Source organism: Duganella sp. Root198D2, assembly GCF_001428585.1.
Lineage (GTDB): Bacteria > Pseudomonadota > Gammaproteobacteria > Burkholderiales > Burkholderiaceae_D > Rugamonas.
In genome coordinates this window covers 563599-614132 of sequence record NZ_LMIC01000001.1, presented here as the reverse complement: position 1 = coordinate 614132, position 50534 = coordinate 563599, and the positions used below count along the sequence as shown (strand labels likewise).

The window sequence follows — 50534 nt, the reverse complement described above, 5'->3', positions numbered from 1 at the left end:
CTGGCTGAAAAATGCGTAGTGTTCGACCTCGCCAGGATGATTCAACGGCATTGCATACCTCTTTCCGACTAAATGGGCTATGAACGGCAGCTGTTGGCCGCTCTCGGCCTGACTAACTTATTTCAGCAAAGCGCTACTGCACATCAGGCACGCTTGCCTTTCAGCGCCTTATGTTCCCACGCTTGCTTGACCAGGCGCTTCACCACCGCAGCATCTGCCTTCGCCAGCTCGACCCGCACGCCAAGCACCTTGCTGCCCCAAATCAGCTTTTCGGCGAAGGAAGAATACAGCTCCAGCACTTCATCGCGCCTTTCGTCAGGGATGAAAATGTGGACGAATTCCTCTCCCGGCGGGACAGTGACAAAGATCTTTCCCTTCACGCGAAACGAGCCAAAATTGTGATGCGGCTCGTCGCTGACATCCGGCAGCGACATGGCGTAGGTGCGGACCGTCGCAAATTTCATTTCGCCGCCGGCTTCATGATTTGCGAGTGGACCTGGTTCACCATCATCAAGCCTGCGGAGCCGAAATGGGTGTGGTACTCCGCCACCATTTCACCCTTGATGATGACTGGATCTGTAGCCACCAGCGCCTTGGCCTCGTCGATGTTTTCAACTGCGAAGATGAAGATGCCGCGCGCGTCATCGACGCCATCCAGCGGGCCGGCATAGGCCAACTTGCGCTCGTTGGCCAGGCGCTGGATATTCGCCATATGGCCGGCGAACATCTCTGTCCGCTCCTGTCCGGCCGGTACCTTGTTCGGCCCCGTGCGCAGCACCACAAACACATACTTGCGCATGCCATGTTCATTCCCGCCCAGCGACTTTGCCAGCTGCGCATCGTACGCAGGCGATGTTGGCGCCTGCGCCTGTGCCGAGCAAGCCAGCAGCGCCAGCACCATCGCACTCAAGATTTTTTTCATTTGTCTCCCCTTATTTTTGGTATGCACTTTACTCTTCGATTGCTTCGATACCCTGTTCCTTGAGCTTATCAAGGTGATCAAGCATTTCCTGAAGGCGTTCGGGAGGGTGGCCGGTCCAGTCCTTGATCTCACCGATGATGCGCAGCGGTTCGCGCGAGCGGTATGATTTGGTAGGGTTGCCAGGGAAGCGCTTGTTCGTCAGGTTTGGATCATCCTCGATCGGGCCTGTCGGCTCCACGATATAGATCCTGCCGCGCCCCTCGCCCACTGCCAACTCGGCGCCCCAGGTTGCGGCTTCCAACGTTGCGCTGAGGTAGACAAAATTCGCTTGCCGCCTGCTGCCGTAATTGGATGTATAGCCGCGGCCAATCAGGTCGCCAACTTCCAGATCGGCTTTGGTGCCATGATAGAAAGGTCCCTCGATCACAATATCACCTTTAATTTTCGGCCACCGCTGATCGCAAAGCCCTCGCGCTCATAAAATGCCAGCGTCCTGTCGAACTGGGGTAAAGGTGGCGTCGTTACCTCCAGCCGCTTCCAGCCGCGCGAGCGGCCGAAAGCCTTGGCCTTGGAAAGAAGTTGCAAGCCCAGTTCTTTTGAACGGTATGCCGGGCGAACATAGAACTCCGGGATCGTGCCGAATGCGCCTTCAGCGTACAGTGAACAGCTTTCATAGAGCGCCACAAAGCCGGCGGCATGATCGCCATCCCAGGCGACAAAGACATAATACTTTTCCTGGGTGATGAAGGTTCCCAGCCGATCAATTGTCGCCGGCAAGTCAAAATTGAACGCCTGCTCGCCGATAGCGGCCATGATCTCGGCAAGCAGTTCACCGACCATTTCGGCGGTTTGAGAAACGTCGCGGTCCGTAGCGGCTCGAATCATCATGCACTAAACCTTTCTGGATCTGAAAACTGCCCTGTCAATTGCGGAATTCACGCAAGGCCTTTTTGAAGAAATGGCAAAGCGATTCATTGCCACAATTATGGCTCAGGAGTGTCTACAGTATCGGTGTCGATTCACAGTGCGGCACTCGGCCCAATTAATCATCCGAGTCGCCAGCCGAAAGATCCTCCCCTAGCAACTCAAGTCCTCCGATCACACCTTCATGGCGTGCCGCATCGTGCAGTTTGTAGGCTGAAAAGAGGCACATTACGAACGCCACAGCGCCGCAAGAGTAACACCAGACAGCTTCTTTGCCGTGCGGAGAGCGAAGCATGTGATCGAAAAGTGCGGCGGCAAAAATCACTGCGAAACAAGTAAAAGTGAATCGCCACCTCCGCTCGAACCGATCCAGTTCATCAGCACTCATGAGCTCTTCCATCAGGCTTCCCTCCAAGGATCAAGAACATCCACTTTATAAATCATAGCGCTCCATCAGTGCCTCGTGATAATCGACATTAGAGCCGGCGGCTTCGGCGAGGGCAATCCAGCACATTGGGTGCTCATAGCCCGCCGTCAGTTCGCGCAGCGTTTCGTCAATTGCGGCGGCGGGGGTGTCGGCGGGTGCCGCGACGAGGAAATAGACACCGGGGAGTTCGGTTTCCGTTTCATTGTCGAAGATTCTGTAGTCGTCATCACTGTGCACGATCCATTTCCAGCCACGAGCTGCGAACGCCTCAGTCAGAGTATTCAGCTCGCCCTCGCCGGGATGCGCGCCATCTACCAGGTAGCTGGTGCCGTAGCCACTTTGTTCGAGGACTTTGACGACCTTGTACAGTTGTACGAACTGGTTCGCCTCTCCCTCGTCGTCCGGAACGCTTTCAAGTGGTTGCGGATGGAATACGACCAACTGACCGAGGGTTTGACGCCGCATCGATCCCGAAAGCGAAACAATGCGCGCTGTGGCGGGGCCGGTACGGTGAGCGAAACGTTCCATCATTTCGCCGTCGTCCTCATACTGCACCCGTACGACTCCCCACTTTTCCTCAATCGGGCCCTCGCCTGCTTCGAACTCCATGCCAAGCGCAGCGCCCAACGCGCGCACGCTATCCCAGCGACGCAATGCGCTCGCAGCGACGATCGCTTCCCAATGTGCGTTCCCGGGCTCCCCCTCTTCGTCGATGATTTGCTCGAGCAAGATCAGCGCCTGCTCGAAATCGCCTTCACGCATTGCCGCAAAAGACCACAAGGCGCGCGCCGTTTCGTTACCCGGCTCCAGCTCGAGAACCGGCCTGGCGTGGCTGGCAACTTCATTCCAGCGCCCAGTTGCAAAAGCAAACCGGGCCAGGCACAAATGGGCCCGGATCGGATCGGATTCGCGCAGCATTCCGGCCAATGCCTGGGTACCCGCTTCCTCGCGGGCCTCGACCAGAACCGATTCCATTTCCTCGACTACTTCGGCCTTGGCAGATTGAGTGCGCAGGTAGGTCCACAAGTGGTCGCGGGCCGCATCCATTCCGCCGCAGGCACGCATAGCACGCGAAATGAGGACCGCCAGGCCTGCGTCCGAAGGCAGGCTGGCGGCCCCTGCCAGCAGCAGCTCCAGGTCCTGTTCGGCGTCAAGGTTTTCACCGCCGCTGACGTAATCAGCCAGTTCTTGCGCCGGCACGGGCAACTCGCGCACCGCAGGCATCGACGCCACCATCGCTTCCAGGTTGGAAAATGCTTCAGGAGCGCCCAGTGGCTGCTTCAATTTCGCGAGGTGCGGACGCGCAAGTTCCAGCATCAGGTTTGCCGACCAGCGCGCACCACGTGCAACAGCCAGGCGTACGTGGTACGCCAGGGCATCGAGGGTGAGACGGTGCGATCCAGATGCGCTGTACCGCCGCACTGCAGCAGCAGTACGGCGCCCAACCAGGTAATCGTTACGCCCAGGCGCCGACTGCAGAAGCACTTCAAGGCCGGCAGACAGGTCCAGGCATTCGCCAAACTCCTGTGCCTTTTCTTCCGGCGGCAGCATCGCCCACGCTTCCTCGGTTCGGCCGAGCAGCGCAAGCAGACGGAATCGCATGCAGGAACGGGCGTAGTGCTTGGGTGGATTATCGCTGTCAAAGCCCTGCTCTTCGATGTAGTCCAAAGTAGCGAGGGCAGTTTCAAACTGGCCCGCGGAAAATTGCGCTTGCGCTAATGGCTCGAACCAATCGACGCTTTGGTCCGCGCCGGTTTCCTGCAGCAAGGGCAACTGCTGGTCCGCAAACGCCAGGGCTTCCTCCGGCTTTGCTGCATCCACCAGGGCATTCATCATTTCGCTGCTGATGCAGCGGAAACACCCCCAGCTATTATCGATGCGCGCCAGTGTTTCCTTGCACACGGCGATGCGATCGGTCGCATAGCCTGCGCCGTCCACGTTCGCATAGCAGCAGGCGATGTCCTGGGTTGTGCACACGCTCTGCGGGCAATTGATGGTTTCGGGTCGATGCGCAAATTCGAACAGCGACACAGTGTCCTTCAGTGCTGCCTCGCCTTCCCTCCGGGTGCAGACCCGCGGATTGATTGTCCAGTGGCGGAAATACACCTCCAACCAGGGTAATCGCGCTGCCCGCGCTGCGGCCAAGGCTTCCGGCAACGCGGCTTGCGCGAGCTCCAGCCTGCCCCGGCTCGCATTGGTCGGAATCTCGTTGATCAGCTCCGCCAAACGGTGATTGCCGGCTTCCTCAAGGTCGCGGTGTGTGTCGAAAACCCACTTCCAGATATCCATTTGATTCCTTGTTATTCAGGTGTTGCTTGAGACCGGGTCAATACTTGCACAAGCTGGCTGAGGTCACGCAGGGCGCCGGTCAGTCCCTCCGCTGCCGGAAGCTTGCTCGTATCACCGGCCATCATCACGATCTTCATGGAGCGCAGCAGCGTCAGTGCATGCAGGCAGCCGGCAGTTTCGCCCTGCTCCCGATAAGCTTCCAGCAGGCTGGCGATCGCTGGGTTTTCGAGATTGATGTAAAGGCGCGACTTGATCTCGCCATTGATATTGCTGGTGAACTGGCGCACAAGTTGCAGCGCTGATTGGGCGATGCGCTGGTCCGATTCGTCCGACTCCAGTCTCTCCTTCAACTCTGCGTCCCGATCGGGAACGACCACCAGCGGCAGGTGCGCGGGCATGAAGCGTGCAGGCACCACCAGCTCACCATTGCCCAGGTGTCGCTTCAGCCATTCGGTGTGTTCTTCCGGCAGCTCGGCTTCCGCAAACAGCTGGCGGTTGCCTTTTTCGGTGCCGATCTCAATCAGCTTGCCACCACGCTGCTGTGCCCAGCGACGCAGGAAGCTGTGCACAGCGTAGCGATCGCCCTTCACCACCGGAATATGCATGGCCCGGCACACCATATCTTCGAAGCCGCCGCTGTCGCCCAGGCTAACGTGAATGGGACCATGTCCCTGCAGCTCCGACAAGGATAGGTCGCCGCGCGAGGTCGGAATGCGCACTGCGTCCAGCAGCAGCGTGAACAAATCATCGTTGCAAAGCGCCGCCGCCATCAATGCTTCGTTGTGACGGGCCAGGATCCGGCGCCATGCCGCAGGCTGGCTCGCCGCGATTTCTGCCAGTCCCTTTACAAGCGAATCGAGCAGGTCCGCCTGCGCGCATCCGTAATGGGCATCGCGTTGCAAGTCTTCGCGGCTGGCCGTCGGTGTAAGGTCATGTGACTCGATGACACCGCCGACAAAGCCGGCCCAGCGCGGCAGCAGGTCGCGGGCATCATCATCAAGCAGCATTCCGCGCACGAATACCTTCAGGTTGCGGTTGTCGCTGCTGCTGTACGTGGCGCCGTCCTGGATCCACAGGATGCCGCGCACGTCGCTGGCTGAAGTCTTTACCGGAATCGTGCAAATGGGTTCGAACTGCTGCTCGAATCGTGCTGCAAAGGCCAGGCTGCGCTTGCGCTGCTGCACCGGATGCTCGACTATATTGCCCTCCGCCTGGCGCCATGGCGGGGTGATTTCGTTGATACGTACATCGCCGCAATAGACCGGTTCCGGAAGCAAGGCGCAATAATGCCCCAGCAGGCGTTCCAGGCTGGAGGCGCTTGCCAGGTAGCGATGCGCCGGGCGCAGTTTCAACTCAATACAGGTTCCGATATTGCCGTCATTTGGCGCCGGTTCGACTGTGTAGGATTCGCCATTACTTGACTGGTAGCGCCAGGTTCGGCCAGGCTCCTGGTAGGAGGTTGTGATAACCGTAACCTGCTCCGCGACGACGAACGCAGACAGGAAGCCAAGGCCAAACATGCCGATCAGGGCGTCGCTCTGCGTGCGCAAGGTACGCGTGTAGCCTGCGCCAACTGTGGCGAGAAAAGCGTGGATTTCATGTTCCGACAGGCCGGAACCATTGTCCGTAATCCGCAGCACACCATTGAGCTTGTCGCCATCGAGCTGCAGTTTTCCAGTTTCCTGCCAATCCGGGCACTCAATGCGGCGGCGCGTGATGGAGTCGTGGGCATTCTGGATTAGCTCGCGCACCGCGACCAGCGGTGTCGAATAGAGATGTTTGCCGAGGACGGACAGCAGGCCGCCAAGGTCCACATTTGTTGCGTGTTGTTCTTTGATCATAGAAAAGAAAAAGGGCCGCGTATGCCAGCCCTTAAATCGTTGAAACGTTGGCGCCTCGCGAAGGCCAGGCCGTGAACATCATAGCTTGCGCAATGCAAGTAAAAACTCTCCAAATATCACGGGAGCTGCTTCCTTTAGCGCGGCGATCCACATTGGTTGTAATTACAGAACAGGTCGCCCTTGACATAAGATGCTGGCGTTAGTCGGCTTTTCGTCTAACTTGGCCCAATACAAACCGCCGTAGGAGTACAGGCGGCCGCGCACCATTTGGGCAGGTGCAGCGTCGATGGCGTTGTCACTGGCACTCGATGCTTCAAATGCTCCGTCGGGTTTGAAACGATAGGTAGTCCCACTATCGCAACTGCCTTCGCTGGAGGTGTACTCGGGCCATCGGCGAGCGTCCCATGACGTCACTGGCTTGAATTGCCGCAGCAGGGCCCATGCGCTGAAGTTCTTTCGCAAATACTCGATTCATCAGCTTTGATTGACTAATTTGCAATCCGTGCGGTTTGCCGCAAAAGGCGTGCTTCAGGCAAGCCCGGAAGGCCTTATTCAGCGCAATGCTGCGGCGACCTGGCCGCCAAACTCCGCCCCGTGCATACGCGCTGCCAGCCGGGTCGTGCGCACTGAACATGCCTTGGCCCCTGGGGAGCCATTTTGCTGCACGCAGCGATTATGGTGGAGCGCGGCAAAATCCTTTACCCCTTTGCTGGAGCCATGAACAGAGGCCAGGACGGCAACCAGCGCGATCGCAATTGCGACCTGCGCCTTGAACGGCAATGTCCAGTTATAGCGGATGAAGAACATGGAGCTCCCCTGAAAACCAACTCGCTCCCGATGCTACGCAGCCGATATTTCAGCTTGATGACCTGGCGCTTTCAAACCTGCCTCCGCTGGCGACGTAGAATGGAGGCACTATCCGGAAGGAGCATCCCGTGAAAATCACAGCCGCAGTCCGCAGTTCCGCCAATGCGCATGAGGCAACCGTCGCCACCAACGGCGTGTCGCAAGTACTTCAGGTGCCGGCGAAAGGCTCCGGGACGGGATCGGCAGTCAACGGTGGCGAGTTCCTGATGCTGGCCCTGGCCACATGCTATTGCAATGATGTTTACCGGGAAGCCGGACGGCTGCAAATTCCCGTCGAGGCGGTTTTCGTTGAAGCGAGCGCCGACTTTTCCGGGCGCGGGCTGGCCGCCACTAACGTACGTTACAGGGCCCGCATCACATCACCTGCTCAGGACGATGTGATTGCGGACCTGCTGCGGCAGACTGATGCCGTTGCCGAAGTCCATAACACCATCCGCTCCGGCACTTCGGTCACGCTGGATTGACGCCCGCAGTCTTATCGCTCATTTCGCAGGAGTGGTCAATCCCGCTGGTACAGCGCTTCGATAGTGCTCGATCCGAGCGAGTGTGCCTTCACCATATAGCCGGTGAGCGCACCCGATGCATTGTCCGGCAACTCGAGTTTTTGCGACAGCGCATACACGGTGAACTGGTAGCGGTGCACGCCATGCTTCTGCGGCGGGCACGCGCCACCAAAGCCTTTGGCGCCGTAGTCGTTGCTCATCGACTGGCTGCCCGTCGGTGCTGCTGCTCCAGCCGGCAAGGACACCACGTCCTTCGGGATGTTCACGAGTTGCCAGTGCCACCAGCCGCTGCCAGTCGGTGCGTCGGGATCGTGGACCATAATCGCAAAGGCTGCCGTGCCGGCTGGAACGCCAGTCCACGACAGTTGCGGCGACTGGTTTCCACCGCTACAGCCAAACCCCTGGAATTCCTGGGCCTTGGCCATGAACTTGCCGTTGCCGATGTCGGTGCTGGCCAGCGTCAGCGAACCCGCCAGCGCGGAGTTGGAGGCCAGCAGTGCTGCAAGAATGAGATAACGCATATGTGCTCCTGTAATGAAGAACGCATATGGTAGGCAGCAGCAGGAAAGCGGTTTAGCCCAAATCCAGCCAGAGTTTCGCCTTAATCGCTCATTCGCGCAGTGCTGGCCGAAATGCCGAGCTCTTAGAACGCGCAGGCTGACGCCATCTCCCGCCCCGCTTCGTCAGGCATCCTCGTTTTGCGCAGCTCTGTCGGAGTAGTGCCGAACAATTGCTTGAACTTGTCGGTAAAGCGCGACTGCGATTGATAGCCGCACTTTTCCGCTATGCGGCCGATAGGATCGAAGGTGGTCTGGACAAGGTGCAGGCCATAGCCAAGCTTCGCCCGGTCCTTGATCGCTTGCAGGGTTACCCCTTCCGCCGCGAGCTTGCGGCGCAGTGTCGATTCGCTGAGTGCCAACCGGCCGGCCACTTCGTCCGCTTTCAGGTCGCTGGCGAAGTCGGCGCTGATCATGCTGTGCACTTTGTGGCTAAGGCTTGGCGGCTGAACGACCGCGCTCACGTGCTCATACCCAAGGTGGTAGACCAGTTGGAGAATTTCCTGGCGGCGCGCGCCCCACATTGCTGGCGGCGCGAAGGACGACCATTCAACGAACTGCCGCAATGTATTCAGCAAGATCTGGCCAATCTGGCCCTGTACAAATGGTTCCGCCCTGCCTGATCTCGGGGGCAAGCAATGGAAGTCCTCAAACTCGAACTCGACGATCATGGCTCGGTATTCCGAGTCGCTCGGAATATTGCGCATGCTGATACTGGGGCGGTTCGACAGGATGATGAAGCTGCCGGCCAGGCAGTCAATCTCGCCGGGGTTGCCAAGCTTCTTGCTGCCATCCAGCACGCAGATAAGCATCGGCTTGATAATCGGCACATTGACGATCTTTTGTTCCTTGACCGAGGAATAGATGGAGAACGGCAGTGGCTTCCCCAGTTCGAGAAGCCGCTTCGCGTTAATCGTCAAAAGGTCGAGCGCCGCATTTTTCATCAATTTGCCTGAAACAGAATTTAATCCCGCAAGACTATTTTTTTCCGACGAGCTTGACACAGTATTGGGCAGCTTTCCGCGCCCAATGCGCTTGGTCGCGTGTGCAGCTCAAGCCAAATGGCGCATAAATCTCGCCAGCAAATGCGGGGGTAAGGTGGAGCGCTGCCAACAGCATCCAAACCGCATTTAAGACCATCTTCGTATCGCGCATCTTTTACTCCAATCCCCTCGTATACCCTGGCTGTTAATCGCCGAATCATAACTTCCCGAATGCAAGCAAAGTCTCTCCAACGGTAACAAAAAAGCCGCCGGGCTTTCGCACCGGCGGCTTTTTTTTTGTCAGCTCGCTGATTACTGTGCAGCAGCAGCTTCTTCAGCAGCAGCTTTCATCGACAGTTTCAGGCGGCCGCGCTCGTCGGTCTCGAGGACCTTCACGCGCACTTGCTGGCCTTCTTTCAGGTAGTCGGCAACGGCGTTAACACGCTCGTTGGCGATCTGCGAGATGTGCAGCAGGCCGTCTTTGCCAGGCATAACCTGGACGATGGCGCCGAAGTCCAGCAGCTTCAGGACGGTACCGTCGTAAGTCTTGCCCACTTCCACGGAAGCGGTCAGTTCTTCGATACGGCGCTTGGCTTCCTGGCCAGCAGCTGCATCGACGGAAGCGATGGTGACGATGCCGTCATCGCTGATGTCGATCTGGGTGCCGGTTTCTTCGGTCAGCGCGCGGATCACTGCGCCGCCCTTGCCGATCACGTCACGGATCTTCTCCGGGTTGATCTTGATGGTGATCAGGCGTGGAGCGAAGTCGGACAGCTCGGTCTTCACAGTCGGCATGGCCTTCTGCATTTCGCCCAGGATGTGCTGGCGGCCTTCTTTAGCCTGTGCCAGTGCAACCTGCATGATTTCCTTGGTGATGCCCTGGATCTTGATGTCCATCTGCAGCGCGGTAATGCCGTTGGCAGTACCAGCAACCTTGAAGTCCATGTCGCCCAGGTGATCTTCGTCGCCCAGGATGTCGGACAGGACGGCGAAGCGGCCGCCTTCCTTGATCAGGCCCATGGCGATACCGGCCACGTGTGCTTTCATCGGCACGCCGGCGTCCATCAGTGCCAGGCAGCCGCCGCAGACGGAAGCCATCGACGAGGAACCGTTGGATTCGGTGATTTCCGAAACCAGGCGCACGGAGTACGAGAAGTCTTCCGGTGCCGGCAGTGCGGCGATCAGTGCACGCTTGGCCAGGCGGCCGTGGCCGATTTCGCGGCGCTTAGGCGTACCAACACGGCCGGTTTCGCCGGTGGCGAACGGAGGCATGTTGTAGTGCAGCATGAAGTCATCGGTGTACTCGCCCATCAGGGCGTCGATCTTCTGCGAATCACGAGCAGTGCCCAGGGTCGCTACAACCAGTGCCTGCGTTTCGCCGCGGGTGAACAGGGCGGAACCGTGGGTACGTGGCAGCACGGAGGAACGGATCGAGATCGGACGCACGGTCTTGGTGTCGCGGCCGTCGATACGTGGCTCGCCTTGCAGGATCTGGGAGCGCACGACTTTGGCTTCCATGTCGAACAGGATGTTGCCGACTTCAACCGAGTCAGGAGCGTCAGCGCCGTGGGCGGCAGCTTCGGCAGCCAGGTCAGCCATCACTTCTGCGGACATGGCGCGCAGCTTGTCGGTGCGGGCTTGCTTGTCCTTGGTCTGGTAAGCAGCGTTGATCTTCGCTTCAGCGAAGTGGGCAACGCGGGCGATCAGGGCTTCGTTCTTGGCAGGTGCGGTCCACACTTGCTCAGGCTTGCCACCGTCGCGCACCAGTTCGTGGATCGCGTCGATCACTGCCTTCATCTGCTCGTGGCCGTATACAACGGCGCCCAGCATGATTTCTTCGGACAGTTGCTGCGCCTCGGATTCAACCATCAGCACGGCCGATTCGGTACCGGCAACCACCAGGTCCATCTCGGAGTCTTTGAGCTGGGAAGCGGTCGGGTTCAGGATGTACTGGCCGTTCTTGTAGCCGACGCGTGCTGCGCCGATCGGGCCGTTGAATGGCACGCCGGAGACGCACAGGGCGGCCGATGCACCGATCATGGAAGCGATGTCCGGATCGATCTCAGGATTCACGGACAACACGTGCACGATCACCTGGACTTCGTTCATGTAGCCCTCTGGGAACAGAGGACGGATTGGACGGTCGATCAGGCGGGAAGTCAGGGTTTCTTTTTCAGAAGGACGGCCTTCGCGCTTGAAGAAGCCGCCAGGGATTTTACCCGCTGCGTAGGTCTTCTCGAGGTAGTCGACGGTCAATGGGAAGAAGTCCTGGCCTGGTTTTGCGTCTTTACGCGCCACCACGGTTGCCAGTACCACGGTGTCATCCACCGATACCATTACCGCGCCGGATGCCTGGCGAGCGATTTCGCCGGTTTCCAGCGTCACGGTGTGTTGGCCGTACTGGAAGGTCTTCGTTACTTTGTTAAACATGGGTTTATCCCTCTTTCTCTTTAGCCGACAGATTTTCAGGAGCTGTCGTAGCACCTCACCACGGACGGCCAGTGGCCGCCTTACTGCAATAAAACTAACGGTTTAAAAAGTCAAAATGCCTGCGGCAGCGAGCTGGCGCAGGCATTTCTCGTTTAAACCTGGTAACGCAAGAATTACTTACGCAGGCCGAGTTTAGCGATCAGGTCGCGGTAACGGGTTGCGTCTTTGTTCTTCAGGTAAGCCAGCAGGGACTTACGACGGTTAACCATCATGATCAGGCCACGGCGGGAGTGGTGATCCTTGGAGTGTGCCTTGAAGTGGCCGTTCAGTTCGTTGATACGTGCGGTCAGCAGAGCAACTTGCACTTCTGGGGAGCCGGTGTCGTTTTGGCCACGAGCGTTGTCGGCGATGATGGCCGACTTGTTGATGTTTTCAACGGTCATTTTCTTACCTTTCACATGCGATGCACTGAGTCTTTGGAACCCGGAACATCGTGAATTACGTTTAATATAAAAATCCGGCCGGATGGCCAGACACGGGAGTATAACCGGAATGAGGGTCTAAAGCTACCGCCACACACGATCAGCCGTGAAAACCATTGTTCGAGTTGCTTTATTATCACTATTGCTGACTGCTTGCGCCGTCGCCCCGCCCTCCTGGCAGCGCGGAAACGACAGCTTCCGGCCGGTCCAGCTCGGGGTGACCACCCAGGCCGACCTGTTGCGCCTGTACGGCCCGCCAGACGACCGCACCTACCTGCAGTTACGCGACCTGACTGTCTGGAGCTACCGCTACAAGGAATCCGGCGTGTGGGACTCCATGATGCACATCATGATGGACCGCCAGGGCGTGGTGCGCGAAACCATGAGCGGCCCCGACCTCGAAAAAGAAGAGCGGGGCTTTTTCCGCTGAAACTACTGCACAGGCTCAAGGCCACTTTCTGTTTGGTCGTGCCAGATGCCATATTTATCGCCCTGCCATATAACAAGGTGGAACAGATAGGCATTAGCAAGCATGAGCAGGCCGCCAACCAGGCCAGCAGGGCTGAACAGGCCGGCCAGGCAACTCAGGTAGCCGCTGATATGGCTGGCGATGAGAACGCGGCGCGCCGTCTGCCGCGCGGGCTGCTCCAGTATCAGGTTAAACCAGAAGAAGCACTTCAAATGGATTGGCAGGTTTCGCCAATGGTCCGAGCTTTTGTCGATCACGAAATTCTCCTGTTTCAAGGTGGAAACATCAACTTCGAACACTGCGGCAAGACATTTCAATGATTCCAGGCTGGCGTTTTGCCCGTTTTCAATCCGCTGGATCGTGCGCACATTCAGCCCGGACATCTGGGCCAGTTGTTCCTGCGACAGGTTTCGGCTGATTCGGATTTTTTTCAGGATCATTGGTCTACCTCGTTGTTCGTGAGCCTTGAATATGGCGGAATTCGACGCCATCGACCACGACAATAGCCCGACATTCGCCCGAAAACCCGTTGCGGGTGGGCGTGAGCGAGGGAAAACTGGGGAAAGCAAGCGGGCCGCCCGCCGGGCGGCCCGTTTATAAGGTGGTGCGGCTTGGGTACTTAATCTTTAATCTCAAGCGCGCGATTGAGGCTCAAGGCCGCGAGCGAGCCGGCGGCACCGGACAGCAGGTACAGGCTGACATAAGCCAGGCCGAAGTGCGCCGACAAGCCCAGGGCAACCAGCGGGGCGAAGGCCGCACCGACCAGCCAGGCCAGGTCCGAGGTCAGCGCCGCGCCACTGTAACGGAAGCGTGACTCGAAATTGGCCGTCACGGCACCGGCAGCCTGGCCATAGGACAGGCCAAGCAGCGCGAAACCAAGCAGAATGAAGATGGTCTGTCCGGCATCCCCGCCCTGCATCAGCAGCGGAACGAAGCCACTGAACACGCCAATCATCACCGCCAGCGAACCCAGCGTGCGGCGGCGGCCGATGCGGTCTGCAATCCAGCCGGAAGCGACGATGCAGGCCGCAGCGATGAAGGCGCCGGCAATCTGGATCACCAGAAATTCACTGACCGAGCGCTCGGAATACAGCGTAATCCACGACAGCGGAAACACCGTCACCAGGTGGAACAAGGCGTAACTTGCCAGCGCAGCCAGGGCGCCGATCACCACGTTGCGACCTTGCGATTTAAACAACTCGCCAATATCGGTCGGCTGCAGCTCGCGCTCTTCCAGCAGGCGCGCGTATTCATTGGTGGACACCAGGCGCAGGCGCGCAAACAGGGCCACCACATTGATCGCGAACGCCACGTAGAACGGGTAACGCCAGCCCCAGTCGAGGAAATCTTCCGACGACAGGCTCGACAGCAGGAAGGAGAACAGGCCCGCCGCGATGATGAAGCCGGTCGGCGCGCCGAGCTGGCCCAGCATCGCGTACCAGCCGCGCTTCTCTTGCGGCGCATTCAGGGCCAGCAGCGACGGCAAGCCATCCCAGGAGCCGCCCAGTGCAATGCCCTGCCCGAAACGCAGCATGGCCAGCAAGGCCAGCGCGCCCAAGCCGCTTTGGCTATAGGTGGGCAGGAAGGCCATGCCGGCCGTCGAGGCGCCCAGCAGGAATAGCGCGGCTGTCAGCTTGGCCTCACGCCCGAACCGCAATTGGATCGCCATGAAGGTCGCCGTACCCAGCGGCCTTGCCAAAAATGCAAAAGAGAAGATCACAAAGGAGTACAGCATCCCGTCCAGGTGCGAGGCAAACGGGAAAAACACCGCCGGGAAGACCAGGACGGAGGCAATGGCATAAACAAAAAAGTCGAAATATTCGGAAGCCCGGCCAATCACCACACCGACGGCAATTTCGCCGGGTGCAATGTGCTGGTCGCTCGAATCGGATGGCCGCATCGGAATACCGTGGGCTGGTGCGGACATACTTTGCATGGTTCAGTCTCCTGTTTCTCACCGGTTGAGAGATATCACCGGTGCTTATTACTGTTATCTAACCTGCTGGTAGGACAATATGTCCAATTTCGCGCCTTGTCCAGACCCCTCAAAATAGAAAGATTCTTGACTTAGGACATTGTTTCTTGCGCATGCCTATATTACTTCTCCTCCTCGCAGCCGTCTGCCTTACAGGCTGCAATACCATCGTTATGAACCCTGCCGGTGACGTTGCTTCGCAACAGGCGCACCTGGTGACCATTTCGACGCTACTCATGTTGCTGATCATCGTACCGGTGATCGCATTGACTGTTCTGTTCGCTTGGCGTTACAGAAAAGGCAATACCAACGCTAAATATACACCTGACTGGGACCACTCGACCCAACTCGAACTGGTGATCTGGGGCGCCCCGCTGATGATCATCATCGTGCTCGGCCTGCTGACCTGGATCAGCACCCACCTGCTCGACCCATACCGTCCACTCAGCCGCATCGACGAAAAACGTCCGCTGGCAGCTGACCACAAGCCGCTGGTCGTGCAAGTGGTGGCCATGGACTGGAAATGGCTGTTCATCTACCCGGAACAGGGCATCGCCACCGTCAACGAACTGGTGACCCCGATCGACACCCCGATCCGCTTCAAGATCACTGCGTCGACCGTGATGAACTCGTTCTACATCCCAGCACTGGCCGGCCAGATCTACGCCATGCCGGGCATGGACACCACCCTCAACGCGGTGCTGAACAAGCCAGGTACCTATGAAGGCTTCTCGGCCAATTACAGCGGCGCGGGCTTCTCGCACATGCGCTTCAAGTACCACGGCGTGTCGACCGCCGACTTCGACGCCTGGGTCGCCAAGACCAAGGCCGGCGGCGGCAACCTGAACCGTGCTGACTATATGGCCCTCGAAAAGCCAAGCGAGCGCGAACCTGTGCGCCGTTATGGCGCGGTTGAAAACGAGCTGTACACCGCGATCATCAACCGCTGCGTCGAACCGGGTTCGACCTGCGCCAGCCAGACCATGGCCAACGATGCCGCCCGCGTGCGCGCTGTCGCCGCCAAGAAAGAAATGGAAGCGCGCATCTGCACGCCAAACGATTCCTACGCTGAAGCCAAGCAGGACGTCGCCCTCGCATCTACTTCCCGCAAGAACTGATTATGGAAAACCAAACCCTCCACCCCTTGCTGGGCCGGCTGAGCTGGGACGCGATCCCTTATCATGAGCCGATCCTTATCGCCACCTTTGCCATGGTGGTCCTGGGCGGCCTGGCCGTCATGGGCGCCATGACCAAATACCGCCTGTGGGGCCCGCTGTGGCGCGACTGGGTCACCAGTATCGACCACAAGAAAATCGGCATCATGTACATGGTGCTTGGCCTGGTCATGCTGCTGCGCGGCTTTGCCGACGCGCTGATGATGCGCTTGCAGCAAGCGGTCGCTTTCGGCGACAGCATGGGCTACCTGCCTCCGCACCACTACGACCAGATCTTCACCGCCCACGGCGTGATCATGATCTTCTTCGTGGCGATGCCGTTCGTGACCGGCTTGATGAACTACGTGGTGCCGCTGCAGATCGGCGCACGCGACGTGGCGTTCCCGTTCCTGAACAACTTCTCCTTCTGGATGACCGCATTCGGCGGCGGCCTGACCATGGTCTCGCTGTTCGTCGGCGAATACGCGAAAACCGGCTGGCTGGCTTACCCGCCGCTGTCCGGCATCCTGGCCAGCCCTGACGTCGGCGTGGATTACTACATCTGGTCCCTGCAGGTTGCGGGGGTCGGGACATTGCTCTCGGGGGTCAACCTGATCGCGACCATCGTCAAGATGCGCGCACCAGGCATGAAGCTGATGAAGATGCCTGTCTTCACCTGGACCTCGCTGTGCACCAACGTGCTGATCGTGGTGACCTTCCCTGTGCTGACCGCCGTACTGGCCATGCTGTCGCTGGACCGCACCTTCGGTACCCACTTCTTCACCAGCGATTTCGGCGGCGATTCCATGCTGTACGTGAACCTGATCTGGATCTGGGGCCACCCTGAGGTGTACATCCTGGTGCTGCCGGTCTTCGGCGTGTTCTCGGAAATCGTTTCGACCTTCTCCGGCAAGCGCCTGTTCGGCTACACCTCGATGGTGTACGCGACCGTGGTGATTACCATCCTGTCCTACCTGGTATGGCTGCACCACTTCTTCACCATGGGCTCCGGCGCCAGCGTGAACTCGTTCTTCGGCATCACGACGATGATCATTTCGATCCCTACCGGCGCCAAGATCTTCAACTGGCTGTTCACCATGTACCGCGGCCGCATCCGCTTTGAACTGCCGATGATGTGGACGATCGCCTTCATGATCACCTTCGTTATCGGTGGCATGACCGGCGTGCTGCTGGCGGTTCCTCCTGCCGACTTCGTGCTGCACAACTCCCTGTTCCTGATCGCCCACTTCCACAACGTGATCATCGGCGGCGTGGTGTTCGGCGTGTTCGCTGCAATTAACTACTGGTTCCCGAAAGCCTTCGGCTACAAGCTGGACGTGTTCTGGGGCAAAGTCTCCTTCTGGTGCTGGGTGGTCGGCTTCTACCTCGCCTTCATGCCGCTGTACGTACTGGGCCTGATGGGCGTGACCCGCCGCATGAGCCATTTCGAAGATCCTTCGCTGCAGATCTGGTTCCAGGTTGCCGCTCTTGGCGCAGTCCTGATCGCTGGCGGTATCGGCTCGATGCTGGTGCAGTTCTATGTGTCCTACCGTCGCCGCGATGCACTGCGCGACGTGACCGGCGACCCATGGGATGGCCGTACCCTGGAGTGGTCGACTTCGTCCCCTCCTCCGGACTACAACTTCGCATTCACTCCGCGCGTGTACGACAACGACACCTGGACCGATATGAAGCGCAGGAACTACCTGCGTCCAGTGACCGACTTCGTGGCGATCCACATGCCGAAGAACACCGCGGCAGGCTTCGTCATCGCCGGCCTGAGCGCCGCGACCGGCTTCGCCCTGGTCTGGCAGATGTGGATCTTCGCTGTGCTCGGCCTGGTGGCCACTGTGGGCGCCGCGATCATCCATACCTTTAACTACAAGCGCGATTACTACATCCCGGCCGAAGAAGTCGTTGTGACCGAAGCCGAGCGCACCCGTACCCTGGAGGCCGCCAATGTCTGAACTCGTTCTTGATCCTGCAAAGGCAGGTGCGCACGGCGCGCAAGACGACATGCCGTTCCACGTCCGCGAACACCATCCGGAGAACGGCACCCTGTTGGGCTTCTGGCTTTACCTGATGAGCGATTGCCTGATCTTCGCCGTCCTGTTCATCGCTTACGCAGTCCTGGGCCGCAACTTTGCGGGCGGCCCGTCCGGCGCCGAACTGTTCGACCTGCCGCTGGTGGCACTGAACACCAGCTTCCTGCTGCTATCGTCGATCACCTACGGCTTCGCGATGCTGGCTTCGCAGCGCGCCAAGCTGGGCACCACCCTGGTATGGCTGGCGGTCACCGGCCTGTTCGGGCTGGGCTTCCTCGGCCTGGAAATGTTCGAGTTCGTGCACCTGATCCATGAAGGCGCCGGCCCGCAGCGCAGTGCTTTCCTGACCTCGTTCTTCGCGCTGGTCGGTACCCACGGCCTGCACGTGACCTTCGGCGTGATCTGGCTGGTCACCCTGATGTTCCAGCTGAACCGCCACGGCCTGACCGAAGCCAACACCCGCCGCCTGATGTGCCTGTCGATGTTCTGGCACTTCCTGGACGTGATCTGGATCGGCGTCTTTACCTTTGTCTACCTGATGGGAGTCCTGCCATGAGCGCACACCACGACCACGAACACGGCCACGGCCATGGCGCTCACGACGACGGCCATGACCACGGCAGCCTGAAAAGCTACGCCATCGGCTTCATCCTGTCGGTGATCCTGACCGCGATTCCGTTCTGGCTCGTCATGGGCCATGTGATCAAGGACTCGAGCACCACCGCCTTCGTCATCCTCGGCTTCGCTGCAGTGCAGATCGTGGTTCACATGATCTACTTCCTGCACATGAACTCCCGTTCGGAAGGCGGCTGGAGCTTGCTGGCACTGATCTTCACCATCGTCCTGGTCGGCATTGTGCTGACCGGTTCGATCTGGGTCATGTACCACCTGAACCACAATATGATGCCGTCCATGGGCCCGGCCGGCAGTTCCTCCGTGCAGCAGATGCACGACATGCCTTGAACAAAGCGCGCACCGCCTCCCCGCGGGCGCGCCTTTTTTGGGCCGCCGGGATTTCGCTCGCCTGCGCAGTATTCCTGGCGCTCGGAACCTGGCAGCTGTTTCGCATGCAGTGGAAGCATGAACTGATCGAGCGCGTCAACCAGCGCGCCCATGCAGCTCCTGTTTCCGCCCCCGCCCCTTCCGATTGGCCGTCCCTTACGGCCGACAATGCCGAATACCGGCATGTGCAAGTTTCCGGCACCCTGCTGCTCGATCGCAGCACCCTGGTGCAGGCTTCGACCCAACTCGGGCCCGGCTTCTGGGTCATGACGCCGCTGCAGACTGCTGCGGGCGACATCGTCTTCGTTAATCGCGGCTATATCGCCGACCGCAAGGCCGGCACCGGCACCGGTACGGCCCGAGCCGTGCTTACCGGCTTGCTGCGCATGAGCCAACAGGACGGCGACCTGCTGCGCAAGAATGATGCTGCCGGCCAGCGCTGGTATTCGCGCGACGTGCAAGCCATTGCTGCCGCAAGCGGCCTGGCGAAAGTTGCCCCCTACTTCATCGATGCCGACGCCAGCCCTGCCCCGCAGGCCGGGCAGCCCGTCGGCGGCCTCACCGTGATCGCTTTCCGTGATAATCACCTTGTATACGCGTTGACTTGGTATGCTCTAGCGTTGATGATCATCGGACGCACATGGCAAATCACTCGGAAAACACGGCGGAACCTGGCGGAATGATGTCCTTGTCCCTCGCGGCGGGCGTCGGCGACACTACCGGCCACAAAAACATGCTGTACCTGATCCGGCTGCGCTGGATCGCGGTGCTGGGCCAGGTCACGACCATTGCCGGCGTCACGCTTGGCCTGGGCCTCGAGCTGCCAATGCCGCAGATGCTGACGGTGCTGGCCTGCCTGATCGCCTTCAACATCGGCAGCCATTTGCGCTGGCACGAGAACCCGATCGTCACCAACAACGAAATGCTCCTGGCGCTGCTGGTCGACGTGGCCAGCCTGACGGCGCAATTGCATTTCAGCGGCGGCACCACCAATCCTTTTGCTTTCCTCTACCTGCTGCAGGTGATCCTGTCGGCGGTGCTGCTTGACGCCTGGGCTGCCTGGACCATCGTCGGCATCACAGGCGCCTGCCTGGGCGGCCTGGCCATGTTCTCCAAGCCGCTGCCCCAATTGCTGGAGAATGAAAGCGCCTTCGCCGGACTATACGTAGTGGGCATGCTGCTCTGCTTCCTGCTGAACGCGGGCCTGCTGGTGATCCTGATCAAACGCATCACCGGCAACCTGCGCGAGCGCGATGCTCACCTGGCGGACCTGCGCCAGCGTGCCGCCGAGGAGGACCATATCGTGCGCATGGGCCTTTTGGCATCCGGCGCCGCCCACGAACTTGGTACGCCGATGGCGACCATGGCGGTCCTGCTCGGCGACTGGCGGCGCATGCCCGAATTTACAGGGAACGCGACGCTGCAGGAGGAGATCGAGGAGATGCAGACCCAGCTCCAGCGCTGCAAGACCATCGTTACCGGCATCCTGCTGTCGGCAGGCGAGCTGCGCGGCGAATCGTCAGCCAAGACCACCCTGCGCTCCTTTCTTGACGAGATGCTGGATGAGTGGCGCAGCAACCGTCCGGTCCTGGCTTTCGAATACGACGACCGGTTGCCGAGCGACCTGCCGGTAGTGTTCGACTCCGCACTCAAACAAACAATTTTCAACTTGCTCGACAACGCGCTGGAGGCCTCGCCGCTATGGGTCAAGCTGGAAGCGTCGGCGGACGACGAAGTACTGAAGCTGGCGGTGAGCGACCGCGGCCCCGGTTTTGCTCCGGCCATGCTGGCGCAATTCGGTAAGCCATACCAGTCGAGCAAAGGGCGTCCCGGCAGCGGCCTGGGGCTGTTCCTGGTGGTGAACGTGATTCGTACGCTGGGCGGCACTGTCGAAGCGCGCAACCTGGACAAGGGCGCGCTGGTCGAACTGCGCCTGCCGCTGTCGGCAATTGCACTCGAATAGGAAAAGCATCATGACGACAGAGCGCTTATTGCTGATCGTGGAAGACGACCCGGCATTCGCACGCACCCTTTCCCGTTCGTTCGAGCGGCGCGGCTACACTGTCCTGCGCGCGAGCAACCTGGAAGAAGTCGGCACGCTGCTGGCGAAGCACACGCCAACGCACGCCGTGGTCGACCTCAAGCTGGAAGGCAGCACCTCCGGCCTGGCCTGCGTGCAGGCCTTGCACACTCATTCGCCGGCAATGCTGATCGTGGTGCTGACCGGCTTCGCCAGCATCGTTACCGCTGTCGAAGCGGTCAAGCTGGGGGCCTGCCAGTATCTCGCAAAACCTTCCAATACGGACGATATCGAGTCAGCCTTCTCGCACGTCGCCGGCGTGGCCGAGGTGGAGCTGACCAACCGCTCAACCTCCATCAAGACGCTGGAGTGGGAGCACATCCACCAGGTGCTGGCGGAAACCGGTTTCAATATCTCGGAAGCCGCGCGCCGCCTGGGCATGCATCGCCGCACCCTGGCGCGCAAGCTCGAAAAACAGCGCGTCAAATAAGATATGGGGTTCCGCGACGCCATGCGCTCCTTCTTCGTCGGGAAAAACGAGAGTGATGGTCCAAGTGCTCCGGTGACAAGGGTCGACATGATGCGGCCGGAGGGGCCGCGTCATTACCTGAAAGCCGTGCCGGGCAGGCAAACCGGGGCGAAACGCCCGCTGGTCGTTGTATTGCATGGCAGCGGTGCTTCTGCCGAACAAGTCCTGGGACTGGCTTTCCCCTTCTCGCCGCTCTCGGTCTGGCTGGAGATCGCTGAACGCGAACAGGCCGTCGTGGTGGCACCTGACGGCATCAAGCTACGCGGACAACGCGCATGGAACGATGGTTTTGCCGCTGTGTGGAGCAATCCCCAGTGCGACGACGTAGCCTTCATCGGCGCGGTCATCGACCGCGCCATCGCCGAAGATGGCGTTGATCCGGAGCGGGTTTGCGTCATCGGCGTATCCAAGGGCGGCATGATGGCTTACCGGGTTGCAGTGGAACTCGCACCACGGCTTGCCGCATTTGCCACAGTGCTGGCGGCGATGCCGCAGCGGGCTTGCTACAGTATGCCGACGATCCCCCTTCCCGCCCTGATTGTCGCGGGCGAGCAAGACCCGTTCATTCCCTACTCTGGCGGAAAATCGTTCGTGACGCTGTGGTTCGCGGCGCCGGCACTCGGCATCGAAGCCACCACCGCCCTTTGGCGCAAGCTGGCCGGCCTGGAAGGAACTCCAGCCGTCGAGCAGGTCCCGGCAGCGCAGGGCGATTCAACACGAGCCATTCGCCATACATGGGGTGACGATTCCAGCGCACTGCAAATCGTCCTGTTGAAGATCGCAGGCGGCGGCCACGCTGAGCCGAGCCGCAAAAAACGCTATCCGGGCATGTTCAGTCTCTTTCCGGGGCAACAGAATGCCGCTGTCGAAATCTCGGAAGAAGCCTGGGCCTTCTTCAAGGACAAGCGCCGGGCCAAGAAATCACGAAGCGGTTTCGAGGGCAATGCGCTCGCCAAGGCGCTGCAGTAGCAAGTGCACGTGGTAGCCGTCCACAAAACCGTGGTGGGCCTGGACGCAAAACGGCACCGTCATCGTTTCGCCCTCCAATTCGCTATAGCGCCCCCAGGCAATTAAGGGAATGTCCGCGCTTTTGTACTCGTAGATCGGGTGCTCGATTGCGCGCATGTCGAGCCACGGCATACAGGTCGTGTAGACATTGTTCTTCTGCTCGCGCGGCGTCAGGTCGCGGCCGGTGTTGATGAATTCACGCGTGGCACGCGCCTCCACGCCCGCCGCAAGGCTGCGCGAAATGAACTCGGTGCGATCGGTCGACATGTCGAACTTCGCGTAATTCAGGTTGTTGTCCAGGTTGATGACCGTATAGCCGCCATGAAAATCGTCAATCTTGATCACCTCCCCTTCGAACTCGCGATACAGGAAGTTGTCGACATCCTTCACGCTCATGTACAGGCAGTACAAAAGGAAATGGAAAGGCGGCAGCTGCCGCTCCTTGCAGTAGTGACGGAACTCCGGCAGCCTGGCGACTACGCTCAGGTTCAGCAGTGGATTCGCATATTGGCGAAACGACTCATAACGGTCGCGGCGAAGTTCAAATTTATCCATGATTGTTCAGACCTGAGGGTTGAGCCGTTCGATTTTGGAGTGCAGTTTATTGAGGCCGGCAAGGTAGGCTTTAGCGGATGCTACGACGATGTCGGGATCGGCGCCGACGCCATTGACGATGCGGCCGGAATGCGCCAGGCGCATGGTTACCTCGCCTTGCGATTGCGTGCCAGGGCTGATGCCGCTGATGGCGAAGAGCACCAGCTCGGCGCCGCTTAGCGCCTTGCTTTCGATGGCGTTGACCATGGCATCGACCGGGCCGTCACCGGTGCCTTCAGCGCTGTGTTCTACGCCGTCGATTGAAAACACGACGCGCGCAAACGGCAGTTCGCCGGTTTCCGAACGTTGTGCCAGCGAGACGAAGCGGTAATGCTCGCCGCCGGATGCGGCTTCCTCGTCGCTCACCAGGGCCATGATGTCTTCATCGAAAATCTCGGACTTGCGGTCGGCCAGTTCCTTGAATCGGGTGAAGGCGGCGTTCACTTCAGCCTCGGAATCAAGCCCGATACCCAGTTCCTGCAAGCGCTGCTTGAAGGCGTTGCGGCCGGAGAGCTTGCCCAGCACGATCTTGTTGGCAGTCCAGCCCACATCCTCGGCGCGCATGATCTCATAGGTTTCGCGCGCTTTCAGGATGCCATCCTGGTGGATGCCCGACGCATGGGCGAAAGCATTGGCACCGACCACAGCCTTGTTCGGCTGCACGGCGAAACCGGTAATCTGGGAAACCATCTTCGATGCCGGCACGATCTGCGCCGTATCGATGCCGCATTCCAGGTTGAAGTAGCCGGCGCGCGTGCGCAGGGCCATCACCACCTCTTCCAGCGCGGTATTGCCGGCGCGCTCACCCAGGCCGTTGATGGTGCATTCCACCTGCCGCGCACCGCCAATCATGACGCCGGCCAGCGAGTTCGCTACTGCCAGGCCAAGGTCGTTATGGCAGTGCACCGACCATACCGCCTTGTCGGAATTCGGGATGCGCTCGCGCAGGCGGCGAATGGTCTCGCCATACAGCTCCGGTACCGCATAGCCCACGGTATCGGGGAAGTTGATGGTGGTGGCGCCTTCGGCGATCACGTTTTCCAGCACGCGGCACAGGAAGTCCTCTTCCGAACGGCTGCCATCCTCGGGGCTGAATTCAATGTCGTCGGTGAACTTGCGGGCGAAGCGTATGGCCAGCCTGGCCTGCTCCAGCACCTGCTCCGGCTCCATGCGCAGCTTAACCTGCATATGCAGCGGCGAGGTGGCGATAAAGGTGTGGATGCGCTTGCGCGCGGCCGGCTCCAGCGCTTCGGCAGCGCGCGCCAGGTCGCGGTCATTGGCGCGCGCCAGCGAACACACAATCGGCTCGCGCACGGCAGTGGCGATGGCACGGATGGATTCGAAATCGCCCTGCGACGCAGCAGCGAAACCCGCCTCGATCACATCGACCCGCAGCTTTTCGAGCTGGCGGGCGATGCGCACCTTTTCTTCGCGGGTCATGGAAGCGCCCGGCGATTGCTCGCCGTCGCGCAAGGTGGTGTCGAAGATGATGAGGCGGTTATTCATGGAATTGCTCCTTCTGAATTGCCGCCCCAGCGGCCTTATGATTCGTCTTCTGGCGAAGTTTTCTCGATCAGTTTGACCGGGTTGCCTTTGACCAGGCGGGTCAGGTAGATCACGTAGCCCGACAGGCCGTAAGCCACGAACAGCACGAACAGCACCTTCGGCGGATCAATCGAAATCAGCGCGAAAAACATCGCAATCGCAAACACGGCCAGGAATGGCACCGACTTGCGGAAGTTAATGTCCTTGAAGCTGTAGAACGGCACGTTCGACACCATGCTCAGGCCAGCGAATACCGCCAGCACCCATCCCTGCCAAGGATAGAACACGCCATCCACTTCCAGGTCGGTCAGCAGCATGACGAAGCCGGCGATCAGGGAAGCGGCGGCCGGCGATGGCAAGCCCTGGAAGTAGCGTTTGTCGACCACTTCGATATTGGTGTTGAAGCGTGCCAGGCGCAGCGCGGCGCCGGCGCAGTAGACGAAGGCCGCGATCCAGCCCAGCTTACCGAGACCGCGCAGGGCGAACTCGTAGATCACCAGCGCCGGGGCGGCGCCGAACGACACCATGTCCGACAGCGAGTCGTATTGGGCGCCGAATTCGCTTTGGGTGTTGGTCAGGCGTGCCACGCGGCCATCCAGGCCGTCCAGCAGCATGGCGACGAAAATCGCCCAGGCGGCGTGTTCGAAGCGCTGGTTCATGGCCATGACGATGGCGAAGAAGCCGCAGAACAGCGCACCAGTGGTGAAGGCGTTCGGCAGCAGGTAGATGCCGCGCGAACGCGGCTTATCGAGACCATCGGCCCCCTTGCGGCGGGCGAAGCGGCTGAACAGCGATTGTTTGCCGGCGGCGTTCTTAGACCGGCGGCGGGGAAATTTGGCCATACTCTTCCATTTTTATACCAGGGTGACCCCTATTATAGAGGACACCCAGTATGGAAGTGGCAACTTTGGCTTACTTGAACTTGACCTTGCCGACGACGCGCATTTCCAGGGTGGTTTCGCCTGGTTCGAAGCTTGGCTCAGCCACGGACTGGTCCATCTCGGCCTTGGCGGACATGCGGGCGAACATTGGGGCAGGCGCGCCGCCTGGGCCGCCACCGTAGTTGCCGGAGCCTTCGTAGTCGATGGTGTCCAGCACCGCGTCGGTCACTGGGCGACCCATGGCGGAGGCGATGGAGGCAATGCGCTCGTTCAGGTTCTTGTAGGTTGCGGCGATGCGGGCATCATCCAGCTTGCGGGTGGCAGCTGGGCTCAGGCCAAAGGACAGGCCGTTCAAGGTCAGCACCTTCTGCGCAGCAGCAACGGTCTTCGGCAGCACGCCGATATTGGTGGTGGTCATCTGCACGTACTGGCCAACGCGCCATGCGGTCGGCTGGCGCACCTTGGCAGTGGCGCCAGGCGGCAGCGGACGGTCTTCCGGATAGACTGGATAGGTATAGTAGCCCTGGGTTTTCAGCTTGGCTTGCGGGTCCTCCTTCTTCAGGATGTCGAGACCCTGCTTGATCTTCTGGTTGACGCGCGAGGCGGCAGCCGCCTTGTCCTTGTCCTGCTCTTCAATCGCCAGCACGGCCACGGCCTGGTCGTTCGGTGCAGTGACTTCACCATGGGCAGGCACGATGACGGTGGCGCCTGCGGTCGGGACGGATTGTGCGATGGCAGCCTGGGCACCCAGCACCAGCGCGGCGGCAGCTACAACTTTCTTGACGGTCATTGTTATTCTCCTTGCTTGGTTACGATGGAACGCACTTTAACTGAGATCGCACTGCAGGTCTGTCACAGTTCGTGAGCGTTTGTAACATGACGATTACTTAAAGCGGACTTTGGCCGTTGCGCGCAACTGGAGCCGGGTTTCGCCAGGCTGCAGGCTTGGCTCCTCGACTTCGCCAATATCCTCACGATTCAACTTGCTGCCAGTGACATATATCTTGTCCACCGGCGACTCGCCGAAGTCGAGCGATTCAAGCTTTGCATCGCTTACCGGGCGCCGCATCGCACCGGCAATGAAGCCAACCTGCTCTTCAAGGCTGCGATATGCCGCCTCTACCCTGCGCTGCTCAAGTTTCGTGGTGGTCTCTTCGCTCAAGCCGAAGTTGACACTTCGGAGCGCAAGGACCTTTTGGGTCGCAGCAACGGTCGCAGGCAAAGCAGCCAAATCGCCAGTAACAAGCCGAACATGCTGACTGACGCGCCAACCGACTTGCTGCGCTTCGCGTTTCTGGAGCTTGGCAACTGCTTCGTCATACACCGCATAGGTTCGGTAGCTGTCAAGGGAAAGCCGCGCCTTGGGATCGGCCTTCTTCAAGGCTGCAATGCCCTGTTTCAGCCGCAAGTTGACGTTCGATGCCAGCACTGCCTTGTCTTTGCCTTGCTCCTCGTAGCCAAACACAAGCTGCGCCTCGTCGTTGGGCGTGGTAACCGATCCAACCGCCGTCACTGTAACGAGCGAATTTTCGGTGGGCAGGGCTTCGGCCATCGCCATCTGTGCAGAACCGAACATCGCCAGCAGGACCAGGGGCTTGAACATGCGAATTCCTTTCGGGACCATTATCGAAGCTCGAATGTAACTGAAACTGATACAAAAGTGTCATCTGCCTGACATCCGTCTATGGCATCATCGCATGTCGTCCACTCCATTCATTAACAAGGAAAATGGCAAAGTACCTGATTCCCGCACTGGCCCTGGCGGCCTCGTTCGGTGCTTACGCAGCGCCGGCCAAACAACCTGCACAACCCAAACTCGTCCTGGTGATGGCCGTCGACGGCTTGCCGCAGGAACAGGTGACGCGCTACGCCCACCAGTTCGGCCAGGGAGGCTTCCGCCGCCTGCTCGAGCAAGGTGCATGGTTCAGCAATGCGCACCAGGCGCACGGCATAACCGTGACCGCCGTCGGCCACGCCGCCATTTTGAGCGGCGCCTATCCCTACCAGCACGGCATCATCGGCAATAACTGGGTGAACCCGGCAACCGGCGGCAGCATGTACTGCACCGAAGACGCCAACTACAAATACGTCGGCAACGAGAAGACCGATCCGCACGACGGCACCTCCCCTGCCAACCTGCGCGTCGACACGCTGGGCGACCAGCTGCGCTATGCGACCGGCCAGCAGTCGAAGGTCGTTACCGTATCGGGCAAGGACCGCGGCGCGATCCTCCTGGGCGGCAAGACCGGTACGGCGTACATGTATATGGAAGAAAGCGGCAATTTCGCCTCCACTACCTTCTACATGAAGGAGCATCCACAGTGGGTGCAAAAGTACCAGGCAGGCAAGCCGCAGGAACGATACTACGGCGTGAAATGGAAGCCGCTGCTGGCCGATTCGGCTTACGCCGGGGAATATGGCGATGTGCCGAACCTGCAGCTCTCCAGCGAGTCGGGCCAGACCGATGCCACCTATTACAAGCGCCTGAAAGAGTCGCCATTCCTCGACGAGCTGACCGTCGAATTCGCGCAGGCAGCGATCGAAGGCGAGAACCTTGGCAAGAATCCGGCCGGCGTACCGGACTTGCTGGGCGTAAGCTTCTCCGCGCACGACCTGGCGAACCACGGCTACGGCCCGGAGAGCAAGATCTCGCACGACCACTTGCTGCGCCTGGACCGCATGCTGTCCAACTTCTTCTCGTACATCGACAAGCGCATCGGCATGGACAATGTGCTGGTAGTGCTGACCGCCGACCACGGTTTCGCGAATACCCCGGAATTTGCCAATGAAGTCCAGAAGGCCGGCGTCAACCGCATCGACGGCAAGAAACTGGCGGAGGACCTGAATGCCCACCTGTCTTCCAGGTTTGGCTTGAACAAAGGCGTTTCCGCTTATTCGATTCCGAACCTGCACCTGGACTACGCCCAGATCGAAAGCAAAGGCCTGAAGCGCGAGGATGTTGAAAATGCCGCGGCCCGCTTCCTGCTGTCGCAGCCAGGTCTGGCCGATGTGTTCACCCGTACCCAGATGGAAAGCGGTGCAGTCGGCGGCACACGCATTGCGACCCTGATGCGCAGGGCCTGGAACCGCCAGACTTCCGGCGACCTGATGGTAGTGGCCAAGCCGCACTGGATCTTTGGTTTTCCGACCGGCAAAGGCACCACACACGGCTCGCCTTATGCCTACGACACCAACGTGCCGCTGATCGTGATGGGCAAGCCGTGGGTGAAGTCCGGCCAATACGGCCAATACGCCGAAGTAATCGACATCGCCCCCACCCTCGCCTACCTGCTGAACGTACGCCCGCCAGCCGGCGCCGAAGGGCGCGTCCTCACCGAGGCGCTGAAGTAACGGCACAGCCCGTGTCACACCATGGGGTCACCCCCAAGTGTGACACGGGCTCGTCCCTCCGCAACGGCCGTGTTCGTGTCACACCCTGGGGCCTGACCCCAAGGTGTGACACGAGCTCTACCGTAGGTATAAAAAAAACGGCCCCGAGGGGCCGTTGAAGTCTGCTTCTAGGGACAATCAGTTCTTGGACTGGTCGACCAGTTTGTTCTTGGCGATCCAAGGCATCATCGCGCGCAGCTTGGCGCCGACTTCTTCGATCTGGTGCTCGGAAGTCAGGCGGCGGCGGGAGATCAAGGTCGGTGCACCGGCCTTGTTCTCGAGGATGAAGCTCTTGGCGTATTCGCCGGTCTGGATGTCTTTCAGGCACTGGCGCATTGCTTCCTTGGTGGCGGAAGTCACCACTTTCGGGCCGGTCACGTACTCGCCGTACTCCGCATTGTTGGAGATCGAATAGTTCATGTTGGCGATGCCGCCTTCGTAGATCAGGTCGACGATCAGCTTCAGCTCGTGCAGGCACTCGAAGTAAGCCATCTCCGGCGCGTAGCCCGCTTCCACCAGGGTTTCGAAGCCGGCTTTGATCAGTTCCACGGCACCGCCGCACAGGACTGCTTGTTCGCCGAACAGGTCGGTCTCGGTCTCTTCACGGAAGTTGGTTTCGATGATGCCGGCCTTGCCGCCGCCGTTGGCCGATGCGTACGACAGGGCGATGTCGCGGGCGGAGCCGGACTTATCCTGGTACACGGCGATCAGGTGCGGCACGCCGCCACCCTGGCGGTAGGTGCCGCGCACGGTGTGGCCTGGCGCCTTAGGCGCGATCATGATCACGTCCAGGTCGGCGCGCGGCACGACTTGGCCGTAGTGCACGTTGAAGCCGTGGGCGAAGGCCAATACGCCGCCTTGCTTGATGTTCGGTTCGACGTTTTCTTTGTAAACCTGGGCGATGTTCTCGTCCGGCAGCAGGATCATCACGACGTCGGCATTCTTCACCGCTTCGTTCACTTCCGCCACTTTCAGGCCCGCCGCTTCAACCTTGTTCCAGGAGGCGCCGCCCTTGCGCAGGCCAACGGTCACGTTCACGCCGGATTCGGTCAGGTTCTGCGCGTGCGCGTGGCCCTGGGAGCCGTAGCCGATGATGGCAACGTTCTTGCCTTTGATGAGGGAGAGGTCAGCGTCTTTGTCGTAGAAAACTTTCATGGTCATTCCTTGGGTGTGAATTCGTTTGAATTGTCGTTCAATTATTTAAACTTTGAGGATGCGCTCGCCGCGGCCAATGCCGGAGCCGCCTGTGCGGACGGTCTCCAAAATCGAGGTGCGGTCAATCGCATCGATGAAGGCGTCCAGCTTGCTCTTGGCGCCCGTCAGCTCAATGGTGTAGGTCTTTTCGGTCACGTCGATGATGCGGCCGCGGAAGATGTCGGCGGTGCGCTTCATCTCTTCGCGCTCCTTGCCGACGGCACGGACCTTGATCAGCATCAGTTCGCGCTCGATGTGCTGGCCTTCTGTCAGGTCCACCACCTTCACCACTTCGATCAGGCGGTTCAGGTGCTTGGTGATCTGTTCGATGATGTCATCGGAACCGGTGGTCACGATGGTCATACGGGACAGGGTCGCATCTTCGGTCGGCGCAACGGTCAGCGTTTCAATGTTGTAGCCGCGGGCGGAGAACAGGCCGACCACGCGGGACAGCGCACCCGCTTCGTTTTCGAGCAGTACAGAAATAATATGGCGCATGATTACAGGTCCTCCGAGCCAAGCAGCATTTCGGAGAGGCCTTTGCCGGCTTTCACCATCGGCCACACGTTTTCACTCTGGTCGGTAATGAAGTTCATGAAAACCAGGCGGTCTTTCATGCCAAACGCTTCCTTCAAAGCGCCTTCGACGTCGCCCGGTTTTTCGATGCGCATGCCGACGTGGCCATAAGCCTCGGCCAGCTTTTCGAAGTCCGGCAGCGAGTCCATATAGGACTCGGAATAGCGCGAACCGTAGTCGATCTGCTGCCACTGGCGAACCATGCCCAGGAAACGGTTGTTCAACAGGATGATCTTCGGCGTCAGGCGGTACTGCTTGCAGGTCGCCAGCTCCTGGATGTTCATCTGGATCGAGCCTTCGCCGGTAATGCAGGCGACGGTGGCGTCAGGATTGGCCATCTGCACGCCCATGGCATACGGCAGGCCGACACCCATGGTGCCCAGGCCGCCGGAATTGATCCAGCGGCGCGGCTTGTCGAAACGGTAGTACTGCGCAGCCCACATCTGGTGCTGGCCCACGTCGGAGGTGATGAATGCGTCGCCCTTGGTGATGTCGTACAAGGACTCCACCACCTGCTGCGGCTTGATCACCAGGTCGGAAGTGGCGTACTTCAGGCAATCGCGGCCGCGCCATTCGTTGATCTGCTTCCACCAGTCTTTCAGCGCGGATGCGTTGGGGCGCTGCTCGGTCGCGTCCAGCTGCGACAGCAGTTCGACCAGCACGTCCTTCACGTTGCCGACGATAGGAATGTCCACTTTCACGCGCTTCGAGATCGAGGATGGGTCGATGTCGATGTGGATGATCTTGCGCGGGTTCTGGCTGAAGTGCTTCGGATTGCCGATCACGCGGTCGTCAAAGCGGGCGCCGATCGCAATCAGCACGTCGCAATTCTGCATCGCGAGGTTGGCTTCGTAAGTGCCGTGCATGCCGGGCATGCCGACGAAGCATGGGTCGGATGCGCGCGAGCCGCCAAGGCCCATCAGGGTATTGGTGACAGGGAAGCCGAGCTTCTCAACCAGCTTGTTCAGCTCATTCGATGCATGCGCCAGGATCACGCCGCCGCCGGTGTAGATCATTGGCCGCTCGGCCGACAGCAGCAGCTGCAGCGCCTTGCGGATCTGGCCGGCGTGGCCTTTGTCTACCGGGCGGTAGGAACGCATCTCGATCTCTTTCGGATACGAGTACACGTGCTTGTGCATCGAAATATCTTTTGGAATATCGACCAGCACCGGGCCTGGACGGCCGGTCTTGGCGATATAGAAGGCTTTCTTGACGGTTTCCGCCAGGTCCTTCACGTCCTTCACCAGGAAGTTGTGCTTGACCACCGGGCGAGTAATGCCGACGGTGTCGCATTCCTGGAACGCATCCTGGCCAATGGCGTGGCTCGGCACCTGGCCGGAAATCACCACCATCGGAACGGAATCCATGTATGCGGTGGACAGGCCGGTCACCGCATTGGTGACGCCAGGTCCGGATGTGACCAGTGCCACGCCGACTTTGTTCGAGCTGCGCGAATACGCATCGGCGGCATGGATAGCGGCCTGCTCATGGCGAACGAGGATGTGCTGGAATTTGTCCTGCTTGAAGATGGCGTCGTAGATATAGAGGACGGCGCCGCCGGGATATCCGAAAACATGTTCTACGCCTTCCTCAGCGAGGCAGCGGACAAGGATTTCGGCGCCCGTGATGGGAGCTTCGGTATTCATGAAACATTCCTTTCAAGGTCCATAGGAGATTGATCGGATGCTCTTGCCTAGCGAAGTGGGCGTCACCGTGCACGACTCTCGGCTTCCCTTCTTTCTGCGGTGACACTGACCCTTCCCCCATGCGTAGCTGGAGTACAAGCCGGTGCTAAACGCAACTCGTTTGGCCGGAGTTTTGCAGCGGTTTCTGGCCTACCTCTCGCGCTTGTGGCACGGGTTAGAGCAAACTGCTGACAATAGAAAGCTGGTTTTCCAGAACGGCTTTGTGTGCCTGTGCCGAAGAACCGGGGAGCCTTGTTGTGTACAAAGCGTCCTTAACGTTACCGCGCTGCACCATATTGGTCAAGCTTATTCTGCTTTTTTTGTTAAAATGCCGGATTGTTCAGACTAGCGATATAGCGCAGCCCTCTTCCCGACGCATGGCCACAGACAAAGAATTATCGGATTTCCTCGAAAGTGTCGAGCGCCGCGCCTTCAAGCAAGCGGTTTACGCCGTCCGAAAGGACGAGTCGGCCCTGGACATTGTGCAGGATGCCATGATCAAGCTCGCCGAAAAATACGGCGACAAGCCGGCAGCCGAATTGCCGGCGCTGTTCCAGCGCATCCTGCAAACCACGATACTTGATTATTTCCGCCGCGAAAAAGTCCGTAATACTTGGGTAAGTCTTTTCTCGGGCCTTGGCCCCGGCCAGGAAGAGCATGAGGACTTTGATATACTGGAATCCTACGAGGCTGAACAGGGTACCCAGGCGGCCGAGTCGAGTGCGGATCAGGTAGAACGGGCACAAATCTTGCAGATAATTGAAGAAGAAGTGCAAAAACTGCCTACGCGTCAACGAGAAGCGTTCCTCATGCGTTACTGGCAGGACATGGACGTAGCAGAAACTGCCGAAGCGATGGGATGTTCCGAAGGGAGCGTAAAAACGCATTGCTCGCGAGCAACACACACTCTCGCTGAATCGCTCAAAGCCAAGGGAATTAAGTTATGAACACCGAAGACACCAACTTTGCATACGGCGTGCGGCGCGCGCTCAATGAAAAGCTAGACGATCTGCCAGCCTCGACCACGGATCGCCTGGCCGCGGCCCGCATGGCGGCAATGAAGCGCAAGAAGGCCGACGCTCCGGCCCGCGTGCGCGCAAGCCGTACCGCCCCGGCTGTAGCCGGCGGCGCCAGCGGCTTCTTCACCAACCCGTTTGCCTGGTTCAACCGCGTCAGCGTGGCCCTGCCATTGCTGCTGCTGATGGGCGGCATGGTGGGCGTGTACCAGTACGAACAACAGCAATCGATCGTGGAACTGGCAGAGATGGACGCAGCTTTGCTGTCCGATGAGCTGCCGCTGTCTGCTTACCTTGACCAGGGCTTTGGCGCCTATCTCGAGACTCGCGAGCAATAAAGTATGGCGCGTGTAAGTGGCAGGACAAAATGGATCGCTGGTGTAATCGCGTTAGCAGGCGTGGGAATTGCTGCCGTCGTATGGCTGGTGAGCCGCCCTGCTTCGCCCCCTGCGCCGGCGCCTTCGACTGCCGCCACCGCTGCAGCGCCTGCCAAGCCAGTGGGTGAAAAACCCCACTGGTCCGACCTGAAACCTGCCCAGCAACAAGCCCTGGCGCCGCTCGAGGCGACCTGGGAAGAACTGGGTCCGGTGCGCAAGCAGAAATGGATATCCATCGGCAATCGCCTGGCCAAGATGAAGCCGGACGAAAAAGCGCGCGTGCAGGAACGCATGCGCGAATGGGTGGCGCTGTCGCCTGCCGAACGCAAGTCCGTGCGCGAGAACTTTGCGCGCGCCCAGAAGAAAGCCACGCCACCGGGCCAGCGGGCGGCCGAGTGGGAGCAGTACCAGCAATTGCCGGACGAAGCCAAGAAAGCCCTGGCCGATGCGGCCGCTGCCAAGAACAATAACCAGGTCGTAAAAACTCCTAGCCTGGCGCAGTCCACCGTGAAGACTCCGGCTCCGGTCAAGGCGCAAGGCCATGGCCTGGTGCCGGCGCCGGGCACGGTTCCAAAAGGCACGGTACCGCCTGCACCGATCGGTTTGCCGCAGGGCTCGCCTGCCATCGTGCCCCCGGGCAGCGCACTGGGCGCGGGCGGCGTTGCTCCGACGACATCTGCCGCCGCGCCGGGCGCCGCTGCGTTCAACGCTCCAGTTGCGGCACCTGCCACAAACACGACTGCACCGGCTGCGGATGTGACCGCGCCGCCCCCCGTTACCCCAGCCGCGCCGAGTGCGCCACCAGCGGTTCCTAATGCAAGCAAATAACGTAGTTCCGACCGTCAAGCGCCGCTTGATCGCAATGGTTTACGAGATCCTGCTCGGCATTGCCGTGCTGTTCCTGCCATTGCTGGTCGTTGAATTCGCCACCAAAGCCGCTGTTACGCCGTTTGCCTGGCATGCGCGTCAGGCCACTGTCTTCCTGGCGCTGGGCGCCTACTTCATCCACCAATGGAGCCGCAAGGGGCAAACCCTGGCCATGCAGACCTGGCGCATCAAGCTGGAATTCCCGGGTTACAGCCACGTACCGCTGAAGATAGCCACGCTGCGCTACGTTCTGTGCTGGGCGTGGGTGATCCCCGCAGTGCTCATCGGCAACGCCTTGCACCTGGAACACTGGCAGGCGATATATGCACTGCTGGCTGGCGTGCTTCTGTGGTCACTGACCGCCTTCCTCGACAAGGACCGCCAGTTCCTGCACGACCGCATCGCCGGCACCCGCCTGGTGCAATTGCCGAAACCCGAGAAAAAAGCCGCCAAAGCCGCCTGAGCACTCGCTATACTGGACTTGGACAAGGGAGGCAACCATGGACAAGGACAGCAGCTTTACTGGCTCAATTCCGGAAACCTACGAGCGCGCCATGGTGCCGCTCCTCTTCACCCCTTACGCGATCGACATGGCGCGCCGCCTCGCGCAGCGCCGTCCTTCGCGCATCCTGGAAGTAGCCGCCGGCACCGGCGCCGTCACCCGGCTCCTGCTGCAGGAAATCCCCGCCGCGCAAATCGTCGCCAGCGACCTCAATCCCGCCATGCTGGAGCAGGCGCGCAAGGCAGTCGTTTCGCCGCGCGTCGAATGGAAGGAGGCCGACGGGCAAGCGCTGCCCTTCCCCGATGGCAGCTTCGACGCCGTGGCCTGCCAGTTTGGCATGATGTTCTTTCCCGATAAGGCGCGCGGTTTCAGCGAGGCGCGCCGCGTGCTGAAGCCGGGTGGGCTGTATTGCTTCAACGTGTGGGACGGCATCAGCCACAACGATTTTTCCGCCACCATCAATCATGCGCTGGCCAAGGTGTTCCCCGAGGACCCGCCACGCTTCCTGGCGCGGGTACCGTATGGCTGGCATGACGTCGACGTGATTCTCGAAGAGCTGAAGCGCGCCGGCTGGAGCGGCAACATCGAGCATGAAGTGGTGACGGCAACCAGTCGTGCCGCATCCGCAGCATCCACTGCTACTGCCTTGTGCCAGGGCTCGCCGCTCAGGGCGGATATTGAAGCGCGCGATCCGGCGCGCCTTCAGGAAGCGACCGACGTGGTGATCGCAGCCTTGACCGATAAATTCGGCAGCGGCGCCATCGAAGGCAAGATGCAGGCGATCGTCTTTACTTGCGAGGCGTGAACTCGTAGACGCGAGCCCCCTCGCCCACGTCTTCGTCGTCATCCAGCGCCAGGTCGCCGCGCTCGAAAGCGGCGACGACTTCGAGCGCCTGCTCCAACTCGTCTTGCGGCACCATGACGCGCGCACCGCCGATGGCAGGCGCCAGCAGGAGCGCGGCCTGCATGTGCTGGTCATCCATCACGGTGGCATTCAGGCCTGCCGCACGCAGGCATCCACACAGGATGAAGGCGTCCGCCGGGATCAGGCAGCGGCGAACGAGGGAAAAATCATTATCCATGTCAATAATAGCCATTGCCTTAATGGATCGAATTTACCATATCGTCAAGACTTGGGCACCTTGAACGGGTCATTCGGGTCCTCATTGCAACGCAGCCAATGCCGGGTACCGTAGCGCATGCCGGATTCGGCTACGCCGACCTTGCCACAAGCGCCTTCCAGCGGGGGGAGCGTGTACTGCCGCAGCACGCGCCCCTTCAGGTCCAACTCAAATCCCCGGCCGCTCACCATCATGGGGAGGTGGCAATCCTCATCCTCGCTGCAATACTCGATGCAGTCCTGGCAGGTGTAGGCCACGCCTTCCTGGAAGGCATAACAAACGTCGTAAATTGGCGGGACGACGACCTTGAACGACGTGACTTTGAAGTAGCCACATTTGCCGTTCGAGCTGAAACGACTGACGCCTTTTTCGGCTTCGCGATAGTCGAAATCGCCAGTCACGTAAACTCCTGGCATAACGACCACGCCATTGCGATTGACAGCATCAAAATAAAAGGTCTCGTCGTTCCAAAGTAAATCGATGCCTCTTTTGTCTGGTTTAAGCCGCTTCAGGTACTGCGGTTTGAGACGGCGTGTTTGACCTTCGGTAGTGAAACAGTCGGCAGTCCAGCGGTCAGTTTCCTTTGAAGGACATTGGGCCTTCGCATCGGCCACCACACAGGTTGCCAGCATGAACAGCAAGAGCAGGTACTTCATCCCAGCTGGCCAAGCATGACGGTTTTGCCGCCAAAGACGTTCATCGCCTTGCCGATGCCTTCAGGGCCAACTTTGACGTGAACCGCGAAATCGGACTTGCCTTCGAACAGGTCTGAGCCGTCGTCGTTGGCCAAGATCAGTTCAACTGCTTCGCCGTCTGCGTAGTTTTCTGTTTCAACGTGGACGTTCAGGTCAACGTAATGGCGCGATGCTCCCTCGAGTGGAGTTTCGTCGTCGCCATAAGACCACCAGATGCGCTTGATGGATTTTTCCTGGCCACCCGCAGCCGTCGACTCGTTACCGCCTTCGTTCGCGGCGAGTTGGGTACTTGCCGCGCCGCTTTTCGCCATTGCAGGCGCCAGCGCTGCGGAGGCGGCCGTAGCTGCGGCGGGCGACGGGGCAGGCCCTGAGCCCCCAACTCCTCCACCGCCCGGCGCCACGATATCGGTAAATTGGCTGGCCACCAACGTCGCACCGCAAGACGTCTTCATGCCGGCAACAGCAACTCCCTTGCCGAAGATCGTCGTGGTCTGGACGCCTTCAACGATCGTGTGGGAACCGCTGCATTTGGGGCACGACACTTTATGGCCTATGAACGCTATCGGCTTGCCATGGCAAATATCCGTTTGCGAACCTTCCAGTACTTTTCCGCCGTGACTCGTCGAGTCACCGAGGCGAATGACTTCTCCTGCCATCTTCTACCTTTTTCCCAGCCTTGGGGCTGGACGCGTATTGCAAATCAACGACTTCTCACCGCCGAAGTTGTGGGACCGGAAACGAATTGCAAACCAGCATAGGATTCCCGTTTTCCATTTTTCCGATCTCTGCAACGCCAATGTCCCCACACGCATTTTCAAGTGTGCGTGGCACAAACTCCCTGATCACCTTACCCTTCGCGTTGAGCTTGTAACCCTTCCCTCCAACAAGCTGTTCATTCATGCAGTCGGGGCCTACGCAATACGATACACAATCGCTGCAAACGAACGCTTGGCCCTGATGAAACGGGCAACACGCATCGTAAATCGGCGGGCCGAGGATCTTAAAGGTATCGCTCTGAAAATAGCCGCATTTATTGCCGGATCTGAAGCGGCCAACACCATGTTCCGCTGTCGGGTAATCGAAGTCGCCCGCATGCACAATGCCGGGCACGACCACCACACCTTCCCGATTGACCGCCACAAGTTCCAGCGATTCTGATAGTCCAATCGTCTCGAAGCCAAATTTGTTGGGCACTATGCGGTTCCTGTACTCGGCTTTCACCTGACGCACTTCGCCCTTCGTTTCGAAACAGGATTGCGACCAACGCGTCCCTTTTTTCAGCAGTGGGCATTTGTCTTCAACCTCAACCGCGGCACTTGCACAAAAGCTCGCAAGCAACCAGACAAGCGCGACAAGCGTTTGGCGCATCATTTCAGTTCCCAGAATTTGATCCTTGCGACCTGCAGTAGAACCGTTTTGCCGTTAGGATCCACAAAAGTCGATGTCAACCAGAAATAGCAGCTGCCGACCTCGCGATCGTCGGGCCGGGCGCAAATGCGAGCTCCATAGCCTTGCCGTCCCATAAAGTAAAGTGCCCGGTGGCGCCGAGATAGCCGCTCGTTTCGAAAATAACGATGCCATTTCGACCGGCAAGTTTCATATTCAATAGTTATAGCAATCCCCGCCTTTCAAATTACCACAATCGCTAGGAGCTTTACCAAGGATAGCCTCGAGAAAGATTGCTTTGGGCAATACTAGCATTTTTAACAACGCTGGCGCGTAACGAATGGAGCAGAGGGAGCTTGGCTGTGAAATGAGCCAGGTGTTCGAGCAGGCGAGGACGGGTGCAGGCAGCAGGCGAACCAGGGCGCCAGATTCCAGGCTGGCGTTGCATTGGAGTTCCCGTGCCAACGCGATGGCCAGGCCGGCGGATCGCGCCGCTGGTGCAGCGCCAGACGAAGCGGCCTGCCGCCGCCCTACGCTAGAGCCCGTGTCCCACTTGGGGTGTGACCCCATGGTGTGACACGGGCTGGGCAGTAGGTCTTAGAAGCGCTCGTAGCCTTGCAGGTAGCGCCATTCGCCGGGCTGGAGGCCGGACATGGAGATGCGGCCGATGCGTTGGCGCTTGACGGCGGTGGCTTTCAGGCCGACGTCGGCGCACAGCTTGACCAACAGCGCCGGTTTCGGCGGCTTCACGGCGAAACGCAGGCGGTGTTCGTTTTGCCAGCTTACCTTGCCTGCGCCCTGGTTGAGAAGCGTGAGGCCGTTGTCGATGATCTGGCCTTCGACTTCGACGATCAGTTCCTGTTCGACAGTGGCGCCTTCGTCCACCAGCTTGCGCGCGACGCGGAAGTCTTGGGTGAACACGAACAGGCCGCTGGCTTGCTTGTCCAGCGCCAGGCAGGCGGTCAGGTTGCGCAGGTGGCGCTTGAGGAAGCGGATGCGCTGGGCGTCCTTGCTGCGCGCTTCCGGTACCAGGCAGGCCAGTGCATCGGCGCCGGCTGGCTTGTTCAGCAGGATCGTTACTGGCGCGATATCGAGCAGGGTTGCGTCCGGCGAAAGCACGACTTCTTGCCCGGCTTCGACGCGGGCGCCCGGTTCCTCGACGAGTTCGCCGTCAACCGTGACGTAGGCGCCTTCGATGTAGTTTTCCGCTTCGCGGCGCGAGCATGGAACCATGTCCGCTACGCGCTTGGCGAGGTGGACGGTGTTGTCTTCGTTGTTCATTATTGCTTGAAGTAGTAGGCGAAAACGGCGGCGACTTTTTCCAGGTCGGGGCGCGAGACGTCCAGGTGGGTCACGAGGCGCAGTGTCGGGGCCATCGAGACGCGGATGCGTTCTGCTGCCAGCGCGGCGTTCAGGCCTTCACAGGCGTCGCGCGGCATGGTGACGAACAGGATGTTCGTTTGCGGTACGCTCACTTGCAGCACGCCGATTTTGGCAAGTTCGGCGGCGAGCCAGCTGGCGTTGGCGTGGTCTTCGGCCAAGCGCTGCACGTTGTTCTGCAGGGCGTACAAGCCTGCGGCTGCGATCACGCCGGCCTGGCGCATGCCGCCGCCCAGCATCTTGCGCCAGCGCTTGCCTTGCTCGACCAGTCCTTTGCTGCCGCACAGGACGGAGCCGACCGGGGCGCCGAGGCCTTTGCTCAGGCAGACCGAGACGCTATCGAAGCCTTTCACTGCGTCTTGCAGCGGGATGCCTTGCTTGACGGCAGCGTTGCAGATGCGGGCGCCGTCAAGGTGGGTGGCCAGGCCGTGCGCGTGCGCAAGGCTGGTGGCTTGGGCGACGTATTGCTGCGGCAGGACTTTGCCGCCGATGGTGTTTTCCAGCGCGAGCAGTTTGGTGCGGGCAAAGTGGAAATCTTGCGGCTTGATGGCAGCTTCGATGTCTTGCAGGGCGATGCTGCCGTCTGGCTCGTTGGTGATCGGCTGCGGCTGGATGCTGCCGAGGACTGCGGCGCCGCCGCCTTCGTATTTGTAGGTGTGGGCGTCCTGGCCGACCAGGTACTCGTCTCCCCTGCCGCAGTGAGCCAGCAGGGCGATCAGGTTGGTCTGCGTGCCGGATGGCGCAAACAATGCGGCTTCGTAGCCGAAGAGTTCTGCGGCATAGGCTTGCAGGGCGTTGACTGTGGGGTCGTCGCCGTAGACGTCGTCGCCGACCTGGGCGGCGAACATGGCCTCGCGCATCGCGGGGCTGGGGTGGGTGACGGTGTCGCTGCGCAGGTCGATCCAGCGTTCGCCGTCAGCCGCGATCAGCGAACTCGCGCCAGCGCCGGCCGGATAGCCGGTGCTCACGGGGCCACCTCGGCGGATGGCCCGGCGTCGGCGGCGCCGGTGTAGAAGCGCTGGCCCATTTCATCCAGGCCGATGGTGGACAAGACTTCCTTCAGGCGCTCGGCAGGCTTGCGGCGCGGCAGGTTCTTGTACGTGGCGACGATCAGCTCATTCTTCATCGAGTGCTCCCAGCCTACGAGTTCCGTGACAGTGACCTGGTAACCGTGCGATTCCAGCTGCAGGCAGCGCAGCACGTTGGTGATCTGGCTGCCGAATTCGCGGGTGTGAATCGGGTGGCGCCACAATTCGGTGAGTACGTTCTTGCCCAGCGAGGAGCCTTTGTTCTTGCGCAGCACGGAGGCGACTTCGGCCTGGCAGCATGGCACCAGCACGATGTGCCTGGCCTTCTTCTTCAGCGCGAAGTCGATGGCGTCGTCGGTGGCGGTATTGCAGGCGTGCAGCGCCGTGACGATGTCGATCTGCTCCGGCAGCTTGTCGGAAGTGGTCGATTCGGCGACCGACAGCGGCAGGAAGCTCATGCCGGGGAAGCCGAATTTACGCGCCAGTTCTTCGGAACGCGCCACCAGCTCTTCACGGGTCTCGATGCCGTAGATGTGCGAGTCGTCGCCCAGCGCTTTGAAGAACAGGTCGTAGATGATGAAGCCGAGGTAGGACTTCCCTGCCCCGTGGTCGACCAGCGAGACCGCGCCTTTGGCCGAACGCACGTCGTTCAGCAGCGGTTCGATGAACTGGTAGAGGTGGTAGACCTGTTTCAGCTTGCGCCGGCTGTCCTGATTCAGCTTGCCGTCGCGGGTGAGGATGTGCAGCTCCTGCAGCAGCGCGACGGACTGCCCGGGCTTCACTTCAGGGATGTCGGTGACCGTTGTGGGCAGCGCTGCAGCTGCGGGCTTACTGCGCTTCATCGATCCACGCCTGCTGGATGGCTTCCAGTACTTTTTCGCCGCCGCGCTTATGGTCGTCGTCGAAGCCGTCCAGGTCGACGATCCAGTTGTGCAGGTCGACAAAGCGCACGGCGGTCGGGTCGACGTCCGGGAACTTGTCGTACAGGGCTTCGGCAATCGCCGTGACATCACTCCATTTCAGCATGCTGCACCCCGGCTCAGTGGCCGCCTTCGCTGGCGTGGTTGATCGTGTACTTCGGGATTTCGATGACCAGGTCTTCTTCCGCCACGATGGACTGGCAGGACAGGCGCGAGCAGGCTTCCAGGCCCCAGGCTTTGTCCAGCAGGTCTTCTTCGGTGTCGGTCGCTTCGTTCAGCGAGTTGAAGCCTTCACGCACCAGCACGTGGCAAGTGGTGCAGGCGCAGGACTTCTCGCAGGCGTGTTCGATGTGGATGTCGTTTTCCAGCAGGACGTCGCACACGGACTTCCCTGCTTCGGTTTCGATCACGGCGCCTTCGGGGCACAGCTTGGCATGCGGCAGGATGACTATTTGTGGCACTTCTATTCCTCGGTCAATTAAACAACCTGGTCCAGCGTCTTGCCGGCCAGTGCGCTGCGCACGCTGCGGTCCATGCGGCGCGATGCGAATTCTTCAGTGCCCTGGGCCAGGGCTTCGTAGGCGGCTTTCACCGCGTAGTGGTCGGCTTCGCCGCTGCCGGATTTCACCAGCACGTCCATGGTGGTGGCCATCAGGGCGTTGACGGCGGCGCGCTCTTCGTCGTTCAGCAGCGCACCGTCTTCGTCCAGCGCCGACTGGGTGGCCAGCATGATGCGCTCGGCTTCCACCTGCTCTTCGCGCAGGGCGCGGGCTTTCATGTCGGCTTCCGCTTCGGTGTGCGATTCGGACAGCATGCGCGCCACGTCGTCGTCGCCCAGGCCGTAGGATGGCTTGACGGTGATCGAAGCTTCGACGTTGGAGCGCAATTCGCGTGCGGAGACCGACAGCAGGCCGTCGGCGTCCACCTGGTAGGTGATGCGGATGCGCGCAGCGCCGGCAGCCATCGGCGGGATGCCGCGCAGTTCGAAGCGGGCCAGCGAGCGGCAGTCGCTCACCAGTTCACGCTCGCCTTGCAGTACGTGCACTGCCAGCGCGGTCTGGCCGTCCTTGAAGGTGGTGAACTCCTGCGCACGGGCGCAAGGGATGGTGGAGTTGCGCGGAATGATCTTTTCGACCAGGCCGCCCATCGTTTCAATACCCAGCGACAGCGGGATCACGTCCAGCAGCAGCCAGTCGTCGCCCGCGGCGCGGTTACCGGCCAGCAGGTTGGCCTGGATGGCGGCGCCAAGCGCTACCACCTTGTCCGGATCGATGTTGGCGTGCGGGATGGTGTGGAAGTACTCGCCCACCGCGCGCTGTACGTGCGGCATGCGCGTTGCGCCGCCCACCATGACCACGCCGTCGATGTCGTCGGCGTCGAGGTTGGCATCGCGCAGGGCCTTCTTCACCGCGTTCATGGTCTTGGCGACCAGGTGTTTGGTGATGTCGGCGAAAATTTCAGGGGTGATGCGCTGGTGGACTTCTTCGCCCGAACGCAGCATGGCGTCGATGGTCACTTCCGGCTTGCTCGACAGCAGTTCTTTGGCTTCGCGCGCTTTCACCATCAGGGTGGCGGTGTCTTCGTCGGACAGCGGTGCGAGTTTTTCCTGCTCGTGCACCCAGCAGAACAGGCGATGGTCGAAATCGTCGCCGCCCAGCGCGGAGTCGCCGCCGGTGGCCAGCACTTCAAACACGCCTTTGGACAGCTTCAGGATCGAGATGTCGAAGGTGCCGCCGCCCAGGTCATACACTGCGAAGATGCCTTCGGAGCCGTTATCCAGGCCGTAGGCGATGGCCGCGGCAGTCGGTTCGGACAGCAGGCGCAGCACGTTGATACCGGCCAGTTGCGCGGCATCCTTGGTGGCCTGGCGCTGCGCTTCGTCGAAGTAGGCCGGCACTGTGATCACGGCGCCGACCAGGTCGTCGCCCAGCGAGTCTTCCGCGCGCTGGCGCAGTGTTGCCAGGATTTGCGCCGACACTTCGACTGGCGATTTCACGCCGGCCACGGTCTTCAGCTGCACCATGCCCGGAGCATCGACGAAATCGTATGGCAGGTTCTCGGCGTAGGCGATGTCCTTCAGGCCGCGGCCCATGAAGCGCTTGACCGAGACGATGGTGTTCTTCGGGTCGGTGGTCTGGTGGGCCTGCGCCTTGTAGCCGATATTGGCATGGCCGTTTGGCAGGTAACGCACCACGGAAGGCAGCAGCGGATGGCCTTCTTCGTCGTTCAGCACTTCTGGAATACTGCTGCGGACGGTCGCTACCAGCGAATTGGTGGTGCCGAGGTCGATCCCCACAGCCAGGCGGTGCTGGTGCGGGGCGGTCGACATGCCCGGTTCGGAAATCTGCAAAAGAGCCATGGTGAAACCTGTCTTGTTCTTTTACGCCTCGATGGCGTCGTAAGCGAAGCGCACTTCTTCGCCAAATTTTTCGATGAACATCAGCGCGCGCACACCCTGCGCGACGGCGTGATAGTCGCCGCTATTGCAATGCTGTTCGATCTGCGCCAGCTGGCCCTTGCGCGCGGCGCGCAGTTGGCCGTCCAGCTTGTCGAGCAAATCGCCATCCTTGCCGGCGCGCGCTTCGGACAGCTCTTCGCGCCATTCCATCTGCTGCATCAGGAATTCCATCGGCATGGCCGTGTTGGATTCCATCTTCAAATCGACGCCATTCAGCTCGCACAGGTATTGCGCGCGCTTCTGCGGATTTTTCAGGGTCTGGTAAGCCTCGTTGGAGCGGGTCGACCATTGCATGGCGACGCGCTTTTCGGCATCGGTGGCGTTGACGAACTTGTCCGGATGGACGCGGCTCTGGACTTCGCGGTAGGCGCTGTCCAGGGCCGCCGCATCAACGGCGAACTGCTGGGGAAGCTGGAAGAGGTCGAAGTGGTTTTGCACGATGAATTAGATGCGGAAGCTTTCGCCGCAGCCGCAAGCGTCTTTCTCGTTCGGGTTATTGAACTTGAAGCCCTCGTTCAGGCCTTCGCGCGCGAAGTCCAGCTCGGTGCCGTCGATGTACGGCAGGCTTTTCGGGTCAACGAAGACCTTCACGCCGAACGACTCGAAGACGGAATCTTCCGCAGTCACTTCGTCCACGTATTCCAGCTTGTAGGCCAGACCGGAGCAGCCGGTCGTGCGAACGCCAAAGCGCAGGCCAATGCCCTTGCCGCGACGCTCGATGTAGCGGTTGATATGCTTGGCTGCTTTTTCGGTCAGGGTGATTGCCATACTTCCTCCGCGCGCTGCTTAGGCGCCGTGTTTTGCCTTGTAGTCGTTCACAGCCGCCTTGATGGCGTCTTCGGCCAGGATGGAGCAGTGGATCTTCACCGGCGGCAGTGCCAGTTCTTCCGCGATCTGGGTGTTCTTGATGGCCAGCGCTTCATCCAGCGACTTGCCCTTCACCCATTCGGTCACCAGCGAGCTGGAGGCGATTGCCGAACCGCAGCCGTAGGTCTTGAATTTCGCGTCTTCGATCTTGCCGTCCGCGCCGACCTTGATCTGCAGCTTCATCACGTCGCCGCAAGCAGGTGCGCCGACCATGCCGGTGCCGACGGTCTCGTCGCCCTTTTCAAAGGAACCGACGTTGCGCGGGTTTTCGTAGTGGTCGAGGACTTTTTCCGAGTATGCCATTTTGATGCTCCTGTAATCTAAGAATTCTGCTCTGCGCTTAGTGCGCTGCCCACTGGATGGTGGAGAGGTCCACGCCATCCTTGTACATTTCCCACAGCGGGGACAGTTCGCGCAGCTTGCCCACTTTGCCTTTCAGCAGTTCGACCGCGAAGTCGACGTCTTTCTCAGTGGTGAAGCGGCCGATGGTGAAACGGATCGAGCTGTGCGCCAGTTCGTCGCTGCGGCCCAGGGCGCGCAGCACGTAGGACGGCTCCAGCGAAGCCGAGGTGCAGGCGGAACCGGACGATACGGCCAGGTCTTTCACGGCCATGATCAGGGATTCGCCTTCCACGAAGTTGAAGCTCACGTTCAGGTTGTGCGGCACGCGGTGGTCCATGTCGCCGTTGACGTAGGTTTCTTCGATTTCCTGCAGGCCCGCCGCCAGGCGGTCGCGCAGGGCGCGGATACGGGCGATTTCGGAATCCATTTCTTCCTTGGCCAGGCGGAACGCTTCGCCCATCGCCACGATCTGGTGGGTCGGCAGGGTGCCCGAGCGCAGCCCGCGCTCATGGCCGCCGCCGTGCATCTGCGCTTCGATACGCACGCGCGGCTTGCGGCAGACGTACAGGGCGCCCACGCCTTTCGGGCCGTAGGTCTTGTGCGCGGTAAAGGTCATCAGGTCGACCTTCAGCTCTTGCAGGTCGATCGCCACCTTGCCGGTCGCCTGCGCGGCGTCGCAATGGAAGATGATGCCCTTCTTGCGGCAGAAAGCGGCGATTTCCTTGATCGGCTGGATCACGCCGATTTCGTTGTTGACCATCATGACCGAGATCAGGATGGTATCCGGGCGCACCGCCGCTTCCAGCTGTTCGATGGTGATCAGGCCGTTGTCCTGGGTGTCCAGGTAGGTGGCGTCGAAGCCCTGGCGCTCCAGTTCACGCACGGTGTCCAGCACGGATTTGTGCTCGGTCTTGACCGTGATGATGTGCTTGCCCTTGGACTTGTAGAAGTTGGCCGCGCCTTTCAGGGCGAGGTTGTTCGATTCGGTGGCGCCGGAGGTCCAGATGATTTCGCGCGAGTCGGCATTGACCAGGGCGGCCACGTGGCCGCGCGCTTCTTCCACCGCTGCTTCCGCGGTCCAGCCGTACATATGGCTGCGGGATGCAGGGTTGCCGAATTGTTCGCGCAGGTAAGGGATCATCTTGTCCGCAACGCGTGGATCGATCGGCGTGGTCGCCGAGTAGTCCATGTAAATCGGGAAGTGCGGCGCGGTCTTGAATTCTACCGGTGCTACCTGGGCGACGTTCTTTTCGGGGGCGTTCATCTAAATTACTCCAATTCGGTTAACCGAGGGCTGCTTGGTTGCTGTTGCGGTGCACATGGACTGGCTGCTCTGCCGCGGCCTTGGCTTTTTGCTGGTCCACCAGGTCCTGCAGCGACACGGAATCCAGGTAGTCGACCATCTTTTCGTTCAGGGTGGCCCACAGTTCGTGGGTCATGCAGCGGGTGCCGTTCGCGTGGTCGGCGCCGTGGCAATTCTCCTTGCCGCCGCACTGGGTTGCATCGAGCGGTTCGTCAACAGCAATAATGATGTCGGCGACGGTCACCTTGTCTGCCTTGCGGGCCAGGCTGTAGCCGCCGCCAGGGCCACGGATCGATTCCACGATTTCGTGGCGGCGCAGCTTGCCGAACAATTGTTCGAGATAAGACAGGGATATCGACTGGCGCTGGCTGATTCCGGAAAGCGTTACCGGACCTTTGCCCTGGCGCATAGCCAGGTCAATCATCGCAGTCACTGCAAAACGGCCTTTGGTAGTCAGACGCATCACAACCTCGGTTCAACTCAGTTAAAATATCGCTCTGTTCTCGCACATCAAAACCTGATTACCTGAACGATTTAGTCAAGTATAACAGACTTGCGCAGACCTTGCCGGACACCATTAGCTGTCCGCGGGGCAATACGCGCCACAGTTACCGCTTCAGCAATCCCATCGGGCCGAACAGTGCCTGCATTTCCTTATTAGCAATAAACGACAGGTTGTACGGATGCTCCGCAACGATCTGCGGCAGCGCCTGCACGCTTGGCAGCTTGTTAAGCTGCTCGGCGATCTTGCCCCACAAGATCAGTTTTGGCTGTTTGGCAGCCAGCGCCTGCATCACCGTTGCGAAGAATGGCAGCCAGGCTTTGGCATCTTTCACTGGGGCAACATGCGGGCGGAATACCAGGGAGGCATTGAGCAACAGGAAACCGTGGCTGTGCAGGCGTTCCTGCATCTCGGCCAGGGTCTGGATGGCGGCACCGTCCTTGGCGCGGGTCGCGCAGGCGGCCAGCGCTTCGCCGGCGGTATTCGACTCGTCGAGCTGGCCGTCGGCGACCAGCAGCATTTTCATGAAATTGCGCAGCGAGGTGGCCTTGTTGACCGGCTTGGACAGGCCGCCGCCCTCCTGTTCCGACCACAGGCCTTTCACGGCGCCGTCCATGAAGCAGACGCCGGTGGCGCTTTCGGCGCGCGGGTATGGGCCTTCCCCTACCAGCACGTAGCGCACCTGGTCCAGCGGCTGCTGGAAGGCAGCGAACAGGCGCAATTCGGTCGGCAGGTAGCTGTCGGCCGCGAGTTCAGCCAGGTAGGCCGGGCTGGCCGCCGCTATCGCATCCAGGCCGCGCTCCAGGATCGGGCGCCACGACGGGTGGGCGCGCTCGAGCGCTTGCAGGATAGGGCTTGGAATCGTCATGGCGGCTGTCGGCGATGGGCAAAGGCGAGATTGTATCGCCGCCAGCCGCCACGGTCTATGGCTTGGGCTTTTCAGCGCCGTAGACTTTGGCCAGGTAATCCACCATGGCGGGGATGTCGTCGTCGGAGAATTGGGCGCCGAACGGTTTCTTCATCTTCTTTACCGTGGCTTCCCAGTAGCTGCGCGGCGAGGCAGGCGGCTGCATCTGGGCATACTGCGCCGAATGGCACAGCAGGCAATTGGCCAGCACCAGCTGGTAGCCGGGCAGCGTGCTTTGCCTGTAGGCCGCCGTTTCGTCCGGCAGCCTGATTTCGGCAGCGCTGGCTATGCCTGCGCACAGCAGGAGCATGATGGCGATAGTCTTCATCGGATTTCCCCTCAGGCCGCGATGACGCGGGTGGTTTCCACGACATTGCGCATGTAGCCGGCCGCGTTCCACAGCGCGCTTGAGGGCTGGCTTTGGCCAATGCGGTTCAGCGCGCGCACCATCAGCGCGTGCTCGCCCTTGCCCGGCTTGAACGCTGCGCTCCATTCGCGGAACGAATATTTGCCCAGGTCCTTGCCGAGCGCGGCAGCCTGCCAGCTCCTGCCGCCATCGGCCGAGAAGGCGACTTCGCTGATGCCGTAGCCGCCATCGAAGGCGATGCCCTTCACCAGCACCGGCTTGCCGGCCTTGAGCCGCGCCCCGTCCTGGTGGCTGGTGATGAAGGAGCGCACATTGAAGCGGTTGATCGGCACGGTCCCGGCAGGCGCGGTGCCGGGCGCCACGCAGGCGCAGGCATTGTCGGCGATGCGATAGGCGCTGGCGACCCAGAAACCGTCGAAGGGTTTATCAAGCACGTTGATGTCGGACAGGTGCTTGATCCAATAAGTACCGTAGTAGCCCGGCACCACCAGGCGCAGCGGATAGCCGTTCAGCATCGGCAAGTCCTCGCCATTCATTTGCCAGGCCAACATCACTTCCCCATCCAGCGCGTGGTCGATATTGAGCGACTTGATGAAATCGGGGCCGTCGCCGGCCGGCGGCGCATCCAGGCCGTTGAAGGAAACCTGCAGCGCGCCGGCCTTGACGCCGGCCCGCTCCAGCACTTTTTTCAGCGGCACGCCGCTCCAGCGCGCATTGCCCATGGCGCCGTGGGAAAGCTGGCCGCCGTTGGCGCGCGGCGCAAAGTGGCCGCGGCTGTTGCCCGAGCACTGGTTGACCGCCACGATCTCGACCGGGTCGGCAAGCTGCTTGAGCTCCGCCAGCGACAGTTCCAGCGGCGTGTTGACGTGGCCGCCGATTTTCAGGCGGTAGCTTTGCGGGTCGATCTCGGTAGGGATGGCGCTCCAGTGGTAGCGCACGAAAAAGGCATCGTTCGGCGTCAGCACGCCTTCGCCAAACACGCTGAACGGGGTTTCGAGCTGCGGCGGACGGCTGGTCTGCAAGATCAGCGGACGTTTCTGCGGAAACGCCACCAGTTCGCGCTCGCCGTTTTCGAAGGGCAGCATGACGCTGCGCGTCGCCGCCAGCGCCGGGCTGGCCAGTGCCGTCGCCACGCCCGCCATGCCTGCCTGCTTCAGGAATTCACGTCTTGGAATGCTGCCTTTCATGCCTGCCTCCCGGTGGGTGATTCGTTCCGAGATGCAAATTTAACATGCTATTCCGTGCGCAAATCGGAATTCTTCAGCCTGACGTTGGCGGCACGCAGCTTGCGATACAGGAGGGCCAGCGCGAGCAAGGCGGCAGCCGCCAGGCCAGCCGCTACCGACCAGGCCAGCCGCAGCTTCGACCGGTTGCGCAAGTCTTTGCTGTTTTCATCCTTGCGGCGCAGGAGTTCTTCATCTTCGCGCTCTTTTTTCTGGAGCTGGGTCTGGGCCGAGGTGGCGTCCAGCGCCTTGCGCCGGGCCCGCGCGTAGACCTGCAGCGCCAATTCCTTCAAGCCCACATACTCCAGCGCGCGGGCGTATTCGGAGAGCGCGTCCGCATCCATCATTTCGATGTTGACCGCCTCGATCGCTTCGCGCCCCAGGTCAAGCTGGCCCAGGTAGATCAGGGCGATGCCTTCGTTGAACTGCGAAATCTCCGCCATTTCGGTGTTGCCGGTGGCCAGCGCCGCCTGCTTGGACTCGCGGCTGAGCGACAAGGCTTCCCTGTAGTCCTGGCTTTTCAAGCTCATGTCGGCCAGCGTGACTTGCAGCTCGGGCACATCTTCGTCCATATGGTGCTTCTGCAGCCACGCCACCACATCGTTGAGGGCGTCGCGCGCACGCGCCACCTGGCCCGCGCTTTCGGCGATTTCCCACTCGGCGTAACGGGCCCGGATCATGGGGCCATCGAGCGGGATCAGCGCGGCTTTGGCCTTCAAGACGTCGATCGACCTGAGCGCCTCCTGGCTGCCGCCGGCCAGGCCATTGAGCGCATACGCCCGGGCACGCAGCGCCATGAACTGGGCGATGGGCTGCCCCGACTTGTCCGCCAGCGCCACCGCGCTGTCGATCAATTCGAGGCCCTTGCGGCCATTGCCGCGCCGGATTTCATCCTGGCCAACGGTCAGGATCACTTTGGCCTGCAGCGCAAAGTCGCTGGTCTGGTCGGCAAGCTGGCGCGCCATGTCCAGGCTCTTGCTG

The 50534-nt window shown here is 60.4% G+C and carries 58 protein-coding genes (1 of these 58 running past the window's edge); 16 read left to right on the top strand and 42 right to left on the bottom strand.

The genetic code is table 11. The features are described from left to right. Positions 1 to 143: 143 nt before the first annotated feature. The 8 genes from ASE26_RS02865 to ASE26_RS02830 all read right to left on the bottom strand — a co-directional run bounded on the left by ASE26_RS02865 (position 144) and on the right by ASE26_RS02830 (position 7210). A complete protein-coding gene (locus ASE26_RS02865; RefSeq protein WP_057245551.1) occupies positions 144 to 464 on the bottom strand; it encodes an MmcQ/YjbR family DNA-binding protein in 321 nt (106 codons plus the stop codon). Next, the gene (locus tag ASE26_RS02860; RefSeq protein ID WP_057245550.1) at positions 461 to 922 is read right to left on the bottom strand and encodes a YciI family protein; all 462 of its coding nucleotides are present in this window, start codon (positions 920 to 922) and stop codon (positions 461 to 463) included. Before ASE26_RS02860 ends, ASE26_RS02865 begins: the two co-directional genes overlap by 4 nt. 28 nt (positions 923 to 950) lie before the next feature. Beyond that, positions 951 to 1364 carry an NAD(+)--rifampin ADP-ribosyltransferase gene (gene arr, locus ASE26_RS02855; protein WP_055935614.1) on the bottom strand — a complete coding sequence of 138 codons (414 nt, stop codon included), beginning with the start codon at positions 1362 to 1364 and terminating at the stop codon, positions 951 to 953. Continuing rightward, complete coding sequence (locus ASE26_RS02850; protein WP_055935612.1) at positions 1346 to 1810, bottom strand: GNAT family N-acetyltransferase; 465 nt, start codon at positions 1808 to 1810, stop codon at positions 1346 to 1348. Before ASE26_RS02850 ends, arr begins: the two co-directional genes overlap by 19 nt. A 154-nt stretch (positions 1811 to 1964) precedes the next feature. Next, positions 1965 to 2246 carry a hypothetical protein gene (locus tag ASE26_RS02845; RefSeq protein ID WP_055935609.1) on the bottom strand — a complete coding sequence of 94 codons (282 nt, stop codon included), beginning with the start codon at positions 2244 to 2246 and terminating at the stop codon, positions 1965 to 1967. Positions 2247 to 2279: 33 nt separating this feature from the next. Next, on the bottom strand, positions 2280 to 4562 hold the full coding sequence (locus ASE26_RS02840) for a hypothetical protein (protein ID WP_057245549.1): 2283 nt from the start codon (positions 4560 to 4562) through the stop codon (positions 2280 to 2282). Positions 4563 to 4573: 11 nt separating this feature from the next. Continuing rightward, the gene (locus ASE26_RS02835) at positions 4574 to 6403 is read right to left on the bottom strand and encodes an ATP-binding protein (RefSeq protein WP_055935604.1); all 1830 of its coding nucleotides are present in this window, start codon (positions 6401 to 6403) and stop codon (positions 4574 to 4576) included. A gap of 552 nt (positions 6404 to 6955) precedes the next feature. Further along, positions 6956 to 7210: a hypothetical protein gene (locus ASE26_RS02830; RefSeq protein WP_055935601.1), complete on the bottom strand. Its 255-nt coding sequence runs from the start codon at positions 7208 to 7210 to the stop codon at positions 6956 to 6958. A 128-nt stretch (positions 7211 to 7338) separates the two neighbouring features. On the opposite strand from ASE26_RS02830, the gene ASE26_RS02825 reads away from it, so the two are divergent. Beyond that, on the top strand, positions 7339 to 7734 hold the full coding sequence (locus tag ASE26_RS02825; RefSeq protein ID WP_055935598.1) for an OsmC family protein: 396 nt from the start codon (positions 7339 to 7341) through the stop codon (positions 7732 to 7734). Between the two features lie 35 nt (positions 7735 to 7769). Here ASE26_RS02825 and ASE26_RS02820 read toward each other — a convergent pair whose 3' ends face one another. From ASE26_RS02820 to rpsO, 4 genes are all read right to left on the bottom strand, one after another. Then, positions 7770 to 8294: a YbhB/YbcL family Raf kinase inhibitor-like protein gene (locus ASE26_RS02820; protein WP_057245548.1), complete on the bottom strand. Its 525-nt coding sequence runs from the start codon at positions 8292 to 8294 to the stop codon at positions 7770 to 7772. A 122-nt stretch (positions 8295 to 8416) separates the two neighbouring features. Then, positions 8417 to 9274, bottom strand: a complete 858-nt coding sequence (locus tag ASE26_RS02815; RefSeq protein WP_057245547.1) for a helix-turn-helix transcriptional regulator — start codon at positions 9272 to 9274, stop codon at positions 8417 to 8419. Between the two features lie 351 nt (positions 9275 to 9625). Then, positions 9626 to 11743, bottom strand: coding sequence for a polyribonucleotide nucleotidyltransferase (pnp, locus tag ASE26_RS02810; RefSeq protein ID WP_055935589.1), 2118 nt, complete (start codon positions 11741 to 11743; stop codon positions 9626 to 9628). 173 nt (positions 11744 to 11916) lie between these two features. Beyond that, positions 11917 to 12186 (bottom strand): 30S ribosomal protein S15, encoded by a 270-nt coding sequence (rpsO, locus tag ASE26_RS02805; RefSeq protein WP_028104326.1) that lies wholly within the window; start codon positions 12184 to 12186, stop codon positions 11917 to 11919. A 181-nt stretch (positions 12187 to 12367) separates the two neighbouring features. On the opposite strand from rpsO, the gene ASE26_RS02800 reads away from it, so the two are divergent. Beyond that, a complete protein-coding gene (locus tag ASE26_RS02800; protein ID WP_055935586.1) occupies positions 12368 to 12655 on the top strand; it encodes a hypothetical protein in 288 nt (95 codons plus the stop codon). Between the two features lie 2 nt (positions 12656 to 12657). Here the strand turns inward: ASE26_RS02800 and ASE26_RS02795 are convergent, their stop codons facing one another. Together ASE26_RS02795 and ASE26_RS02790 are read right to left on the bottom strand one after the other, a co-directional pair. Beyond that, positions 12658 to 13134: a helix-turn-helix domain-containing protein gene (locus ASE26_RS02795; protein ID WP_055935583.1), complete on the bottom strand. Its 477-nt coding sequence runs from the start codon at positions 13132 to 13134 to the stop codon at positions 12658 to 12660. A gap of 179 nt (positions 13135 to 13313) precedes the next feature. After that, entirely contained in the window at positions 13314 to 14621 is a 1308-nt protein-coding gene (locus ASE26_RS02790; RefSeq protein WP_055936396.1) for an MFS transporter, read from the bottom strand. A gap of 221 nt (positions 14622 to 14842) precedes the next feature. On the opposite strand from ASE26_RS02790, the gene cyoA reads away from it, so the two are divergent. The 8 genes from cyoA to ASE26_RS02750 are packed head-to-tail and all read left to right on the top strand — an operon-like array spanning position 14843 to position 22388. Then, positions 14843 to 15787, top strand: coding sequence for a ubiquinol oxidase subunit II (cyoA, locus tag ASE26_RS02785; protein ID WP_229207261.1), 945 nt, complete (start codon positions 14843 to 14845; stop codon positions 15785 to 15787). A 2-nt stretch (positions 15788 to 15789) separates the two neighbouring features. Further along, positions 15790 to 17790 carry a cytochrome o ubiquinol oxidase subunit I gene (gene cyoB, locus ASE26_RS02780; RefSeq protein ID WP_055935577.1) on the top strand — a complete coding sequence of 667 codons (2001 nt, stop codon included), beginning with the start codon at positions 15790 to 15792 and terminating at the stop codon, positions 17788 to 17790. A gap of 49 nt (positions 17791 to 17839) precedes the next feature. After that, the gene (cyoC, locus tag ASE26_RS02775) at positions 17840 to 18424 is read left to right on the top strand and encodes a cytochrome o ubiquinol oxidase subunit III (protein ID WP_156398169.1); all 585 of its coding nucleotides are present in this window, start codon (positions 17840 to 17842) and stop codon (positions 18422 to 18424) included. Then, a complete protein-coding gene (gene cyoD / locus ASE26_RS02770; RefSeq protein WP_055935571.1) occupies positions 18421 to 18831 on the top strand; it encodes a cytochrome o ubiquinol oxidase subunit IV in 411 nt (136 codons plus the stop codon). Before cyoC ends, cyoD begins: the two co-directional genes overlap by 4 nt. Next, positions 18828 to 19553 (top strand): SURF1 family protein, encoded by a 726-nt coding sequence (locus ASE26_RS02765; RefSeq protein ID WP_055935568.1) that lies wholly within the window; start codon positions 18828 to 18830, stop codon positions 19551 to 19553. The genes cyoD and ASE26_RS02765 overlap by 4 nt, the downstream gene beginning before the upstream one ends. Next, complete coding sequence (locus ASE26_RS02760; protein WP_229207260.1) at positions 19550 to 20833, top strand: ATP-binding protein; 1284 nt, start codon at positions 19550 to 19552, stop codon at positions 20831 to 20833. Before ASE26_RS02765 ends, ASE26_RS02760 begins: the two co-directional genes overlap by 4 nt. Before the next feature lie 10 nt (positions 20834 to 20843). Beyond that, positions 20844 to 21380 carry a response regulator transcription factor gene (locus ASE26_RS02755; RefSeq protein WP_055935563.1) on the top strand — a complete coding sequence of 179 codons (537 nt, stop codon included), beginning with the start codon at positions 20844 to 20846 and terminating at the stop codon, positions 21378 to 21380. Positions 21381 to 21383: 3 nt separating this feature from the next. Next, complete coding sequence (locus ASE26_RS02750) at positions 21384 to 22388, top strand: PHB depolymerase family esterase (RefSeq protein WP_082507529.1); 1005 nt, start codon at positions 21384 to 21386, stop codon at positions 22386 to 22388. On the opposite strand, the gene ASE26_RS02745 is transcribed toward ASE26_RS02750, so the two are convergent. From ASE26_RS02745 to ASE26_RS02725, 5 genes are all read right to left on the bottom strand, one after another. Continuing rightward, positions 22341 to 22982 (bottom strand): CatA-like O-acetyltransferase, encoded by a 642-nt coding sequence (locus tag ASE26_RS02745; protein ID WP_055935558.1) that lies wholly within the window; start codon positions 22980 to 22982, stop codon positions 22341 to 22343. The two genes, ASE26_RS02750 and ASE26_RS02745, sit on opposite strands and share 48 nt — an antisense overlap. Before the next feature lie 6 nt (positions 22983 to 22988). Continuing rightward, positions 22989 to 24527 carry a 2-isopropylmalate synthase gene (locus tag ASE26_RS02740; RefSeq protein WP_055935556.1) on the bottom strand — a complete coding sequence of 513 codons (1539 nt, stop codon included), beginning with the start codon at positions 24525 to 24527 and terminating at the stop codon, positions 22989 to 22991. Positions 24528 to 24562: 35 nt separating this feature from the next. Then, the gene (gene pssA, locus ASE26_RS02735) at positions 24563 to 25408 is read right to left on the bottom strand and encodes a CDP-diacylglycerol--serine O-phosphatidyltransferase (protein WP_055935553.1); all 846 of its coding nucleotides are present in this window, start codon (positions 25406 to 25408) and stop codon (positions 24563 to 24565) included. Positions 25409 to 25478: 70 nt separating this feature from the next. Then, positions 25479 to 26237, bottom strand: coding sequence for an SIMPL domain-containing protein (locus ASE26_RS02730; protein ID WP_055935552.1), 759 nt, complete (start codon positions 26235 to 26237; stop codon positions 25479 to 25481). A 93-nt stretch (positions 26238 to 26330) separates the two neighbouring features. After that, complete coding sequence (locus ASE26_RS02725; RefSeq protein ID WP_055935550.1) at positions 26331 to 27050, bottom strand: SIMPL domain-containing protein; 720 nt, start codon at positions 27048 to 27050, stop codon at positions 26331 to 26333. Between the two features lie 125 nt (positions 27051 to 27175). Between ASE26_RS02725 and ASE26_RS02720 the strand changes: the two genes are divergently transcribed. Next, complete coding sequence (locus ASE26_RS02720) at positions 27176 to 28798, top strand: alkaline phosphatase family protein (protein WP_057245546.1); 1623 nt, start codon at positions 27176 to 27178, stop codon at positions 28796 to 28798. A gap of 177 nt (positions 28799 to 28975) precedes the next feature. On the opposite strand, the gene ilvC is transcribed toward ASE26_RS02720, so the two are convergent. The 3 genes from ilvC to ASE26_RS02705 are packed head-to-tail and all read right to left on the bottom strand — an operon-like array spanning position 28976 to position 32253. After that, positions 28976 to 30034, bottom strand: coding sequence for a ketol-acid reductoisomerase (ilvC, locus tag ASE26_RS02715; RefSeq protein ID WP_255357035.1), 1059 nt, complete (start codon positions 30032 to 30034; stop codon positions 28976 to 28978). Between the two features lie 3 nt (positions 30035 to 30037). Then, complete coding sequence (gene ilvN, locus ASE26_RS02710) at positions 30038 to 30529, bottom strand: acetolactate synthase small subunit (protein WP_055935546.1); 492 nt, start codon at positions 30527 to 30529, stop codon at positions 30038 to 30040. 2 nt (positions 30530 to 30531) lie between these two features. Next, on the bottom strand, positions 30532 to 32253 hold the full coding sequence (locus ASE26_RS02705; protein ID WP_055935543.1) for an acetolactate synthase 3 catalytic subunit: 1722 nt from the start codon (positions 32251 to 32253) through the stop codon (positions 30532 to 30534). A 392-nt stretch (positions 32254 to 32645) separates the two neighbouring features. On the opposite strand from ASE26_RS02705, the gene ASE26_RS02700 reads away from it, so the two are divergent. The 5 genes from ASE26_RS02700 to ASE26_RS02680 are packed head-to-tail and all read left to right on the top strand — an operon-like array spanning position 32646 to position 35859. After that, positions 32646 to 33239, top strand: coding sequence for an RNA polymerase sigma factor (locus ASE26_RS02700; RefSeq protein WP_255357034.1), 594 nt, complete (start codon positions 32646 to 32648; stop codon positions 33237 to 33239). Further along, positions 33236 to 33646 carry a DUF3619 family protein gene (locus tag ASE26_RS02695; RefSeq protein ID WP_055935539.1) on the top strand — a complete coding sequence of 137 codons (411 nt, stop codon included), beginning with the start codon at positions 33236 to 33238 and terminating at the stop codon, positions 33644 to 33646. The genes ASE26_RS02700 and ASE26_RS02695 overlap by 4 nt, the downstream gene beginning before the upstream one ends. A gap of 60 nt (positions 33647 to 33706) precedes the next feature. Continuing rightward, positions 33707 to 34513, top strand: a complete 807-nt coding sequence (locus ASE26_RS02690; RefSeq protein ID WP_055935537.1) for a DUF3106 domain-containing protein — start codon at positions 33707 to 33709, stop codon at positions 34511 to 34513. Further along, positions 34500 to 35015, top strand: a complete 516-nt coding sequence (locus tag ASE26_RS02685; protein WP_055935535.1) for an RDD family protein — start codon at positions 34500 to 34502, stop codon at positions 35013 to 35015. Before ASE26_RS02690 ends, ASE26_RS02685 begins: the two co-directional genes overlap by 14 nt. 37 nt (positions 35016 to 35052) lie before the next feature. Beyond that, positions 35053 to 35859, top strand: a complete 807-nt coding sequence (locus ASE26_RS02680) for a class I SAM-dependent methyltransferase (protein WP_055935533.1) — start codon at positions 35053 to 35055, stop codon at positions 35857 to 35859. Here ASE26_RS02680 and ASE26_RS02675 read toward each other — a convergent pair. The 20 genes from ASE26_RS02675 to ASE26_RS02580 form a co-directional block, all read right to left on the bottom strand. Further along, positions 35843 to 36136 (bottom strand): DUF2007 domain-containing protein, encoded by a 294-nt coding sequence (locus ASE26_RS02675; RefSeq protein ID WP_055935531.1) that lies wholly within the window; start codon positions 36134 to 36136, stop codon positions 35843 to 35845. The two genes, ASE26_RS02680 and ASE26_RS02675, sit on opposite strands and share 17 nt — an antisense overlap. Positions 36137 to 36180: 44 nt before the next feature. Continuing rightward, on the bottom strand, positions 36181 to 36831 hold the full coding sequence (locus ASE26_RS02670; RefSeq protein ID WP_055935529.1) for a WG repeat-containing protein: 651 nt from the start codon (positions 36829 to 36831) through the stop codon (positions 36181 to 36183). Continuing rightward, positions 36828 to 37526, bottom strand: coding sequence for a PAAR domain-containing protein (locus tag ASE26_RS29650; RefSeq protein ID WP_082507525.1), 699 nt, complete (start codon positions 37524 to 37526; stop codon positions 36828 to 36830). The genes ASE26_RS02670 and ASE26_RS29650 overlap by 4 nt, the downstream gene beginning before the upstream one ends. 55 nt (positions 37527 to 37581) lie before the next feature. Then, complete coding sequence (locus tag ASE26_RS02660; protein WP_057245545.1) at positions 37582 to 38241, bottom strand: hypothetical protein; 660 nt, start codon at positions 38239 to 38241, stop codon at positions 37582 to 37584. 73 nt (positions 38242 to 38314) lie between these two features. Further along, positions 38315 to 38470 (bottom strand): T6SS effector amidase Tae4 family protein, encoded by a 156-nt coding sequence (locus ASE26_RS32030; protein ID WP_229207277.1) that lies wholly within the window; start codon positions 38468 to 38470, stop codon positions 38315 to 38317. A gap of 383 nt (positions 38471 to 38853) precedes the next feature. Then, a complete protein-coding gene (locus tag ASE26_RS02650; protein WP_057245544.1) occupies positions 38854 to 39537 on the bottom strand; it encodes an RNA pseudouridine synthase in 684 nt (227 codons plus the stop codon). Beyond that, positions 39537 to 40562, bottom strand: coding sequence for a low-specificity L-threonine aldolase (ltaE, locus tag ASE26_RS02645; RefSeq protein ID WP_055936390.1), 1026 nt, complete (start codon positions 40560 to 40562; stop codon positions 39537 to 39539). Before ltaE ends, ASE26_RS02650 begins: the two co-directional genes overlap by 1 nt. 38 nt (positions 40563 to 40600) lie before the next feature. Next, complete coding sequence (locus ASE26_RS02640; protein ID WP_055935519.1) at positions 40601 to 41506, bottom strand: SAM-dependent methyltransferase; 906 nt, start codon at positions 41504 to 41506, stop codon at positions 40601 to 40603. Beyond that, the gene (gene iscX / locus ASE26_RS02635; RefSeq protein ID WP_055936388.1) at positions 41493 to 41687 is read right to left on the bottom strand and encodes a Fe-S cluster assembly protein IscX; all 195 of its coding nucleotides are present in this window, start codon (positions 41685 to 41687) and stop codon (positions 41493 to 41495) included. Before iscX ends, ASE26_RS02640 begins: the two co-directional genes overlap by 14 nt. 16 nt (positions 41688 to 41703) lie before the next feature. Further along, positions 41704 to 42045 (bottom strand): ISC system 2Fe-2S type ferredoxin, encoded by a 342-nt coding sequence (fdx, locus tag ASE26_RS02630; protein WP_055935517.1) that lies wholly within the window; start codon positions 42043 to 42045, stop codon positions 41704 to 41706. A 17-nt stretch (positions 42046 to 42062) separates the two neighbouring features. Next, positions 42063 to 43943: a Fe-S protein assembly chaperone HscA gene (hscA, locus tag ASE26_RS02625; protein ID WP_055935515.1), complete on the bottom strand. Its 1881-nt coding sequence runs from the start codon at positions 43941 to 43943 to the stop codon at positions 42063 to 42065. Between the two features lie 21 nt (positions 43944 to 43964). Then, the gene (gene hscB / locus ASE26_RS02620; protein ID WP_055935513.1) at positions 43965 to 44480 is read right to left on the bottom strand and encodes a Fe-S protein assembly co-chaperone HscB; all 516 of its coding nucleotides are present in this window, start codon (positions 44478 to 44480) and stop codon (positions 43965 to 43967) included. A 6-nt stretch (positions 44481 to 44486) separates the two neighbouring features. Then, positions 44487 to 44810 carry an iron-sulfur cluster assembly protein IscA gene (gene iscA / locus ASE26_RS02615; RefSeq protein ID WP_057245543.1) on the bottom strand — a complete coding sequence of 108 codons (324 nt, stop codon included), beginning with the start codon at positions 44808 to 44810 and terminating at the stop codon, positions 44487 to 44489. Positions 44811 to 44828: 18 nt separating this feature from the next. After that, positions 44829 to 45212: a Fe-S cluster assembly scaffold IscU gene (gene iscU / locus ASE26_RS02610; RefSeq protein WP_028104361.1), complete on the bottom strand. Its 384-nt coding sequence runs from the start codon at positions 45210 to 45212 to the stop codon at positions 44829 to 44831. A 37-nt stretch (positions 45213 to 45249) separates the two neighbouring features. After that, a complete protein-coding gene (locus ASE26_RS02605; RefSeq protein WP_055935508.1) occupies positions 45250 to 46515 on the bottom strand; it encodes an IscS subfamily cysteine desulfurase in 1266 nt (421 codons plus the stop codon). Positions 46516 to 46534: 19 nt separating this feature from the next. Next, complete coding sequence (iscR, locus tag ASE26_RS02600) at positions 46535 to 47017, bottom strand: Fe-S cluster assembly transcriptional regulator IscR (protein ID WP_028104363.1); 483 nt, start codon at positions 47015 to 47017, stop codon at positions 46535 to 46537. Between the two features lie 145 nt (positions 47018 to 47162). Then, positions 47163 to 47924: a uracil-DNA glycosylase gene (locus tag ASE26_RS02595; RefSeq protein WP_057245542.1), complete on the bottom strand. Its 762-nt coding sequence runs from the start codon at positions 47922 to 47924 to the stop codon at positions 47163 to 47165. Positions 47925 to 47979: 55 nt separating this feature from the next. After that, positions 47980 to 48273 carry a cytochrome c gene (locus ASE26_RS02590; protein WP_373922099.1) on the bottom strand — a complete coding sequence of 98 codons (294 nt, stop codon included), beginning with the start codon at positions 48271 to 48273 and terminating at the stop codon, positions 47980 to 47982. Positions 48274 to 48302: 29 nt separating this feature from the next. Beyond that, positions 48303 to 49517 carry a molybdopterin-dependent oxidoreductase gene (locus tag ASE26_RS02585; RefSeq protein ID WP_057245541.1) on the bottom strand — a complete coding sequence of 405 codons (1215 nt, stop codon included), beginning with the start codon at positions 49515 to 49517 and terminating at the stop codon, positions 48303 to 48305. A gap of 47 nt (positions 49518 to 49564) precedes the next feature. Continuing rightward, a protein-coding gene (locus tag ASE26_RS02580; RefSeq protein ID WP_055935500.1) for a hypothetical protein crosses the window boundary here: on the bottom strand, positions 49565 to 50534 show its 3' portion. The gene runs 371 nt beyond the window's last position; 970 of the gene's 1341 nt are visible here — the last part of the coding sequence; its start codon lies beyond the right edge, outside the window; its stop codon occupies positions 49565 to 49567.

Excerpts from the sequence above, each read along its gene's own strand:
- ASE26_RS02865 (WP_057245551.1), bottom strand. The coding sequence starts at position 464 with ATGAAATTTGCGACGGTCCGCACCTACGCCATGTCGCTGCCGGATGTC.
- ASE26_RS02860 (WP_057245550.1), bottom strand. The coding sequence starts at position 922 with ATGAAAAAAATCTTGAGTGCGATGGTGCTGGCGCTGCTGGCTTGCTCG.
- ASE26_RS02850 (WP_055935612.1), bottom strand. The coding sequence starts at position 1,810 with ATGATGATTCGAGCCGCTACGGACCGCGACGTTTCTCAAACCGCCGAA.
- ASE26_RS02845 (WP_055935609.1), bottom strand. The coding sequence starts at position 2,246 with ATGGAAGAGCTCATGAGTGCTGATGAACTGGATCGGTTCGAGCGGAGG.
- ASE26_RS02840 (WP_057245549.1), bottom strand. The coding sequence starts at position 4,562 with ATGGATATCTGGAAGTGGGTTTTCGACACACACCGCGACCTTGAGGAA.
- ASE26_RS02835 (WP_055935604.1), bottom strand. The coding sequence starts at position 6,403 with ATGATCAAAGAACAACACGCAACAAATGTGGACCTTGGCGGCCTGCTG.
- ASE26_RS02830 (WP_055935601.1), bottom strand. The coding sequence starts at position 7,210 with ATGTTCTTCATCCGCTATAACTGGACATTGCCGTTCAAGGCGCAGGTC.
- ASE26_RS02820 (WP_057245548.1), bottom strand. The coding sequence starts at position 8,294 with ATGCGTTATCTCATTCTTGCAGCACTGCTGGCCTCCAACTCCGCGCTG.
- ASE26_RS02815 (WP_057245547.1), bottom strand. The coding sequence starts at position 9,274 with ATGAAAAATGCGGCGCTCGACCTTTTGACGATTAACGCGAAGCGGCTT.
- pnp (WP_055935589.1), bottom strand. The coding sequence starts at position 11,743 with ATGTTTAACAAAGTAACGAAGACCTTCCAGTACGGCCAACACACCGTG.
- rpsO (WP_028104326.1), bottom strand. The coding sequence starts at position 12,186 with ATGACCGTTGAAAACATCAACAAGTCGGCCATCATCGCCGACAACGCT.
- ASE26_RS02795 (WP_055935583.1), bottom strand. The coding sequence starts at position 13,134 with ATGATCCTGAAAAAAATCCGAATCAGCCGAAACCTGTCGCAGGAACAA.
- ASE26_RS02790 (WP_055936396.1), bottom strand. The coding sequence starts at position 14,621 with ATGTCCGCACCAGCCCACGGTATTCCGATGCGGCCATCCGATTCGAGC.
- cyoA (WP_229207261.1), top strand. The coding sequence starts at position 14,843 with ATGAACCCTGCCGGTGACGTTGCTTCGCAACAGGCGCACCTGGTGACC.
- cyoB (WP_055935577.1), top strand. The coding sequence starts at position 15,790 with ATGGAAAACCAAACCCTCCACCCCTTGCTGGGCCGGCTGAGCTGGGAC.
- cyoC (WP_156398169.1), top strand. The coding sequence starts at position 17,840 with ATGCCGTTCCACGTCCGCGAACACCATCCGGAGAACGGCACCCTGTTG.
- cyoD (WP_055935571.1), top strand. The coding sequence starts at position 18,421 with ATGAGCGCACACCACGACCACGAACACGGCCACGGCCATGGCGCTCAC.
- ASE26_RS02760 (WP_229207260.1), top strand. The coding sequence starts at position 19,550 with ATGATGTCCTTGTCCCTCGCGGCGGGCGTCGGCGACACTACCGGCCAC.
- ASE26_RS02755 (WP_055935563.1), top strand. The coding sequence starts at position 20,844 with ATGACGACAGAGCGCTTATTGCTGATCGTGGAAGACGACCCGGCATTC.
- ASE26_RS02750 (WP_082507529.1), top strand. The coding sequence starts at position 21,384 with ATGGGGTTCCGCGACGCCATGCGCTCCTTCTTCGTCGGGAAAAACGAG.
- ASE26_RS02745 (WP_055935558.1), bottom strand. The coding sequence starts at position 22,982 with ATGGATAAATTTGAACTTCGCCGCGACCGTTATGAGTCGTTTCGCCAA.
- ASE26_RS02740 (WP_055935556.1), bottom strand. The coding sequence starts at position 24,527 with ATGAATAACCGCCTCATCATCTTCGACACCACCTTGCGCGACGGCGAG.
- pssA (WP_055935553.1), bottom strand. The coding sequence starts at position 25,408 with ATGGCCAAATTTCCCCGCCGCCGGTCTAAGAACGCCGCCGGCAAACAA.
- ASE26_RS02730 (WP_055935552.1), bottom strand. The coding sequence starts at position 26,237 with ATGACCGTCAAGAAAGTTGTAGCTGCCGCCGCGCTGGTGCTGGGTGCC.
- ASE26_RS02725 (WP_055935550.1), bottom strand. The coding sequence starts at position 27,050 with ATGTTCAAGCCCCTGGTCCTGCTGGCGATGTTCGGTTCTGCACAGATG.
- ASE26_RS02720 (WP_057245546.1), top strand. The coding sequence starts at position 27,176 with ATGGCAAAGTACCTGATTCCCGCACTGGCCCTGGCGGCCTCGTTCGGT.
- ilvN (WP_055935546.1), bottom strand. The coding sequence starts at position 30,529 with ATGCGCCATATTATTTCTGTACTGCTCGAAAACGAAGCGGGTGCGCTG.
- ASE26_RS02705 (WP_055935543.1), bottom strand. The coding sequence starts at position 32,253 with ATGAATACCGAAGCTCCCATCACGGGCGCCGAAATCCTTGTCCGCTGC.
- ASE26_RS02695 (WP_055935539.1), top strand. The coding sequence starts at position 33,236 with ATGAACACCGAAGACACCAACTTTGCATACGGCGTGCGGCGCGCGCTC.
- ASE26_RS02685 (WP_055935535.1), top strand. The coding sequence starts at position 34,500 with ATGCAAGCAAATAACGTAGTTCCGACCGTCAAGCGCCGCTTGATCGCA.
- ASE26_RS02680 (WP_055935533.1), top strand. The coding sequence starts at position 35,053 with ATGGACAAGGACAGCAGCTTTACTGGCTCAATTCCGGAAACCTACGAG.
- ASE26_RS02675 (WP_055935531.1), bottom strand. The coding sequence starts at position 36,136 with ATGGATAATGATTTTTCCCTCGTTCGCCGCTGCCTGATCCCGGCGGAC.
- ASE26_RS02670 (WP_055935529.1), bottom strand. The coding sequence starts at position 36,831 with ATGAAGTACCTGCTCTTGCTGTTCATGCTGGCAACCTGTGTGGTGGCC.
- ASE26_RS29650 (WP_082507525.1), bottom strand. The coding sequence starts at position 37,526 with ATGGCAGGAGAAGTCATTCGCCTCGGTGACTCGACGAGTCACGGCGGA.
- ASE26_RS02660 (WP_057245545.1), bottom strand. The coding sequence starts at position 38,241 with ATGATGCGCCAAACGCTTGTCGCGCTTGTCTGGTTGCTTGCGAGCTTT.
- ASE26_RS32030 (WP_229207277.1), bottom strand. The coding sequence starts at position 38,470 with ATGAAACTTGCCGGTCGAAATGGCATCGTTATTTTCGAAACGAGCGGC.
- ASE26_RS02650 (WP_057245544.1), bottom strand. The coding sequence starts at position 39,537 with ATGAACAACGAAGACAACACCGTCCACCTCGCCAAGCGCGTAGCGGAC.
- ASE26_RS02640 (WP_055935519.1), bottom strand. The coding sequence starts at position 41,506 with ATGAAGCGCAGTAAGCCCGCAGCTGCAGCGCTGCCCACAACGGTCACC.
- hscA (WP_055935515.1), bottom strand. The coding sequence starts at position 43,943 with ATGGCTCTTTTGCAGATTTCCGAACCGGGCATGTCGACCGCCCCGCAC.
- iscA (WP_057245543.1), bottom strand. The coding sequence starts at position 44,810 with ATGGCAATCACCCTGACCGAAAAAGCAGCCAAGCATATCAACCGCTAC.
- iscU (WP_028104361.1), bottom strand. The coding sequence starts at position 45,212 with ATGGCATACTCGGAAAAAGTCCTCGACCACTACGAAAACCCGCGCAAC.
- ASE26_RS02605 (WP_055935508.1), bottom strand. The coding sequence starts at position 46,515 with ATGAACGCCCCCGAAAAGAACGTCGCCCAGGTAGCACCGGTAGAATTC.
- iscR (WP_028104363.1), bottom strand. The coding sequence starts at position 47,017 with ATGCGTCTGACTACCAAAGGCCGTTTTGCAGTGACTGCGATGATTGAC.
- ASE26_RS02595 (WP_057245542.1), bottom strand. The coding sequence starts at position 47,924 with ATGACGATTCCAAGCCCTATCCTGCAAGCGCTCGAGCGCGCCCACCCG.
- ASE26_RS02590 (WP_373922099.1), bottom strand. The coding sequence starts at position 48,273 with ATGCTCCTGCTGTGCGCAGGCATAGCCAGCGCTGCCGAAATCAGGCTG.
- ASE26_RS02585 (WP_057245541.1), bottom strand. The coding sequence starts at position 49,517 with ATGAAAGGCAGCATTCCAAGACGTGAATTCCTGAAGCAGGCAGGCATG.